Below are 44,650 nucleotides of genomic sequence, written 5' to 3'. Positions count from 1 at the left end.
ACAAGGACGAAGAAGCGCCGATCTTCCAGGTGGCCGATTACGGTCTGGTGGCGGACTTGTTTGAAGCGATTCCTGAACTGGCCGCCCTGGCCTGATCACCGACCAAACTGGAGAAACCAATATGAGCAATTCCGATTTTTCTTCGTGGGTCGGTCGACGTCAGGAAAGCCAGGATCGGATCAGTTACACCCTGGTCAAACGCATAGCCGCCACATTGGGCGAGTCGGCGCCACAACCAGGTGAACCGCTGCCGCCTCTCTGGCACTGGGCATTTTTTCAGGAGCCGGTCGGCGCCAGTGAACTAGGACCGGATGGCCATCCAGCGCTTGGCGGCTTTTTGCCGCCTGCCCATAACCGCAATCGCATGTGGGCTGGTAGCAGAATCGAGTTTTACCAGCCGTTGACGGTGGAAGCTGAAGTGACCTGTGTGTCGACCATCCTCAACGTCGAGGAGAAGCACGGTCGCACGGGTTCCTTATTGTTCGTCACAGTACGCCATGAGTTTTTCCAGGACGGCAAACGCGCCCTGCAAGATGATCAGGACATTGTTTACCGAGAACCTGTTCCACCCAAACTGGGCGGCACCGAACCGTTACCGGAAGGCCAATGGCAGGAATCGATCGAGCCCACCCCGACACTGCTGTTCCGCTATTCCGCAGTCACTTTCAATGGTCATCGGATTCACTATGACTGGCCCTATGTGACGGAGACCGAAGGTTATCCAGGCCTGGTAGTACATGGCCCGTTGATTGCCACGTTGAACCTGCGAGCCTTTACCAAAGCGCATCCAACTGCACGCCTGGAGCGTTTCGTCTTCCGCGGAGTGAGGCCGCTGATTTCACCACACCCCTTCGAAGTGGGCGGACGTTTGATCGAAGAAGGCAAAGCGCAAGTATGGGCTGGCAATCAGGACGGCACGGCACAGATCGGAGAAATCGAGTTCAGCAATGGAGCAAAGCCATGAGCACATCAATTATTCGATCCGCCCTGTTTGTGCCGGCCACTCGACCCGAGCGTATCGCCAAAGCTCTCGCCACCGGCGCCGACCGGGTCATCGTAGACCTGGAAGACGCGGTACAGGAAAACCTGAAGGAGCAGGCAAGAAACAATCTGGAATCTTTCCTCAGCGAAAACCCGGAGGCGCGGATTCTGGTGCGGGTGAATGCCCCGGATCACTGGGCGCATGGCGCAGATCTGGATCTTTTCCAGCACCACGCGGGAGTGATCGGCATCCTGCTGCCCAAAGCAGAAAGCGCGGCTCAAGTAACGACTGCGGCAGGTTGCAAAAAACCGATCTGGCCGATCATAGAAAGTGCCAAGGGCTTGTCGGCACTCTCCGAGATTGCCGGCACTGTGGGAGTCGAGCGTTTGTCGTTCGGGAGTCTGGACCTGGGTCTGGACATGAACCTGACGGTTGGCAGCCCTGCCGCTGAAGCAATCCTCAGCCACGCCCGTTACGCGGTTTTGCTCGCCACGCGAGTTGCCGGGCTCGCTCCAGCGCTGGACGGCGTGTTTCCTTCGATCCAGGACACCACCGGGCTACTGGGCGCTGTGCAATTTGCCCGGGACATGGGTTTTGGTGGCGCGCTGTGTATCCACCCAAGCCAGGTCGCGATCATTCATCAGGCGCTCAAACCCAGCCTGGAAGAGTTGAATTGGGCGCAACGCATTATCCAGGCCGCCCGCTCGGGTGAGGGCGTTTTCGTGCTGGATGGGCAGATGGTCGATGCACCTGTCATAGGTCGTGCGCAATCGATCATGGCTCGCGCAACCTGACCCCACGCCAACGCTTTTGCTTCGATGCTGTGCATCCCTCCACTCTCTGCAGGACGGTGTCATGACCCACGTTTCCAGCCACACCCATGCCATATCGATCAACCCCACCAACGGTGAGCAGATAGGCCACTACCCCTTCGAGTCTGCAGCAGAACTGGAAGCCTCACTGTCCCGCGCGATCAAGGGGTTTTACCTCTGGCGCAGCCAGTCTGTCGAAATGCGTTCCCGCGCCCTGATCGCTCTGGCAAGGGCATTACGCGACAACGCAGATTCAATGGCGAAAATGATCACTCAAGAGATGGGCAAACCCACTACTCAGGCGCGCGCTGAAATTGAAAAGTGTGCGCAGCTATGCGAGTGGTACGCCGAACACGGTCCTGCCATGCTGACCGCCGAACCTACTCAGGTTGAGGGAGGGAAAGCACGCATAGAGTATCGTCCCCTGGGTCCTATTCTCGCCGTGATGCCGTGGAACTTTCCCATCTGGCAAGTATTGCGCGGCGCCGTTCCTGCATTGATTGCCGGCAACACCTACGTACTCAAACATGCGCCGAACGTGATGGGATGCGCGTACTTGCTGCAAGATGCGTTCAAGCGCGCCGGCTTCGCCGAGGGTGTGTTTGAAATCATCAATGTCACGCCCGAAGTTGTTTCCATGGCAATCCAAGACCCTCGCATTGCCGCGGTAACGCTTACAGGCAGCGTCCGTGCGGGCATGGCCATCGGTGCGCAGGCGGGTGCAGCCTTGAAGAAGTGCGTGTTGGAACTGGGTGGCTCGGATCCCTTTATCGTGCTTGACGACGCCGATCTGGACGAAGCCGTCAAAGCTGCTGTGATTGGCCGTTATCAAAACACCGGACAAGTCTGCGCGGCTGCCAAGCGCTTGATTGTCGAGCAAGGCGTTGTCGAGGAATTTACCCGCAAATTTGTGGAGGCCGCTTCGAGGTTGGTTATTGGCGATCCACTGGCCGAAGACACTTACATAGGACCCATGGCCCGCTTTGATTTGCGCGATGAACTGGATCGTCAGGTCCGAGACACCCTGGAAGAAGGTGCGACCTTGTTGTTGGGAGGCAGAAAGGCCGAAGGCCCTGGCAACTACTACGAGCCTACGGTATTTGGTGATGTCACCGACCAGATGACCTCATTCAAACAGGAATTGTTTGGGCCCGTGGCATCAATCATCACCGCGCGGGACGCAGCACACGCACTGGAACTGGCCAACGACAGTGAATTCGGGCTTGCCTCGACCATCTACACACGCAACGTCGAACTGGCCCAGAAGCTGGCCGGCGAACTGGAAACCGGAGGCGTATTCATCAATGGATATTGCGCAACCGACCCACGCGTCACTTTCGGGGGTGTAAAGAAAAGCGGTTTTGGCCGTGAACTGTCGCATTTCGGTGTGCGCGAGTTCTGCAATGCACAGACTGTCTGGCTGGACCGTCACTAATAATAAGCAAGACGCCAAGCCCAGCAAGAACGTCCGCTGAGCCAAAGATGGGCGAGTCAGAAAAAGACTCGCCTCACACTTATGAGGAGCTTTTGATGCGAGTCTTCCCTGCAATCCTGGGCGTTACCCTGACTGCGGCCTTAAGTAGTACTGCCCTCATGGCTGCCGAACCCACCGGCACGCTTAAGAAAATCAAGACCTCGGGGACCATCACCCTGGGTCACCGAGACTCGTCCATTCCCTTCTCTTATATTGCCGACGGATCCGGTCAGCCGGTGGGCTACTCCCATGACATTCAATTAAAGATTGTCGAGGCTATCAAGCAAGAACTCGGTATGCCCAAGCTGAACGTACAATATAACCTGGTGACATCACAGACGCGTATCCCGCTGGTGCAAAACGGCACTGTGGACCTGGAGTGCGGCTCAACAACCAATACCGCCGAGAGAGCTCGGCAGGTCGACTTCTCGGTCGGCATTTTTGAAGCCAGCACCCGCCTGTTGGTCAGGAAGGATTCGGATTACAAGGACTTTCAAGATCTCAACGGCAAGAACGTAGTGACTACTGCTGGCAGCACCGCCGAGCGGATGCTCAAGGTCATGAATGCCGAGAAAAAGATGAATATGAACGTAATCTCTGCCAAAGACATTGGCGAGTCTTACCAAATGCTCGAGTCCGGCCGCGCCATTGCGTTTATGCAGGACGACGCATTGCTAGCGGGCGAGATGGCCAAGGCAAAGAAACCGGAAGATTGGGTCGTGACCGGCACCCCGCAATCCAACGAAATCTATGGTTGCACAATGCGTCGGGGTGATCCGGATCTCAAAAAAGTCGTGGATGACTCGATCAAGTCACTTTTCGTCTCGGGCGAAATCAACGCCATCTACGATAAATGGTTTACTCAGCCCATCCCTCCCAAAGGCTTGAATCTCAAATTCCCCATGAGCGCAGAGCTCAAAACAATCATCGCCCAACCCAACGACCAACCGGCGCCGGAAAAGGCTCTTTAACGGTCGTCCCTTTCTGCTCGAGTGACCAGGACACAGCGAGACAATCTTATCGCGCCATTACCTTTGCATCAGCTGAAGACTCCACCAAGAGCCAGAGTTTTTGTAGGGGCATTAACGCCTAAAAATAAAAAAGGGTCGCGAGATAAAATCTCGCAACCCTTTGAATTATATGGTCGGGACGGAGTGATTCGAACACTCGACCCCTAGCACCCCATGCTAGTGCGCTACCGGACTGCGCTACGCCCCGACTAGGCGTGAAACTTGTTCCTCTTCTCGAGGAACGCTCAAGAATATATCGCAAGCTTTTGAAAACTGGAAGTATTTAAAAGCAGGAATTTATTTCTTGAGGACTACCAGGACATCTTCCAGCTCAGCGATCATCTGGCGAATCATTTGCTTGTATTGGGTGGTGTCGTCTTTGGCTTCATCGCCGGACAAGCGCAAGCGTGCGCCGCCGATGGTGAACCCCTGATCGTAAAGAAGCGCGCGGATCTGCCGGATCATCAGCACGTCCTGGCGCTGATAATACCGGCGGTTTCCGCGGCGTTTGACGGGGTTGAGTTGAGGAAACTCCTGCTCCCAATAGCGCAGTACGTGCGGTTTTACCGCACACAGCTCGCTAACTTCACCAATGGTGAAGTAGCGTTTGCCTGGGATGACGGGTAGCTCGTCGTTATGACTTGGTTCCAGCATAAGCCTCAACTCGGGCCTTCAACTTCTGCCCTGGACGAAAGGTGACCACACGGCGAGCCGTGATAGGGATTTCTTCTCCCGTTTTCGGATTGCGGCCAGGCCGCTGGCGTTTGTCCCGAAGGTCGAAATTGCCGAAACCGGACAATTTGACTTGTTCGTTGTCTTCAAGAGCGTGCCTGATTTCCTCGAAAAACAGTTCAACCAATTCCTTGGCTTCCCGCTTGTTCAGGCCCAGCTCTTCATACAGACGTTCCGCCATCTCAGCTTTCGTCAAAGCCCCCATACGTCACTTCCTTAACGTGGCGTCCAACCTTTGTTCGAGCGAGGTGAGGATGTTTTGCGTCGTGGTATTCACCTCATCGTCATTAAGAGTGCGCGATGGATGCTGCCAGGTCAAGCCAACTGCAAGGCTTTTTCTATGCGGATCAATACCTTTACCCTGATACACGTCAAATAGCCTGAGGTCTGTCAGCCATTCGCCTGCATTTTCACGGATTACGTCCAATACAGCCGAGGCTGCAACGTCTTTGTGCGCAATCAGTGCAAGGTCACGACGCACTTCAGGAAAGCGCGACAACTCGTGGAATTTAGGCATTTTGCCCGACGCCACTTCAGCCAGAACCATCTCGAAAACAAATACCGGACGATCGAGACCCAGGGTTTTCGACAACTCAGGGTGGATGGCGCCAATGAAGCCCACCAGACGACCTTCGCGTTCGATGCGCGCGGTTTGACCCGGGTGCAATGCCGGGTGCTTGCCAGGCACGAACGTGAATGCATCCAGAGCACCGGCGAAGCCCAGCACAGCCTCTACGTCAGCCTTGACGTCGAAGAAGTCTACAGTGTCGCGACCTTGCGCCCAGCCTTCCGGCAGGCGGCTACCGCAAACCACACCGGCCAGCATCGGCTCTTGTTTCAAACCTTCGAGCTGGCCGATGAAACGCAGACCACTCTCGAACAGGCGCACCCGATCCTGTTGGCGGTTCAGGTTGTGCTGAAGCGCCTTGACCAGGCCTGGCCACAGCGACGAACGCATGGCAGCCATGTCATTGGAAATCGGGTTGGCGAGCAGCAACGGCTCTACACCCGGATTAAACAGCTCGAATTGTTTCGGATCGATGAAGCTGTAGGTGATCGCTTCCTGATAACCACGGGCAACCAGCAGACGACGCAGTTCCGGCAAATCGCTACGTGCTTCTGCCTTGGCTTGCGGCGCAAGACGCGCTTGCGGGTAACGGACCGGCAGGCGGTTGTAGCCGTACAGACGCGCCAGCTCTTCGATCAGGTCGACTTCCAGGCTGATATCGAAGCGGTGGCTTGGCACTTCCACGCGCCACTGCCCTGCCCCGTCTGCGGTAATGGTCAGGCCCAAGGCGCTGAGCAGACGCTCAACTTCAGTCGGGTCCATTTCCATGCCCAGCATTTGGGTGATGCGCTGAGCGCGCAGGGTCACCGGTGCGATCGACGGCAGGTGCTGCTCACTCACGGTTTCGATGACCGGGCCGGCTTCGCCACCAGTGATTTCCAGCAGCAGGCCAGTGGCGCGCTCCATGGCTTCACGGGCGAGCTGCCAGTCCACGCCACGCTCGTAGCGGTGCGATGCATCGGTGTGCAGGCCATAGGAACGAGCCTTGCCAGCAACCGCGATTTGATCGAAGAACGCACTTTCCAGGAAGATATCGCGAGTGGTCGCGGTATTGACGCCGCTGTGCTCGCCCCCCATGACGCCGGCAATTGCCAGTGCGCGGGTGTGGTCGGCGATCACCAACGTATCGCTACGCAGGCTGACTTCCTGACCGTCGAGCAGTACCAGCTTCTCGCCTTCTTCGGCCATGCGCACGCGGATGCCGCCATTGATTTCGGCAAGATCGAAAGCGTGCAGCGGCTGACCCAACTCAAGCATCACGTAGTTGGTAATGTCGACCGCGGCATCGACGCTGCGCACATCAGCACGACGCAGGCGCTCTACCATCCACAGCGGCGTAGGCCTGGACAGGTCGACGTTACGGATCACACGCCCCAGGTAGCGCGGGCAAGCAGCCGGTGCCAGGACTTCAACCGAACGCACTTCATCGTGGACAGCTGGAACGCTGGCCACCACCGGACGCGTGACCGGGGTGGCATACAGCGCGCCGACTTCACGGGCCAGACCGGCCAGGGACAGGCAATCACCACGGTTCGGGGTCAGATCGACCTCGATGCTGGCGTCTTCCAGGTTCAGGTATTCACGAATGTCCTGCCCCACTGGCGCATCGGCCGGCAATTCCATCAGGCCATCGTTGCCCTCGCCCACTTGCAATTCGGCTTGCGAGCACAGCATGCCGTTGGACTCAACGCCACGCAGCTTGGCTTTCTTGATTTTGAAGTCGCCCGGCAGTTCGGCGCCGATGGTGGCGAATGGAATCTTCAGGCCAGGGCGCACATTTGGCGCACCGCATACGACCTGAAAGGTTTCCGAACCGTTGCTGACCTGGCAAACACGCAGCTTGTCGGCATCCGGGTGCTGTTCGGTGCTGAGCACCTCGCCCACGATTACACCACTGAATACGCCGGCGGCCGGGGTAACGCTATCGACCTCAAGACCGGCCATCGACAGACGAGCAACCAGCTCATCGCGACTTACCTGCGGGCTAACCCAGCCACGCAGCCATTGTTCACTGAATTTCATCCTGCTCTCCTAAGAATTCGTTACGACTAGCGAAATTGCGCGAGGAACCGCAAGTCGTTGTCGAAGAACAGACGCAAGTCGTTCACGCCGTAACGCAGCATGGCCAGACGCTCAACGCCCATGCCGAAGGCAAAGCCCGAAAACTCTTCCGGGTCGATCCCGGACATGCGCAGCACGTTCGGGTGGACCATGCCGCAGCCCATGACTTCCAGCCAGCCAGTCTGCTTGCAGACACGGCAGCCTTTGCCGCTGCACATCACGCATTCCATGTCGACTTCGGCGGATGGCTCGGTGAACGGGAAGTACGAAGGACGGAAACGCACGGCCAGTTCTTTCTCGAAGAACACCCGCAGGAATTCTTCGATGGTGCCTTTGAGATCGGCAAAATTGATATCGCGATCGACCAGCAGGCCTTCGACCTGGTGGAACATCGGCGAATGGGTGATATCGGAGTCGCTGCGATAGACGCGGCCCGGGCAGACGATGCGGATCGGCGGCTGCTTGGATTCCATGGTGCGGACCTGTACCGGCGAGGTATGGGTGCGCAGCAACATGTTGGCATTGAAATAGAAGGTGTCATGCATCGACCGGGCCGGGTGATGGCCTGGGATGTTGAGCGCTTCGAAGTTGTGATAATCGTCTTCGACCTCAGGGCCTTCGGCGATGCCGTAGCCGATGTGGGTGAAGAATTGTTCGATGCGTTCCAGAGTGCGGGTAACCGGATGCAGACCACCGGAGGTCTGACCGCGGCCCGGCAGGGTCACGTCAATGGACTCGGCGGACAGTTTGGCAGCCAGGTCGGCCTCTTCAAACAACGCCTTGCGCGCATTGAGAACGTCTGTGACACGCTCCTTGGCAACGTTGATCAGCGCACCGACTTGCGGCCGCTCTTCTGCCGGCAAATTCCCCAGGGTCTTCATCACCTGAGTCAATTCACCCTTTTTGCCAAGGTAGTGAACCCGGATTTGCTCCAGGGCATTGATATCTTCAGCGCTTTGCACAGCCTCTAGTGCTTGAGAGACGAGCGCATCCAGGTTTTCCATGTACAGACTCCAGATACAAAATAGGGGAAGAGCTTGAAGGCTCTTCCCCTATTTATGACGTTTAACACCTGGCCCCACAGAGGTGAGGCCGGGTGACTGTCGGGGGTACTTAAGCCAAGGTGGCTTTAGCTTTCTCGACAATCGCAGCAAACGCCGCTTTTTCGTTCACTGCCAGATCAGCCAGAACCTTACGGTCGATCTCGATGGACGCTTTTTTCAGGCCGGCGATGAAACGGCTGTAGGACAGACCGTTGATACGAGCACCAGCGTTGATACGAGCGATCCACAGAGCGCGGAACTGACGTTTTTTCTGACGACGGTCACGGTAGGCGTATTGGCCTGCCTTGATTACCGCTTGCTTGGCAACACGGAATACGCGGGAGCGTGCGCCGTAGTAGCCTTTAGCAAGTTTCAGAATTTTTTTGTGACGCTTACGGGCAATGACGCCACGCTTTACACGAGCCATGAGTTACTTCCTCTATTCTTGACTAAAATTAACGAAGGCGCAGCATGCGCTCGACTTTTGCCACGTCAGACGGATGCAGCAAGCTGCTACCGCGCAGTTGACGCTTACGCTTGGTCGACATTTTGGTCAGGATGTGGCTCTTGAAAGCGTGCTTGTGCTTGATACCGTTAGCAGTTTTCAGAAACCGCTTAGCAGCACCACTTTTGGTCTTCATTTTTGGCATGTTCGGATACTCCGCATTCAGTTGATAAACATAATCAGAAGGCCTGCCGTGCCCTGTTGATTACTTCTTCTTTTTCGGGGCGATGACCATGATCAGCTGGCGTCCTTCCATCTTAGGATGCTGTTCGACCGAACCGTACTCGAGCAAGTCACCTTCAACTCGCTTGAGGAGTTCCATCCCCAGCTCCTGGTGGGCCATCTCACGGCCGCGGAATCGCAAGGATACCTTGGCCCTGTCCCCGTCACTCAGGAAACGTACCAGGTTGCGCAGTTTTACCTGGTAATCCCCTTCCTCCGTCCCTGGACGAAACTTGATTTCTTTAACCTGAATCTGCTTCTGGTTTTTCTTTGCCGCGGCAATCTGCTTCTTCTTCTCGAAGATCGACTTGCCGTAGTCCATCACCCGGCAAACGGGCGGGACTGCGTCCGCGGAGATTTCCACCAGATCAAGCTTGGCTTCTTCAGCAATACGAAGCGCTTCATCAATCGAGACGATGCCAATCTGCTCGCCGTCAGCGCCAATTAACCGAACCTCGCGTGCCGAGATATTCTCGTTGATCGGGGCTTTCGGTGCAGCTCGTTTATCTTGTCTCATTTCACGCTTAATAATAATTACTCCGAATCTTGGCGACCACGCCGGGAAACCGCTTGCGCGAGGAACTCGGCGAACTGGGCGACGGGCATCGAGCCCAGGTCAGCACCTTCACGAGTACGCACAGCGACAGTCTGCATCTCGACTTCCTTATCTCCAATAACCAAGAGATAGGGAACCTTGAGCAAAGTATGCTCGCGGATTTTAAAGCCGATCTTTTCATTTCTCAAGTCAGACTTGGCACGAAACCCGCTTTCGTTGAGAGTTTTTTCTACTTCGGCAACAAAATCTGCCTGTTTATCAGTGATATTCATGATCACTGCCTGGGTCGGAGCCAGCCACGCAGGGAATGCACCCTCGTAGTGCTCGATCAGGATTCCGACGAATCGTTCGAAGGAGCCCAGGATCGCCCGATGCAACATCACCGGATGCTTGCGGCTGTTGTCTTCGGAGACGAATTCGGCGCCCAGACGGACAGGCAGGTTAAAATCGAGCTGCAGGGTACCACACTGCCAGACGCGACCGAGGCAATCTTTCAGCGAGAACTCAATCTTCGGACCGTAGAACGCACCCTCGCCCGGCTGCAGGTCGTACGGCAGGCCAGCGCTATCAAGGGCTGCAGCCAATGCCGCTTCGGCGCGATCCCAAAGCTCGTCGGAGCCAACGCGTTTTTCCGGACGAGTGGACAGCTTCATTTCGACGTCTTTGAAGCCGAAATCGGCGTAGACATCCATGGTCAGCTTGATGAATGCCGCGGATTCGGCCTGCATCTGCTCTTCGGTGCAGAAGATGTGGGCGTCATCCTGAGTGAATGCGCGCACACGCATGATGCCGTGCAATGCACCCGATGGCTCGTTACGGTGGCAGGCACCGAATTCGGCCAGACGCATCGGCAACTCGCGGTAGCTCTTCAGGCCCTGATTGAACACTTGCACGTGGCAAGGGCAGTTCATTGGCTTGATCGCGTAATCGCGGTTTTCCGACTGAGTGGTGAACATGTTGTCGGCGTAGTTGGCCCAGTGCCCGGATTTTTCCCACAGGCTGCGGTCGACAACCTGAGGCGTTTTGATCTCCAGGTAACCGTTGTCGCGTTGAACCTTGCGCATGTACTGCTCAAGCACTTGGTACAGGGTCCAGCCATTGGGGTGCCAGAACACCATGCCCGGCGACTCTTCCTGGGTGTGGAACAGGCCCAGGCGCTTGCCGATCTTGCGGTGATCGCGCTTCTCAGCCTCTTCAATGCGCTGAATGTAAGCGGCCAGCTGCTTCTTGTCCGCCCAGGCTGTGCCATAAACGCGCTGCAATTGCTCGTTCTTGGCGTCACCGCGCCAGTAGGCGCCAGACAGCTTGGTCAGCTTGAAGGATTTCAGGAAACGGGTGTTCGGCACGTGCGGACCACGGCACATGTCGACATATTCTTCGTGATAGTACAGGCCCATGGCCTGCTCGTTCGGCATGTCCTCGACCAGGCGCAACTTGTAGTCTTCGCCACGGGCCTTGAATACTTCGATCACTTCGGCGCGCGGAGTGACTTTCTTGATCACGTCGTAATCTTTCTCGATCAGCTGCTGCATGCGCTGTTCGATCGCGGCCAGATCGTCCGGAGTAAAAGGACGCTCGAAGGCGATATCGTAATAGAAGCCTTCATCGATGACCGGACCGATGACCATTTTGGCCGTCGGGTACAACTGCTTGACCGCATGCCCCACCAGGTGAGCGCAAGAGTGGCGAATGATCTCCAGCCCCTCTTCATCCTTTGGCGTGATGATTTGCAGCGTAGCGTCGCTGTCGATGATGTCACTGGCATCGGCCAATTTGCCATTGACCTTGCCGGCCACGGTGGCCTTGGCCAGACCGGCACCGATGGATGCGGCGACCTCGGCGATGGAGACCGGGTGATCGAATGAACGTTGACTGCCGTCGGGAAGAGTAATAGTTGGCATGGCGCCTCCTCTCCTAGTGGTGACCCCTACCAAAGGTCACGTGGGTTGGGATGAGCCAGTACAAGATCCGGTCCAGGCCATTCAATGACGAACGCCTGCCTTACAGCGGCAGGAGCCTTGCGGCCAACCGGAAAACCGAACCAGAGTGACTGGGATTCAAATCAGGGTTATTCAGGCAGTTGCCGCGTCCGGGACTGAAGGTCGACCGGAGCCAGCAACGAAAAACCTGAGCGGGGCATGCTAGCACAGATGAACGGTCGTGGCTGTGGGTGGTTTTCAGCCAAGGCAAATATGGCGTTTTTGTGCCAGAGTGCTGAACTTGATTCGCGCTTTACCCCTCAGATAAAAGACATTGACCCCACAAGGAGCATCCCGGCATGCGTCTGAATCGTTTGTTCGCTGTAGTCGCACCTATCGTTCTGCTGTTGCCTCTGGCTGCGCACGCCGATTGGCCCAAGGGCGAGCGCGAAAAATACATGGCCCAGTGCACTGAAGCGGCGACGCCGCAGATCGGCGCTGCGGCGGCCAAGTCTCACTGCGCCTGTGGTGCCGATGCAATCAAATCGTACCCGGCCAAGGACCTTCAGTCCTTGATGGACAACACTGCCAGCGACTCGCTGAAACAGCAGGCCCTGACTCAGATTTCCAAGTGCAAGGCCAACGCTCCGGCGAAAAAGTGAGCCTTGAAACGGGCTTGAATTGCGATTTGAGCCGGTAAAAAGCCTCTGAAAATCGCGTTTTCCTACAATTTATGCAGGTTTTGCAGCTTTTTTTATCGTCTTTACTTTCGGCTGAAAGCCTTTTAAATCGGGGCTTTCAGCCATATCAGGCAACAAAGAAAGCGTGACTGTAGGGCAAACAGCACCTGCGGGGGGGTGCCAAAGCGCACATTTCGACTATGATACCCCGGTGTGCCCAGTTGGCCTGAGCAGCACAGTACTACTGAAAATATATGTTTCTTGGAGATACACCATGTCTAATCGCCAAACCGGCACCGTTAAATGGTTCAACGATGAAAAAGGCTTCGGCTTCATCACTCCTCAAGGTGGCGGTGACGACCTGTTCGTACACTTCAAAGCTATCGAAAGCGACGGTTTCAAAAGCCTGAAAGAAGGCCAAACCGTTTCCTTCGTGGCTGAGAAAGGCCAAAAGGGTATGCAAGCTGCTCAAGTTCGCCCAGAGTAATTTCCAGGCGCACTAAAAAAACCCCGTCCATGTGACGGGGTTTTTTGTGGTCAATGCAAAAGCCTGGGGGTGATCAGCCGCAGTTGACGCGGGTGACGACCCGATTGGCGTCAGTGTTGAGATTCAAGCGATCAGAGCGGTACTCCAGCGTCACCATATCGGTCGGCAGAAGGAACCGCGCATTCTGCGCGCCGGCACGCGTACGCGCCTGCTCCAGCAACTCGGGCGAAGCTTGTTTGCCGATGGTGAACTCGGCCGCTTTGGCCTCGCAACGGCTGTGACCTGTGTCAGTCGTCGTGACAGGGTCTGTTGCCGACTCGGTGGTGCCGGTGCTGCAACCGGCCAACGTGGCAGCGGCCAACAAAGTACCCAATGACGCGAGCTTCCAAGGCATGAAGCCTCCTTTTTTCATTAGTTAAGCTGAGATCGTGCGACCGCCAATCCGGCGTTTGGTTTCACAGGGAGGCCAGGTACCCTGCCCTTCGCCGCGGACAAACGGCAAGTTTGCCTGAGCATTGCCACACCCTTCACCCTGCAATCGTGACTGAATATTTACAAGGCTCAATACACGTCGATGTAATCGAATGCCGGTCGTGGCCAGTTCTCTTTCAATGCATTGAAAATCTGCATGACCCAGACTTCGTCGCTGGCCGCAACCAGGCCGACGTATCCCGACCCTTTAGCCCACGTTTCCAGGCGAAACAGAAGGCCGTCGATGTCGCTACCACCCACAACACCCGATGAAATATAGGCGATGCCGCCCTTGGTCACGCGCAGCTGCGTATGCTCATCATCACTGGCCGACGCCAACAGCTGGCGAACGGCTTCAAGGGTCAAGCCGTCAGGAGTGTTCAAATCGATCTGCACAGCGCAGTCCTTGAATGGTGATCAAAGACCAAGTGTCGCATAGCCCTGCGCTCATGCCTAAGTCGGAGTGCCAAAAGCGCCACGAAATGGTTAACTCGAGGCTCAGACTCTTCCGACCGTACGAGCGCCATCATGACCACTGTAAGTATCGACGCCGACATCAAAGCAAAGTGGCAGGACGGCCATAGCTCTTACAGCCCAGGCTCTACGGAGGAACTTGTCATCATCGGCATCGACCTGCTGGTCAGAGACCTGGGGACCGAGGCTGCGCAATCCTTCATAGAACAGGTTTTCGAGAAGCACCTGGCAGACCAAAAGGGCGCGACAAAATCAGCGCAGGAATAAGCTGCACCGGCATGCATCTGCAGCAATGAACATTACTTCAGACGACCCAGGCGCTCAGTCAGCAGATTGAAGAATCCCTGGGCGTCGCCGCTATCAACCCAGAAAGCATTCTTTGGTGCTTTGAGGCGGTCGTGCCAGTCGACAATGGTCTGCCCGAAAGTCGGCCCCTCGCGACTGTCGATCACCACATTGACCGCGCGACCGCTAAACAACTGCGGCTTGAGCAGCCAGGCGATGACCGCGGCGTCGTGCACCGGACCGCCCGGAATATCGTAGTGCTCCATGTCGGCCTTGATGTAATCATTCAGGATATCGCCTACCAATTGGCCGGCTTGGTTGTTCAATGCGGCAATCTGCTTCAGGCGCTCGTCACTGGTGAGGATCTTGTGAGTTGCATCCAGAGACAGATACGTCAGTTTCATACCGCTGTTGAGTACCACTTCGGCCGCATGCGGGTCAGCGAACAGGTTGAATTCGGCTACCGGTGTAATGTTGCCGCCATTGAAGTGCGCACCACCCATGATGACTACTTCCTTGATGCCCTGAATGATTGCCGGCTGCTGCATGAGCGCCAAGGCCAGATTGGTCTGCGGTCCAAGCATCGCAATAGTGATGCTGTGGGGGCTGGCCGACATCAACGTATCGATCAGGTAGGCGACCGCATTGCCCTGGGCCAGGGCGGCTTTCGGTTCGTATACAGAAACACCTGACAGGCCTTCCTTGCCGTGGATGTCCTCGGCATAGATAGGCGTGCGCATCAGCGGCCGAGACGCGCCGGCATAGACCGGCACGTCCTCGCGCCCTGCCCACTCGCGCGCCAGCCGCGCGTTTCGTGATGTCTTGTCCAGGCGCACGTTGCCGGCGACCGTGGTCAAAGCAAGGATATTCAACTCCTGAGGCGACGCCAGCGCCAACAACAAGGCCACCACATCGTCGGCACCAGGGTCGGTGTCGATGATCAGGTCGACCCTTTCCATGCGAATCAAAACGTGACCCCGGCAATCAGCACAACATTGCAGTACGGCTGGCATTCGCCGGTACGAACGACTGCCCGTGCCTGCCGGGTGAGGACTTTGAATTGCTCATGACTGAGCAACTCGCGCCGCCCCAGCGCCCCTTCCGCATTGAGGGCATCCAGGGTTGTCAGTGCCGCTGGCCTCTTCTCGAGGATTTCCTGCGCCAGCACATGACTTTCAACCTGCATTTCGCTGAGCACAACCTTCAGAGTACTGACGAAATCCGGGATGCCATGGGTCAGTGCCAGGTCGATCAGCTCGATGCCTGGCGGCACCGGCAGACCGGCGTCGCCGATGACCACGATGTCGCCATGGCCCAGCGATGCGATCAGGCGCGACAGTGCGACATTGAGCAACGGTGTTTTTTTCATGATGTCTTGAATGCCTGAACGTCGGACAAGGTAGGAATCGAGGGTTGCGCGCCGGCACGGGTTACCGACAACGCCGCGGCAATCTGACCGAAGCGAATCGCTTCAGCTTCGCTTTGGCCGCCGGCCAGTGCAGCGGCAAAACCACCCACGAACGTATCGCCGGCCGCCGTGGTATCAATCGCTTTCACCGCAGGCGCCGGGAAATGCGCACAGTTTTTTCCATCGGCAAACAGCGAGCCCTCGGCGCCGAGGGTGATGATCACCTTGCCGGCCCCCATTTCGATCAATCGCGTCGCGGCAGCTTCTGCACTTTGCCGAGACTCCACCGCCAAGCCACTCAAGGCCGACGCCTCGCTTTCGTTGGGTATCAGGTAATCGATGTTCGCATACCAATCCGCCGGCAATGGCTGACTGGCGGGTGCCGGATTGAGAATCACCACTTTGCCCAACTCTCGAGCGCGCTTGAGCGCGTGGCCCACCGTGACATCCGGCACTTCAAGCTGACAGATGATGACATCGGCAGCTTGCAGCACCGCATCGAAACAACCGATCAGCGCAGGTGTCAGAGCACCGTTGGCGCCTGCGACGATCACGATTGTGTTCTGGCTGTTGTCATCGACCACAATCAGCGCCACGCCACTGGAGCCTTCGACGGTGCTGACGGCCTGACAATCGATCTGCTCGGCCAAAAGAGCCTCGCGCAGTTCTTTGCCATAGGCATCGCTGCCGACGCAGCCGACCATTGACACCTGTGCGCCCAGTCGCGCAGCGGCCACAGCCTGATTGGCGCCCTTGCCACCGGAAACCGTGGCAAACGACTCACCGATCAGCGTTTCTCCGCCGCGCGGCAATCGCGGCGCCCGCGTCACCAGGTCCATGTTCAAGCTGCCTATCACCACTACTTTTGCTGGCATACATCAATACTCACTCATTCGATTTCAGCGGCACGCCGGGTTAGCGGAACTGCGCAAACAGGCCGGTCAGGGGCGCGGTCGATTCGCGCATGACAATGCTCGGCGTGACGATCCGCTGGCTGGTGGCCAGATCCGGCGTTGCGATTCGCCGTAGCAGCACTTCGGCCGCCATCTCGCCAAGTTGCAGGATTGACTGCCCGACCGTGGTCAACGCCGGATAGACATAGCGGCTCATCTGGATATCGTCGAAGCCAATGACCGACAACTGCGTCGGCACACGAATATTGCGCTCGGCCGCTGCGCGCAGCACGCCGATACCAATCATGTCGTTGGCTGCGAAAATGGCGCTGGGCGGATTGCGCTCCAGCAAGATCGCGGCTGCGTTGTAACCGCCGGTGCTGGTGAAATCGCTTTCCAGCATTCGGTCACCCGGCACCGCGAGGCCCGCATCGCTGAAGGCACGACAAAAACCGGCCAAACGCATTTGCGCCACGCTGGTGGTTGCCGGACCGCTGATGGTGGCGATATCCCGATGCCCCAACTCCAGCAGATGTCGGGTCGCCAGATAAGCGCCGTACTCGTGGTCGATACGGACCAGGTCCGCATCGACGCCCTCCAGACCACGGTCGACGATCACCATGGGTGTACGCACGCCAGCCAAACCTTGCGCCAGGCCGCTGTCGCCACCGGCCGAGGCGACGATCAGTCCGTCGACACGTTTTTCCAACAGAACGCGCAGGTAGCTGCGTTGCTTGTCGGGGTTGTCGTCGGAGTTGCAGAGGATTACGCAGTAGCCGTTACGCTCGCAATAGTCCTCAATACCCCGGGCCAGCTCGGCGAAGTACGGGTTGAGGCTGTTGGGCACCAGCAAACCGATGGTGGCCGTTGTTTTGGCCTTCAGGGAACGCGCCACGGCACTGGGGACGTAGTCGAGGGTTTTGATCGCCTCCTCCACCTTGAGCCGCACTTCTTTGCTGACTGGCCGAGTCTTGTTCACCACGTGGGAAACCGTGGTGTAGGAAATACCCGCGAGCGCTGCCACATCTTTGATCGTTGCCATGACTCAGGTCCGCCGACTTGCGCGCTGGCTGCGGTAGGTATCGAGCACCACCGCAACCACGATGACCGCACCGGTGATGATGCGCTTGGTCGGTTCGGTGGCACCGATCTGGGCCAGGCCGGCCGCCAGCACGGAAATGATCAACACGCCAAAAAAAGTACTGATGACCGAACCGCGTCCACCCATCAGGCTGGTACCGCCGATGACGACGGCGGCGATCACCTGCAACTCCAGGCCGGAGCCGGCGTTCGGGTCCGCCGCTTCCAGTCGCGAAATCTGGAACAGCGCGGCGATACCGGCCAGCAAGCCCATCAGGCTGAACACCAGAATCTTGTAGGGCTTTGGATTGATACCGGCCAGCCGCACCGCCTCTTCGTTGGTACCGATGCCAATCAGGTAGCGACCGAACACGGTCCGGGTCAACACGGCCTGGGCGATGAAAATGATCAGCAAGGCGATGATAAACGATGGCGAAATCCCGAAAGCGATCGGGTTGGACAACCAGGCAAACGCATCGCCGATGTACGCCGTGCGCGATCCGGTCATCTGATAGGCAACCCCGCGTGCCATTTCCAGCACGCCGAGGGAAACGATAAACGATGGAATGCGCCAGGCCACGGTAATCGAGCCGGTGATGGTGCCCGCGAGGGCTGCGGCCGCCATGCCGAGCAACGCTGCCGGCAGCACACTCCAACCCCAACCGAGAATCGCCACACTGACCGTCGAGGCCGCCAGCGCCAACACTGAACCCACCGACAGGTCGATGCCGCCGATGATCAGCACGAAGGTCATGCCGACCGCCAGGACCATCAGGTCCGGAATCTGGTTAGCCAAGGTGCTGAAGGTGTCGTAGGACAGGAAATGGCTGCTCAGGAGCGAGAACAGCACGACCATCGCCAGCAAGGCACCGGCCAGCCCCAGATAAGTGCCCAAGCCGTAAAAATTGCCACTGCGTGGACCGACGCCAGATACGGTTTTCATGAAAAATCCCTAGGCGCGGCTTCGTTGAGCAGCGCATCACGTTTTTGGTAGCCGGCAAAAGCGGCGGCAAGCAAATCATCCTGAGTCCAGCTGTCGCGCTCGAACGTATCGATCAGACGCCCCGCCGAGAGCACGCCGATCCGGTCGCAGATCAACATCAATTCGCGCAGGTCACTGGACACCACAACCAGCGCTTTGCCCTGGCGTGTCAACTCGCCGAGCAGGGCATAAATGTCGAATTTGGCGCCGACGTCGATACCACGGGTGGGTTCGTCAAACAGCAGGACCGAGCAATCACGCTCCAGCCAACGGCCGATCACGACTTTCTGCTGATTGCCACCGGACAGCTCGGACACCACTTGCGCCGGGCCGGAGCTGCGAATGCGCATGGCGTCGATCTGACGCTGGGCCAGTGCAGTTTCGTCATCTTTGTTGACGAACCCGCCACTGGAGATGCCCGGCATGTTGCCCAGGGCAATGTTGGCGCCGATCGACTGAGTCAGCAGCAAGCCTTCGCCCTTGCGGTCTTCAGTGATCAGGGCGATGCCGTGGGCAACCGCATCCACCGGCGAGCGAATGCTGACGACTTGCGCGGGAGAGCCTAGCGCTACGGTGCCGCTGTCTGCGGCGTCGGCACCGAAGATCAGCCGCAACAACTCGGTGCGCCCTGCCCCGATCAATCCGGAAATACCAAAGATTTCTCCGGCACGCACCTCAAAGGACACATCCCGAACTTTGTCGGCGCGAGACAAGCCCTTGACCGTCAATGCCGGAGCACCGATGTTGCGCACGCCCATGTCGATGTGTTCGCCCAGCTCCCGCCCCACCATCAAGGTGACCAGTTGTTCACTGTTGTAACTGGCCATCGGCTCGACGCACACCAGGTTGCCGTCGCGCAGCACTGCAATGCGCTGGGCGACTTGGGCCAGCTCTTCCAGACGATGGGAAATGTAGATGATCGACACGCCACGCGCTTGCAGACGGGTGATCTGCTCGAACAGCATCTCGACTTCACGGGCCGTCAGCATCGCGGTCGGCTCGTCGAGGATCAGAACATGACAGTCGCCGATCAGGTTGCGGGCAATCTCGACCATTTGCTGATGACCGATGCCCAGTTCGCCAACCAGCGTGTCCGGATCGATTGCATCGAGCCCGACTTGTGCCATGGCTTCGATCGCCGCCTTGCGCAGTTGCTTGCGGCTGATCCAGCCGCCGTTGTTCGGCAGGTTATCGAGAAACAGGTTTTCCGCCACCGACAAGGTCGGCAACAGATTGAGCTCCTGCATGACCATGCGAATGCCCAGATTCTCAGCCTGGGTGCGGCTGCCCGGGCGATAGTCCTGCCCCTGAAATTGCATCTGGCCGGTGGTCGGCGTGACCAACCCGCCGATGATCTTCGACAGCGTACTTTTGCCAGCGCCATTTTCACCGGTCAGCGCCAGCACTTCCCCGCGCATCAGCGTCAGGTCGATGCCGGTCAGGACCGGTTGCGCATAGGTTTTGCCGATGCCGCTGACCGAAAGGACAGCGTTCGGGTCGCGAACGGACATAAAAACTCTCCATGTGCTCGCCCGGACGGGCGAGCACCGTTGTGTCGCCAGAGGACTACTTTTTAGTGACCAGCTCTACCGGCGTCTCGATCACGCCACTGGCGCTGCTGTCGACTTTCTCGCCCTTGATGATTTTCAGCGCGGTCTCGATGCCGAACACCGCTTGCTTGGCGGCAAACTGATCCGCCGTGGCCAGCACGCGCCCGTCAGCGAGCATCGGCTTGATGGCGTTGATATTGTCATAGCCGACCACTTCAACCTTGCCGGCCTTGCCCGCGGCGCGTACCGCCGACACGACACCGAGCGCCATGCTGTCGTTACCGGCCAGCAGGGCTTTGGTTTGCGGGTATTCGCTGAGGATCGACGCGGCGACTTTGTTGCCCTTGTCGATCTCCCAGTCACCGGACTGAACCGAGACGACCTTGATCTGCGCCGCTTCCATCGCATCCTTGAAGCCGGCAGTGCGGGCCTGAGCGTTGGTGGTGGTGGACACGCCTTCGATGATGCCGACTTCGTCGCCCGCCTTGAGCTGCTTGGCCAGGTACTCACCCACCAGCCGCGCGCCTTTGCGGTTGTCCGGGCCTACGAATGGAACATTGAGGTTCTTGCTTTTGACCACGGCCGGATCAAGCTGATTGTCGATGTTGATCACGGTGATACCGGCATCGATGGCTTTCTTGATCACAGGAACCATGGCCTTGGAGTCTGCGGGAGCGATCACCAGCGCATTGACCTTGGCCAGAATCATTTGCTCGACAATGCGCGTCTGGCCAGCGGTATCAGTCTCGTCCTTGATCCCGTTGGAAATCAGATCGAATTCACTGGAGTGTTCTTTCTGGTAGGCCTTGGCGCCATCTTCCATGGTCAGGAAGAATTCGTTGGCCAGGGATTTCATGACCAGGGCGACTTTAGGTTTTTCAGGCATTTCGGCGAAAGCCGAAGAGACAGGCAACGCGGCGGATGCAGCAGCCAGCATTGCGACAGCGAGAAGACGTCCAGCGAATGGCAGCTTCATGGGTTCACTCCGATCTTATGATTATTGTGAGCAACGCTTGCGCTGACGTAAGGTGCGAGGCCTTCGCCGATGGTTTTAACCCATCAGTAAAGGCGCGCAAACGTTTGCGTAGACCGGACTATGCGAATCTTGTCGAGATTTGTCAATGCTGTGAAACGTTGTCAGGTAGCCGCTCACGCCGTAGTGCTGATCACGTTTCCAGAGCTTGTCAGCTCTTTCGCCAGCGCGGCCGCCACTTGCATCAATGCCGCAGACGTATCGGCAATCTGTGCCTGAATCGACATGACGGCAGTGGCCTTGGCTTCTGCCGACTGGAACGACGCGGCTTGGGTTGCTGCCAATTGCTGTTGTTGCTCGCGCAGTTGTTGCTGCAACTCCTGCATGCGTTTGAGCAACATCTGCACCGCAATGCTTTGCTGGCTGTCGGTGCTTTGCGCTTTCTCGCTGCCCTGAGCGCCGCCGCCTAGACTTACCGACTTTTTATCGCCCCCTTCCAGCCCCAGGCGCTGCGTCGAAGATTCGGATGTCTCGTCAGTCAATGTCGCGACCGTCGACGGCGCTTTACCACCGATGTTTATCACGGACGCATTTGGAAAACCGACGGTCAACGACATGTGAACTCCCTGAAAAAATGATTCCTCAAGGACAGATCGGCGTGCGCAGCGATTTCTTTAACGCTCTTCGACAACCCACGCTTAAACAAACTTTCGGAGAGCCGAACGACAAACTCAAAATCAGTCGGAAACCCGGACGACAGCGCGGTGAACCGCGTTGAAAATTTGTTTGAATCTTTAAACAAATCAGTTAGTTGAACGGCTTTCTCAATACGAAGTGTAATTGGTACGGATTCTGCTCTTCTCAAGCACCCCTGGCGTTCAGATCCGCCGGGGGCGCATCTAGATGAACCTGCATCAGCACCGTCACTACTAGAGAGAAAAATAATGACATCTGCTTTCAAGACCTTTGTTCCGGGCGCATTGGCCCTCCTGCTGCTTCTACCGACTGCCGTTCAGGCAAAAGAAGTCGAAACCCAACAGAAACTGGCAAACGTGGTGATCCTGGCCACCGGCGGCACCATTGCCGGCGCGGGTGCGAGCGCTGCCAACAGCGCCACTTATCAAGCCGCGAAAGTCGGCGTCGACAAACTGATCGCCGGCGTTCCGGAGCTCAGCCAGGTGGCCAACGTTCGCGGCGAGCAAGTGATGCAGATCGCGTCAGAGAGCATCACCAACGAAAACCTGCTGCAACTGGGTCGCCGCGTCGCCGAACTGGCCGACAGCGAAGACGTCGATGGCATCGTGATCACCCATGGCACTGACACCCTGGAAGAAACTGCCTATTTCCTGAATCTGGTGGAAAAGACCGAGAAGCCGATCGTTGTCGTCGGCTCCATGCGCCCGGGCACCGCAATGTCGGCTGACGGCATGCTGAACCTGTACAACGCGGTGGCGGTGGCCAGCAGCAAAGAAGCGCGGGGCAAAGGCGTACTGGTGACCATGAACGATGAAATCCAGTCGGGTCGCGATGTCAGCAAGATGATCAACATCAAGACCGAGGCGTTTAAAAGTGCCTGGGGGCCGCTGGGAATGGTGGTCGAGGGCAAATCCTACTGGTTCCGCCTGCCGGCCAAGCGCCACACCATGGATTCGGAATTCGACATCAAAACCATCAAGAGCCTGCCTGACGTCGAAATTGCCTATTCCTATGGCAACGTCAGCGATACCGCCTACAAGGCACTGGCTCAGTCTGGTGCCAAAGCGATCATTCACGCCGGCACCGGCAATGGCTCTGTCTCTTCGCGAGTTGTTCCAAGCCTGCAAGCCTTGCGCAAGGATGGCGTGCAAATCATCCGTTCTTCCCACGTCAACGCTGGCGGTTTCGTTCTGCGCAACGCTGAACAGCCTGACGACAAGTACGACTGGGTCGTGGCGCACGACCTGAATCCGCAGAAGGCCCGCATCCTGGCCATGGTCGCACTGACCAAGACCAACGACAGCAAAGAGCTGCAACGGATGTTCTGGGAATACTGATTCGCCCTCGCCCGCCCGACTCCGGTCGGGCACCGCTCAAGCCACTCGCCTGCGTCGGCGAGTGGCTCGCATCTAACGACTGACAAAAAAATCCCTTCTTCCTACACCAAATGGAACAAATCGCTGTCAGAGGATTTTCTTGAATTTTAAGCAGTTGCGAAAATGCCTACAGTTAAATACTGTATGCACGTACAGCTTAATAAGGATAATTCCGTGGACACCACTTCTGCCTCACCTGACTCCTATGTACGCATGGGCACGCGCGTTCAGAAAATCATCAACTCCCCCACCGCTCAAAAAGCCAAGGCTGCGCTGATTTTCCGTCTCCCGGACGAACCGGTGGATGAGTGGGAACGTTTGCTCGAAGAAATCGATGAAAACGACAACGTCACCCTCGCCTATCGCGATGACGGCGGTGTGCAGATTTTCTGGGTTGTGCCGAAGGAAGACTGAGTCAATGAGTGTCCGTTGTTTCGCTTTGCTGTTTCTGCTGTTCACCATGGGCGCCCATGCCGATGCTCCACGCACTTTCAGCGAGGCCAAGAAAGTCGCCTGGAAGTTGTATGCGCCGCAATCCACCGAGTTTTATTGCGGCTGCAAATACACAGGTAACCGGGTGAACCTTGCCGCCTGCGGCTATGTACCGCGCAAAAACGCCAAACGTGCTTCGCGTATCGAGTGGGAGCATATTGTTCCAGCCTGGCAAATTGGACATCAGCGCCAGTGCTGGCAGGAAGGCGGTCGCAAGAATTGCACACGGTATGACCCCGTTTATCAGAAAGCCGAGGCAGACTTGCATAACCTGGTGCCGAGCATCGGCGAGGTCAATGGCGATCGCAGCAACTTCAGTTTCGGTTGGCTGCCGGAGCAATCAGGCCAATACGGTTCATGCCTGACTCAAGTTGACTTCAAGGCGAAAAAGGTCATGCCGCGCCCATCCATTCGCGGGATGATCGCCCGGACTTACTTCTACATGAGCAAACAGTACGGCTTGCGCTTGTCGAAACAGGACCGGCAACTGTATGAAGCCTGGGATAAAACCTATCCGGTCCAGGCTTGGGAACGTCAGCGAAATCAAAGCGTGGCGTGCGTCATGGGGCGCGGCAATGAATTTGTCGGCTCAGTCGATATGAAAGCCTGCGGTTAAATGCTTTCTGAATGACAAAAGGCCTCGGATCCGCCATCCGAGGCCTTTTTTGTTTTCTAGCGCAGGCTTTGTTGCAGCGCCAAACGGTATTACTGAACTGCCGGGCGCTCAAGCACCAACACTTCAATGTTCTGCTTCTTCGCCTTGACCAGCGCTGCGTTCACCTGCGCTTGCTTGGCGTCGGCTTCGGCCTTTGAGTTGTATGGCCCCATCAGAATCCGGGTCTTGCCGTTTTCGCGAATCACGTTGGACATGAAACTATGCTCGATCAGCCAGCCGCTGAGATCGCTGACCGCCTGCGGCGTTTCACCTCGCACTTCCAGATCCCATTGTGGACCCGAGACCTGCGCCGGGGCACCCGCCGCTGTAGCCTGCGGCTTTGGCGCATCCACTCGCTTGCCCTCACCGCATCCCGCCAGCGCCAATACTGCAATCACCAAGACCATTTTGCGCACTGCGTTTCCCTCTGAATGCTTAAAGCGCGGATTTTAGCACCCATGAATACTTCTCGAGTGCCGCAAAATGGGCTCAAAACAACGAGAATGATGGTTACGGCCTCTGTATAGTTACACCTTGGGAATTAATGCTGCATCTGCGCGTCAGAAAGAGGCACCCAAATTGTGAGACTTCGCACTAATCTATACATACCACCGACCTCTGCACTGTCCGAATCAGGTGCCCCAGAAAGCAATCAAGGAGAAGACCATGCTGATACTCACCCGCAAAGTCGGTGAAAGCATAAACATTGGTGATGACATAACGATCACCATCCTCGGCGTAAGCGGCCAGCAAGTCAGGATTGGCATCAACGCCCCGAAAGACGTTGCGGTGCATCGCGAAGAGATCTATCAGCGCATTCAGGCTGGCCTGACTGCTCCGGACAAGCCGCAAACTCCCTGAATCCTGATGCAGTCAGTAGCCAGCCCGTTCACCCCCGGAACGACGGCTGGCTAAAGATTCTCGAAATGCAGCGCCGTTCCCCCCACACTCGTTACCCAAACGTCACGCCACGCGCCATACCAGTGGCTGCCATGACCATCAGCAGCATCAACATCCCTTCAACGTGACTGATGCGCGCAAACAGCTTCGCCCGCCCAGCCTCGATCGCCGTACCGCGCGCCAGCGCTACTCGCCATTTGATCAACGTGATCATGGGCGCTACTTCCAGCAGCAGAATCAGTACGAACAGGGTCATCTTCAGATGAAACAACGGCTGTTGCAGGTAATAGTCCGTGCCCTTTTCAAATCCGCCAAACGCTCGAATCCCACCGGTTACCAACAGAATGAGCGCGGAAATTCCCCAAAGGTTGTCTGCGATCAGCACACTGCGAACTTCCCCCGTGCCAGCCGCCAAACGTCGAAAATTCGTACCGCGCACAAGAACCGCCCAGAATCCCAGCACAACCGCTAAAAGATGCACGGCCGCAAGAAGCCAGTGAGTCAGCATCGAGACACTCCTTTCAGGATGAGTTGAATCAGCCTGTCAGTAGTAGCCCATCAATCAAAGGATTGCACTGGCGAGAAACTGCCGGGTTTGCCATAGCGGTCCATACGCCAGATACGAAGAGCCCAGCGCAATGGCTGGGCTCTGGTTATTTTCTGTTTTCCATCATTTTATCGGCGAGGGCCTTGGCCCTTTCGATCAATAGATTCTGCCTGTCTTCGTGAGTGGCACCGCCGACGACAGGTGCCGTCAGATTACTTTCGGCAATCAACGCAGCGCAAAAATATTGATCCCAAACAGTCCTGTTTTCGGACGACTGCTGGTTCGTTTGATCGGAGATCATTGGTGACTCCTTTGGATCAGATCACGCCCGAGTCACAGCGTTACAGGATCCATCTTAGAAGTACATGAGTGGCGATCCACGGTGATGCTTGAACTACAGCCCATTGAAGCAGAAGGCAAATGAACAGGTAAGCCGCAAAGAATTGCATCATCGCACGCTTCCCCATCAACACCTCTCCTGCCTCATGAACCAAGTCATGCGCCTGGCCGCCCGTTCTGATTGGATGAAGTTTGATGGTCGCAGTTCAATATCGAGCTGAAATGATTGTCATTTGGACTGCATCGAAGGTGCAGAAGCCTTCTTCTCCTCCAGGCTGGCATTCTTGCCTTCGGCTCGGCAGCGCCTGCAAGTGGTGGGTACGGGAGCCCAGCTGCAGTGATAGCGAAATTGCTCGCCGCATACAGAACAAATTGTCTCCGGCCACTCCCTGTTTCTACGTTCGCTCGTCAACGTTGCTTTCAGCTTTCGCATCGACTCGAGATTCTTCGCGCCCATGAAAACTCTCCGGTTTTTTTGTTCACGGCCAAACGTTTTTTTCTTTAATCACCGACTGGCGCACTGCCGACGAGTTCAATGCAGTAGCTTGAGCGGTATGATGTTTTAGAGGGACGCGCTGAACTGGCGTTCTGAGATGGGTGTTTTGCAAATCGCAAAAAGCAAAAAGGGGTTACCGTTTCCGGTAACCCCTCTAGACCGCCCAGCAGAGCGGATTTTGTTTGGTAGGCGCGATTGGACTCGAACCAACGACCCCCACCATGTCAAGGTGGTGCTCTAACCAACTGAGCTACGTGCCTGCTGTGAGGCGGCATTCTACGGAATTCCGGAGGGGTGTCAACACCTTTTTTCGAGCTAACCCTATGAATATGCAAAATATTTAATTTTGCCGCTGCAAAGAAGATTTTCCGGTGGCTGGCGGTGGATTTTTAACTCGGGTAGGATCGACGCACTCGTAAAATATATTAAACAGAGGCTGCAGGATGGCGCACACCCCCTACCCAGAGTCCTACTACGCTGCGTCGGCCAATGCGGTTCCGCCTCGCCCGGTGCTGCAGGACGACGTTGAGACTGATGTCTGTGTAATCGGTGCCGGTTATACCGGTCTGTCCTCTGCCCTGTTCTTGCTGGAGAACGGTTTCAAGGTCACGGTACTGGAAGCCGCCAAAGTCGGTTTTGGTGCGTCCGGGCGAAACGGTGGCCAGATCGTTAACAGCTACAGCCGCGATATTGATGTGATCGAGCGCAGTGTCGGCCCCAAGCAGGCTCAGTTGCTGGGGCAAATGGCGTTTGAGGGCGGGCGGATCATTCGCGAGCGCGTGGCCAAATACAATATCCAGTGCGACTTGAAGGACGGCGGCGTGTTTGCCGCCATCACCCCCAAGCAAATGGGTCATCTCGAATCCCAGAAGCGTCTGTGGGAACGTTTCGGTCACACGCAGCTGGAGTTGATGGATAAAAGCCGTATCCGTGAGGTGGTGGCCTGTGATCAATATGTCGGCGGTATGCTCGACATGAGCGGCGGACATATTCACCCGCTTAACCTGGCGCTGGGCGAAGCGGCGGCTGTAGAGTCGCTGGGTGGCGTCATTTATGAGCAATCGCCGGCGATACGCATCGAGCGCGGCGCCAATCCGGTAGTGCACACGCCGCAAGGCAAAGTCCGGGCAAAATTCATCATCGTGGCGGGCAACGCTTATCTGGGCAATCTGGTGCCGGAGCTGGCGGCCAAGTCGATGCCTTGCGGCACCCAGGTCATCACCACAGAGCCCTTGGGCGACGCGTTGGCGAAAAGCCTGTTGCCGCAGGATTATTGCGTCGAGGACTGCAATTACCTGCTCGATTACTACCGACTGAGCGGCGACAAGCGCCTGATATTCGGTGGTGGCGTGGTGTACGGCGCGCGTGACCCTGCCAACATCGAAGCGATCATTCGACCGAAAATGCTCAAGGCTTTCCCGCAGCTCAAGGATGTAAAGATCGATTACGCCTGGACCGGTAATTTCCTGCTGACGTTGTCGCGTCTGCCGCAAGTGGGGCGGCTGGGTGACAACATCTATTACTCCCAGGGTTGCAGCGGCCATGGCGTGACGTACACACATCTGGCGGGCAAGGTCCTGGCCGAAGCGTTGCGTGGCCAGGCCGAGCGTTTCGACGCGTTCGCCGACCTGCCCCACTACCCGTTCCCCGGTGGGCAATTGCTGCGCACACCGTTTGCGGCGTTGGGCGCCTGGTATTACGGGCTGCGGGATAAGTTCGGATACTAATGCAAAAAAAGGGTCGCTGAATGCGGCCCCTTTTTTGTAGGAGTGAGCCTGCTCGCGATAGCGGTGTGTCAGCCATAAATCTCTGACAGGAAAACCGCTATCGCGAGCAGGCTCGCTCCTACAAGGGATCAGTGATTACAGCTTGTCCCGTGCGATACCACTGCGGATTCGCAGGATGTCGGCCAGTACCGCAAGAGCAATTTCCGCTGGCGTCTTGCTGCCCAGGTTCAAGCCGATTGGCGCATGAATCCGCGCCAGTTCGGCATCGCCCAAGCCACCAATGCGCCGCAAGCGCTCGAAGCGCTTGTGCGAAGTCTGCAGCGAGCCCATCACGCCGATGTAGAACGCCTCGGTGCGTACCGCTTCCATCATGGCCAAATCGTCGATACGCGGATCGTGGGTCAGCGCCACCACGGCCGTGTCGCTGTGGCAGCCGCCGTCGGCGATGAATACGGATGGCAATTGGCGACGAATCTCTACGTTTTCCAGGACCACGCCTTCCAGCACTTCATCCCGCGGATCGCACAGAATCACTTCGAAGCCCAGGCCCACGGCAAACTCCGCACAGGCCTGGGCCACGCTGGAGTAGCCGGCGAGCAACAAGCGCTGAGCGGCACCGATGCGCAGCCGCACACGGTCGACCTCACGCTCGACGCGAACACCCTGCTCGCGATCATCGAGCAGACTGCGCACCCCACTGGCCAGATCGACTTCACGGATCAAGCGGCGTCGGCCCAATAGCGCCGACTCCAGCTCCCGCAAATGCGCCTGAACATCGCAATCAGATTCAAGCGTCTCTACCAGCACGTCGAGCACGCCACCACAGGGCAAGCTGACCCGCGAGCGCGGATCGTCACCTTCGCCGTAACGCACGACGCCGACGGCGTCGTCAAACGCGCCTTCGGCGACGCGCTCAAGAAAGTCTTCCTCGACACAGCCGCCAGACAGCGAACCGATCCACTGGCCGTCGGTATTGACTGCCAACAGCGAACCCGGCGCACGGGGCGCCGAGCCGTAAGTGGCGAGCACCGTGCACAGCCAGACGCGTTGCCCGGCCAACGACCACTCCAGCGCCCGCCGCACCACTTGCAGATCGAGATGCTGCATGTCAGTGCGCCTTGTGCTCGAGCGGCGCATCGGCCCGCAGCTTCTGCACGTCGTTTACCGCCAGGTCGCCCGGTAGACCACCCCAACCCTGACGCAGGTAGTTCAGCAAGTCGGTGAGTTGTGCATCGCTGAGTTTTTCGATGAAACCGGGCATCGGTTGCATGTGCTCGAACCCGGAGAATTTCTGTTCACCGATACCGTCGTCGATTACCCGCACCAGATTGCGCGGATCTTCCAGACGCAGCGTGGTATTGCCGCGCATGGCCACGGCGATGTGTGGCTTGCCTTCGCCATCGACCGCGTGGCAACCGGCACAGACGTTCAAGTAGTCCTGACGCCCGCGCTGGGCGCTGGCGCTGAGTTTTTCCAGTGGCACGTCGGTCAGCACTTTTGCCGCTGGCGGCTGATCGCCGAGCAGGAAGGTGGCCATGGCGGCCAGATCCGGGTCAGTGAGGCCCTGAGTGCTGTTGTGGAACACCGGGAACATCTCGTTGAACATCGTGCCCTGGGCGCTCATGCCGTGCTTGAGGAACGAGCTCAGGTCCTGATGATTCCAGCCACGCGCGGCCAGGTCAGTGGCCAACAGGCTCGGCGCGAGATAGCCATTGAGAACGCCACCGGTCATGCGCTTGTCCATCTGCATCGCACCAGGCAAACCGCGTGGCGTGTGGCACTCGCCACAGTGACCGAGCACGTCGACCATGTACTGGCCGCGCTTCCAGGCTTCGCTCTTGCCTTCGGCGGATTCCAGCTTCACGTCCTTGCCGTACATCATGTTCCAGCCCATGAGGCCAGGACGCACATTGAACGGAAAGCTCAGGCTGGTGACCGGAGCGGCGCGCTCGATCGGCGCGATGGTTTTCAAGTAGGCATGAATCGCGTCGGAGTCTGCACGCGGGATCAAATGATACGAGGTGTACGGCATCGCCGGGTACAGGTTCGCCCCATCGCGGCGCTTGCCTTCGGTCAACGCAGCGAAGAATTCGTCATCGTTGTACAAACCGATGCCGTGCTCTTTGCTCGGCGTGATGTTGGTGCCGTAGATCGTGCCGAACGGCGAGACGATCGGCAGGCCGCCCGCATACGGCGCGCCACCCGGCGCGGTATGGCACGCCATGCAGTCGGCGGCACGGGCCAGGTATTCGCCCTGCTTGACCTGCGCATCGTCAGCGTGAGCCAGCAACACAGGCGCTGCCAGGCCGACCGTCAACGCGAGACGGCTAAGTAGTTGTTTCATGCTTAACCCTCCTTGACCAGGCCGAGATCAGTCAGCACGTTGCGCGTGGCGCTGTAGTAGCGCACGTAGCCGGTGCAACGGCAGATGTGATGACCGAGGCTGTCCTCGATGACTTTTTCCAGTTGGCTTTTGACGATGGGCTGTCGCTGCAGCTTCTCTACCAGCACCGTCGCGGCATTGACGAAGCCAGGCGCGCAGTAACTGCACTGGAAGGCGAATTCGTCGACGAAGCGCTGCTGGATCGGGTTCAGTTCAGTGACCTTGCCCTGCTCGTCGCGGGTCGCGTGGCCTTCGATGGTGCGCACCTTCTTGCCTTCGAAATAGTGCGCGCCAGTAATGCAGGTGCGCACTTCTTCGCTGGTGCCGTCCGGGTTATCAACGATCACCACGCAGGCGTGGCAAATGCCCTGGCCGCAGCCCAGGCGCGAACCGGTGAGGTTCTTGTACTCGTGCAGGTAATCGATCATCGGCAGGTCATCAGGGATGTCCACCGGGCCGACGGATTGACCGTTGAGGGTCAGTTGAAGCGGACGGTTAGCCATTGAGGGCCTCCTTGATGCGTGCAGAAGTGATAGGCAAGTCGCGGACACGTTTGCCGATGGCATGGGCCACAGCGTTTCCGATGGCACCGACCACCGGGATCATCACCACTTCGGCGATGCCTTTGGACGGGTCGCTCGGCGACAATGGCGGCAGGATTTCCGCAGTCTGTTTCCACACCGCAACGTGACGCGCCATCGGCAGGCGGTAACGGTTGAAGTTCCAGTCACCCTCCCCCGGCCCGCCTTCGTACAGCGGCATTTCTTCCATCAGCGCATGGCCGATGCCCATGGCGATGCCGCCTTCGAGCTGACCCTTGACCAGTTCCGGCACCAGTACCCGACCGCACTCGACCCACGAGTGATGGTTGAGCACCGACACTTCGTGCGAACCCTTGTTGACCTTCACTTCCACCAGCGTCGCCACCGGGCTGTAGTAAGTCACCGCCGCGTTGTTCAACTGGGTCGCCGGGTAGGCGATGTTCTGCCGGTCCAGCAGATGGAAACCAGCGCTGTTCATCTGCGCTTTCTTTGCTTTCGGCGCACCGTCGCCGTACTTCACCGCCAGGCCATCGAGCGGCAGACGCTCGCGCACGCCATCGATGCTGAACTCGGCCTCGGCCCAGCTCCAGCGGTTGAAACCATGGACCGTCGCGCCAGTGACCAGACCGCGCTCGTGAGCACGTTTGGCCAGCACTGCAAAAGGCAAAGGTTCCATGCCGTTGGCGGTGAGCTTGCCGTCAACCCAATGGGCGTCTTCACGGCGTACCACATAAGGGTTGGCCTGGCCGCCGTAAGGGCCTTGGCGCCAGATCTCCAGCGCCGCTGGCCACAAGCCGTGGTTGAACAGCACACGCGCCGCTTCACGGGTGGCGTGGCTGAAGTAGTACGCCGAGTTGGTGGCCGACGACGCCGAAGCGACCTTTCCGACCCAGCGCGGGTTGCGCAGGAAGTTGTCCTGCTCGGCCTGGCTCATGATGTAGGGGTTGCCGCCGCTGATCAGCTGCAACTCTTTCCATTCGGTTTCGCCAGTCTTCACTTCGTGTGCCGGGTTGCCGAGGAAATCGGCCACCACCATCGCCTGTGAAGTGGACATGCCGGTGCCGATTTCGATACCGATGTGGCGCAGGGTGATACGACCGTCAACGGTGTATTCGATGCTGGCCATCGGCGCTTCCGAACCGGTGCCGAAGTCTTTCTGGCAGATGGCGAAACCGACGCCGTACCAGTTGTCCGGGTCGGCTGATTCGCGTTGTTGCTTGATTGCGTCGCGGTTTTTCCAGGTGTCGTGAACGGCAGCCTTGTCGAGAATTTCATGCAGGCGCAAGGCACCGGCCGGGATCGCGCCCTGGGTGTTTTTCATGCCCGAACGCAGCGCATTCTTGCGCCGCAACTCAATGGCATCGACACCGAGGCGATCGGCGATTTCGTCGACCATCATCTCGGTGGACGCCATGCTTTGCAGGGTGCCGTAGCCACGCATCGAACCGGCTTCCACCGCGCGCGAATGATAGGCCGTGACCTGCAAATCGTTCTGCGGCATGTAGTAGATCGACTGCGCCGCCGTAGCGCCAACCGCTGCCACGGATGGGCTGTAGTTGACGCGTCCACCGCCGTCGACGCTCATCTCGGCGCGGAAAATCCTGAAGCTGTGATCGGTCTTGTCCACGGCCAGTTGATAGCGGATATCGAATGGATGGCGCTTGATGCCGCTCTGGAATTGCTCGTAGCGGTCGTTGGCCAAACGCACCGGTACACCGGCGCCGTACAACGCTGCGAGGGCGGCGTAGTAGACGAAAATGTTGTGGTCTTTGGAGCCGTAACCAACGGTGTAGCCCGGGTGCATGTTGAGGTTGGCCAGGCCGAAGCGCGACGGTGCGATCATCTTCGCGGTCTCGGTCGCGGTTTCCAGCGGACATTGGGTAGCGACGACAAAGTGCAGGGTCTTGGTCGCCGGGTCGTACCAGCCGTTGCCGTTGTCCGGTTCCATCGCGGCCGGTTCGATCGACGGCGTCTTGTAGCGCTCGTCGAACACCAGCCAGTTGTCCGGCGGGGTGTCGATCTGCTGCTTCATGCGTTCGGCGTAGAACAAGCCGCGCTCGGTCAGGTTGCCGTGCAGGTTCGGCTGGGAATTCCACACCGGGCGACGGTTTTTCAGCATCGGAAACAGGATCGAGTCCTTGAGGCTGGCGAATTCGTCTTCGTCCGCCGAGGTCGGCCCGCCCACGCGCACATAGCGGAAGCTGCCGTAGGGATCGCCTTCGTAATACGGCACCTTGGCACCGTAACGAATCGCTTTGTCATTGAATTTGAGTTGAGCCTTGGCCTTGCGGAACCGCTCGAAATCGTTCCAGATCAGGATCGCCACCGGGTGACCGATGAACATCGGCACCTTGCCTGCCGGCAGCAGCGGATCCGGCGCGTGTTCTTCAGGGAACACGATGCCGTCCTTGACCAGGTCATCGGCGGTGACGATGCGATCCGGTTGCAGATCGGCGCCTAGCCACGCCAGGTCGATGCCGGCAAAGATGTGGTCGGCCTTGATGGTTTTCAGCAGCATGGCGTGGCCTTGCTGCTGCGGCCAGCCCGGCATGTCCTTGGCGCGGATGTCGCGGGCAAAAACCTTGCTGCCGCAAACCTTGGACAAGGCATCGTTACGGGCGCGCGCCTGGCCATTGTTGCCGAGCCACTGCTCGGACGGCACGGTCACGCTGTTTTCCATCAAGGCGGCCAGCGCCTGGCTGCTCAATGGCGTGAGCGTCACGCTCACACCCGCTACCAGCCCGCCCTGAAGGAACGAGCGCCGGGATATATCACGGTTGGACATGGATCATCCTCTGGGCGGTTATGGGGTCCGCCCTTCTGGTTATGTACTGGGAATCTCGAGTCTTGCAGAAGCCCTTCTTGACGATGCAAAGGGCTGTGTCGACAGTGCAAAGCTGACCGAAAGGTTAACTTTAAAGGTTTATGCGCGTGCGGAAAACAAAAAACTGACCATGAGATCAAAAAACCGCGGCTTTTCGCCGCAGCAGGTCAATGAACAAACCCAACTCCCGACTGATGTGCTCCCCCTTGCGCAACAACAGTCCGAATGGCGCCAATTGCACATCCAGCTCCACCGGCAGCGCCACCACCAGGCCCATTTTCAGGTAGTCGCGCAGTGCGGTTTCCGACAGCACCATGATCGCGTCGGTCAGTTGAATCAGTTGCTGCATCGAGTACACCGAGCTGCATTCAATAATGTCTGCCGGCAGCGGCAGCGCCAGGCGCTGCAAGGCTTGATCCAGGCCGATGCGCGCCGGACTGGTTTCAGGTTGCAGAATCCAGGGCCAGCCGTTGACCAGTTCCGCCATTTCCAGCTTCTTGCGTCGGGCCAGCGGATGGCCAGCATGCACCACCACCAGCAAACGTTCATTGCCCAGTTGTTCGAAGACGTAGTGCTCACTGTCGGTGGCGGCGTTGCGCCGGGCGATGGCGAGGTCGATACGGCCCTGTTCCAGCAACTGGATCACCTGGTCACTGGTGTCACCCATGATGCGAATCCGCAATTGCGGATTGAGCGACTTGATCTCGGCAATCGAATCCATGACCAGATCCGGCGCTGCGCCCATGATGGTGCCGATCGACAAGTAGCCGTAACCGCCCTGCTGCCGCGCCATCAGGTCCTCGGCGCAACGGTCGAGACCGCTGAGGGCCGATTCGGCAAAACGCACCAGTTCCTGGCCCAGCGCCGTCGGTCGCATGCCCCGGGGCAAGCGTTCGAACAGGTCGCAACCGAACATGTCTTCAATTTCATGGAGCATGCGCGTGGCCGCCGGTTGCGACATGTTCAGGCTTTGCGAAGCGCGGTGCAGGTTCTGGCTGGTGCTGAGCGTCACCAGCATGTGCAAATGCTTGTAGCGCAGGCGATTGAGCAGGCTGCGGGAGATGATCGGCGTGGTCATGGCAAACCTTTTTATCGATACCCTCAAGGTATCAGTTGTGAGCTAGATTCGATTTGTAACGCATCGATCAGCGGCCGTACAGTCTTCCCCATAAGAACAAATGCCCTACCAAAGGAAAACTGCGATGAAGACTCTACCTGCGCCTCTGCTCGCCAAAATTTCCTGGCGGCTGCTGCCGTTTCTCTTGTTGATGTACATCATGGCCTTCCTCGACCGCGCCAACGTCGGGTTCGCCAAGCAAGCCTTCCAAGCCGATACCAACATCAGTGATGCCGCGTTCGCCTTTGGCGCCGGGGTGTTCTTTGTCGGTTATGCGCTGCTCGAAGTACCGAGCAACCTGATCCTGCACCGCGTCGGCGCCCGTTTGTGGATGTGCCGGATCATGGTCACCTGGGGCCTGGTTTCTGCAGCCATGGTCTTTGCCCACAACGAAACCACCTTCTACGTCCTGCGCTTTTTGCTGGGCGTGGCCGAAGCCGGGTTCTTCCCCGGGGTGATCCTTTACCTCACCTACTGGTTCCCCAGCGCTGTGCGCGGCAAGGCCATGGGTTTCTTTTACTTCGGTGCGCCGCTGGCGTTCATCTTCGGTAGCCCGTTGTCCGGTCTGCTGCTGGAACTGGACGGCTTTGCCGGGTTCCACGGCTGGCAATGGCTGTTCGCCGTTGAAGGCTTGATGGCCTCGGCAGTGGGCGTCTGGGCCTACTGGTATCTGGACAATCGCCCGGCCGATGCCAAGTGGCTGACCGTCGAAGAGCGCCAACAAGTGCAGAGCCTGCTCGATCAGGAAGACAGCCATAAACAGAACCACGGCCGCAGCCTGCTCAACGTGATTTGCCAGCCGTCGATACTTTACCTGTGCCTGATCTACCTGCTGATCCAGGCCAGCGTCTACGGCGTGGTGTTTTACCTGCCGACCCAGGTCGGTGGACTGCTCGGCACCAAGGTCGGGCTGATGGTTGGACTGGTCACCGCGATCCCATGGATCTGCGCTCTGATCGCCGCCTACCTGATTCCCGGCTACAGCGACCGTACCGGCGAACGTCGCCGCACCGCATGCCTGACTTTGCTCATGGCCGCCGCCGGGATCGCCTGCTCGGTAACCTTCAGCAACCCGCTGCTGGGCATCATCGCCCTGTGCTTCGCCGCTTCCGGTTTCATCGCCGTGCAACCGGTGTTCTGGACCTTCCCTTCCAGCTACCTCGCCGGCAGCGCCGCCGCAGCCGGGATCGCCCTGATCAACTCGTTCGGCGCCCTCGGCGGCTTCATCGCCCCGGTGCTGAAGAACTGGGCCGAAGGCGCTTTCCATTCACCGGCAGCCGGCTTGTACGTGCTGTCCGCTACCACTGTCATCGCCGCGTTGCTGGTGCTGGGCGTACGTGCGCCCGGGCATAAAGCCTCGAACAAACCGGCCACCATCTAACCTGACCGCCGTTTAAAAAAAGGAATCACACCATGGGCATTCCAACCATCAAGCACGTCCGAGCTTTCACCCTGCGCGGCGGTGGCGCGGATTATCACGATCAAGCGGACGGCCACTGGATCGACGATCACATTGCCACGCCAATGAGCAAATACCCCGAGTACCGCCAGAGCCGCCGCACCTTCGGCATCAACGTGCTTGGCACCTTGGTGGTCGAGATTGAAGCCAGCGACGGCACTGTCGGTTTCGCCGTGACCACGGGTGGTGAGCCTGCCGCTTACATCGTCGAGAAACACCTGGCGCGCTTCCTCGAAGGGGCTCGCGTCACCGACATCGAAAAAATCTGGGACCAGATGTACCAGTCGACCCTGTATTACGGGCGCAAAGGCATCGTGATCAACACGATCTCCGGCGTCGACCTGGCGCTGTGGGATTTGCTCGGCAAGATCCGCCAGGAGCCGGTGCATCAGTTGCTCGGTGGCGCGGTGCGCGACGAATTGCAGTTCTATGCCACCGGCGCCCGCCCGGACCTGGCGCAGAAAATGGGCTTCATCGGCGGCAAGATGCCGCTGCACCACGGCCCCGCCGAAGGCGAGGAAGGCTTGCGCAAGAACCTCGAAGAACTGGCGACCATGCGTGAACGCGTTGGCCCGGACTTCTGGCTGATGCTCGATTGCTGGATGAGCCTGGACCTCAACTACGCCACCAAACTGGCGGTCGGCGCCCACGAACATGGGTTGAAGTGGATCGAGGAAGCCCTGCCGCCGGACGATTACTGGGGCTACGCCGCCCTGCGCAACAACGTGCCCAAGGGCATGCTGGTGACCACCGGCGAACATGAAGCCACGCGCTGGGGCTTCCGCATGCTGCTGGAGATGGGCTGCTGCGACATCATTCAGCCGGATGTCGGCTGGTGCGGAGGCCTCACTGAACTGGTGAAAATCTCGGCCCTCGCCGACGCGCACAATGCGTTGGTCATTCCGCACGGTTCCTCGGTGTACAGCTATCACTTCGTCGCCACTCGCCATAACAGCCCGTTCGCCGAGTTCCTGATGATGGCGCCCAAGGCAGACGAAGTGGTGCCGATGTTCCATCCGCAATTGCTCGGCGAACCGGTGCCGGTCAATGGCCGCATGCGTCTGTCGGAACTTGATCAGCCCGGTTTCGGCGTGACACTCAACCCCGAATGCCAACTGCATCGGCCCTACAGCCGCTGAGAAAGGAGCTCGACATGAACATGCCGCACAACGCTTTCAAGGCTGCGCTGAACAAACCCGCGACCCAATACGGCATTTGGGCCGGGTTCGCCACCGGCTACGCCGCCGAGATCGTCGCCACCACCGGTTACGACTGGATGCTGATCGACGGCGAGCACGCGCCGAACACCGTGCCCGGCGTACTGACGCAATTGCAGGCAGTCGCCCCCTACTCCACCGCGCCAGTCGTGCGCGCGGTGAATGGCGATGCCAACCTGATCAAGCAACTGCTGGATATCGGCGCGCAGACACTGATGATCCCGATGGTTGAAACCGCCGAACAAGCCCAGGCACTGGTGCGCGCCATGCGTTACCCGCCCCACGGCATTCGCGGTGTCGGCGGCGGCCTGACCCGCGCCACACGCTGGGATGGCGTACCCGACTATCTCAATACCGCCCACGAACAACTGTGCCTGATCGTGCAGGTGGAATCGCGGATCGGCGTGGAAAACGTCGAAGCGATTGCTGCCGTCGAAGGCGTGGATGCGGTGTTTATCGGTCCGGCAGATCTGTCGATTGGTCTTGGTCATGCCGGCAATCCTGGCCATCCGGACGTTCAGCAACGTATCCGCCACGCGGTGGACGCCACGCTCGCGGCGGGCAAGGCCTGCGGCATCCTCGCCCCCAACGAAGAAGACGCCCGTCGCTACCAAAGCTGGGGCTGCCAGTTCATCGCGGTAGCCATCGACATCAGCTTGCTGCGTCAGAGCGCCATGGCCACCCTCGCCCGTTACCGCGAACCCGCCAGCACTCAAGCGCCTTCACGCACTTACTGATCTGCCAAGGAGTCGTCCCCATGTCGTCCGTGCCTGTTTACGAAAACTTCATCAACGGCCAGTTCGTGGCCAGCGCTGCCCACATCGATGTGATCAACCCGGCTACCGGCGCCGTGTTGTCGAAAGTCCCCGCCTCAACCGCCGAAGACGTCGAACGCGCCCTCGCCGCGGCCCGTGCGGCGCAAAAGGACTGGGCGCGCAAACCGGCCAATGATCGCGCCGGCTACCTGCGCCGCATCGCCACCAAGCTACGGGAAAACGTGCCGCACCTGGCACGCACGATCACCTTGGAACAAGGCAAGATCAGCAGCCTGGCCGAGGTCGAAGTCAACTTCACCGCTGACTACCTCGACTACATGGCCGAATGGGCGCGGCGTATCGAAGGCGAAATCATCACCAGTGACCGCCAGAACGAAAACATCTTCCTGTTCCGCAAACCGCTGGGCGTGGTGGCCGGGATTCTGCCGTGGAATTTCCCGTTCTTTCTGATCGCCCGCAAAATGGCCCCGGCGCTGTTGACCGGCAACACCATCGTCATCAAACCCAGCGAAGAAACCCCGAACAATTGCTTCGAATTCGCCCGCCTCGTGGCCGAAACCGACCTGCCGCCCGGCGTGTTCAACGTAGTCTGCGGTGACGGCCAGGTTGGCGCGGCGCTCAGTGGGCACAAAGGCGTGGACATGATCAGCTTCACCGGCAGCGTCGCCACCGGATCGCGCATCATGGCCGCCGCCGCGCCGAACATCACCAAGCTCAACCTGGAACTGGGCGGCAAAGCCCCGGCGATTGTACTGGCTGACGCTGACCTCGATCTGGCGGTCAAAGCCATCCGCGACTCACGCATCATCAACAGCGGCCAGGTGTGCAACTGCGCCGAGCGGGTGTATGTAGAGCGCAAGGTTGCGGATCAATTCATCGAACGCATCGCTGCGGCGATGAGCGCGACTCGCTATGGCGACCCAATCGCACAGCCCGACGTCGAGATGGGACCGCTGATCAATCGCCAAGGCCTGGATAGCGTCAACCGCAAAGTCCGTACTGCGTTGAGCCAGGGTGCAAACTTGATCAGTGGCGGACAGATGGCCGATCTGCCCAATGGCTTCCACTTCCAGCCCACTGTTTTAGCCGGTTGCCGCGCCGACATGGAAATCATGCGCGAAGAGATTTTCGGTCCGGTGCTGCCGATCCAGATCATCGATGACCTGGACGAAGCCATCGCCTTGGCCAACGACTGCGACTATGGCCTGACCTCGTCGATCTACACCCGTGACCTTGGCAAAACCCTGCATGCCATGCGCGAGCTGGATTTTGGCGAAACTTACGTCAACCGCGAGAACTTCGAAGCGATGCAAGGCTTCCATGCCGGTGTGCGTAAATCCGGGATTGGCGGAGCGGATGGCAAGCATGGGCTGTATGAGTACACCCATACCCATGCGGTTTATTTGCAGGGCTGAACGTTGCTTTGAACCTGTGGCGAGGGAGCTTGCTCCCGTCGGGGTGCGAAACGCCCCATGCGGGGACTGCTGCGCAGTCCAGCGCGAGCAAGCTCCCTCGCCACACTTGCTCAATGCTCAAAAATCCACAGTCGCCGACAGCAAATAGGTCCGCGGCGTCGACAGCGTCAAACCCGGCTCGCTGTCATCCGAAGCCCCGGCCGAACTCCAGTAACGCTTGTCGGCCACGTTCTCGACATTGGCCCGCACGGTAATGGTCTTTTCGTCGACCCTGAACGCATAGCGTGCGCCGACGTCGAATCGCTCCCAAGAGTCGATTTCTTTGTTGTTGGACTGATCCAGATACTGCGAACTGGAATAGATCCCGCGACTGGTCAAAGTCAGGCCCTGCACGTTCGGCACGTCCCACTCGGCACCGAGGTTGACGTTGTATTTCGGCGTCGCGGGCGCCCGGTTGCCGTCAAATGTGCCATTGGTGGTATCGGTCAACTCGCTGTCGATGTACATCACACCGCCGAGCAACCGAAACCCTTTGAGCGGTTCGCCAAAGACGCTCAACTCGACACCCTCGTTATTGCGTTTGCCATTGGGGCCGAAGACTCGCGTCGTGGCGTTGGTCTCGTAGGCCGGCTGCTTGATGCGAAACACCGCAGCGGTGACGGCGAATGCTCCGGCGTCGTACTTGGCACCGACTTCGACCTGGCGACTGATGAACGGCGGGAAAATCTCGTCCTCGTTCACCGAGGTCGACGGCGCGATCTTGCCCTGGCTCAAGCCTTCCATGTAGTTGGCGTACAGCGACAGCTTGTCGGTCGCCTTGAACAGAACGCCGCCCGATGGCGAGAACTTTTCTTCGTCGTAGGCGGTATCGCCTTTGACGTCATCCGACCAGTCGTCCACCTTCACTCGTTGCCAACGTCCACCGAGGGTCAGCAACACTCGGTCATCGAAAAAGCCCAGGGTGTCGGACAACGCTACGCTGCTGAAGCGGTTTTCGGTGTAGACCTCTGGATCCTGACGCGTCGGGCGCACTGGCGTTGGCGTTTCCACAGGGTTGTAGAGGTTGCTCGAGGCAGCGGCATAACGGGCGCCGCCGTTTTCGAAGTCCATGTAGAAATAGCTGGCCGCCAGGTTGACCTGATGGCTCACCGGCCCGGTATGGAACCAGTTGCGCACGCCCGCCGTGGCCGTGCGGACATTTTCGTCGCGGGTAAAGTCACGCGGCTGAACACTGAAATCGCCAGCGTCATTGGTGACCGCAACGGCATGCCGGAGGAAGTCATGGTTGCTTTTGCGCGCCCCCACGCCGCCGTACAGCATGACTGAATCGCTGACATCGAACTCGCCGTTCAGCGTGCCGAAGGTGTCCGTGGTTCGCGCCTGACTCCAGGGCTGCGCATAGTTGTCGCGGACATCGTTGGCATTCGGCACCTTTGCATTGGGGCCGATTTGCACGCGCTCTTGCGGGGCATCGGTATCGCGCTCAGTGTGGCCGATGTCAGTCGAAAGCCGCAGGCGCTCACCGCGAAAATCCAGACCCAGCACGGCCATCTCGCGGTCAACACTCTGGTGATCCCAGTCGGTGTCGCCGGACTGTTTCACGCCGTTGAAGCGAATGCCGAACATGTCACCTTCACCGAAACGCCGCCCGACATCCACGGCACCGCCGAGTTGGTTATCGGATGCATAGCTGCCGGTAAACGATGTGATCGGCTGGTCAGTGGCGCGCTTGGGCACCACGTTGATCCCGCCGCCCACGCTGCCTCGCGGCGAGATGCCATTGATCAGTTGGCTCGGGCCTTTGAGAATGTCGACGCGGTCGGCCATTTCCATATCGATCGTATAGGTTGGCAAGACGCCGTAGAGACCGTTATAGGAAACGTCGCTGTTGAACAGGCTGAGCCCGCGAATGGTGAATTGCTCGTAACGCCCGCCAGCCGGGTTGGTGGTGCGCACTGATGCATCGCTGGCGACCAGGTCGCCCAAGGTCCGTGCCTGTTGGTTTTTCACCGTTTCACTGGTGTAGGTGGTCATGCTGAACGGTGTTTCCATGAAATCCTGCGAGCCCAGCAACCCTTGCGACCCTCGGCGCGCGACCTGGCCGCCGACATACGGATCACCATGCTCGGAATCTTCTGCTGCCACGATAGAGGTCGCGCCCAATTGCAGGCTGGCGCCTGTAGGGGCCGGAATCAGAATGTAGGCGCGTTCGCCCACTGGCTGCAGTTGCAAGCCCGAGTTCTGCAACAAGCGGGCAAAGCCCTCTTCCACTCCGAACTCACCGGACAAGCCGGCGCTGCTGCGACCGCTGACCAGCGCCGGATCGACCGACAGATTGACCCCCGCCAAACCGGCGAACCGTGTCAACGCATCGCCAAGGCCTCCGGCGGGCACCTGGTAACTGCGACGGGCGGCGTCATCGGCCCAACTGCTGTTCATCAAAAGCGGGCTGGCACTGAGGCTCAACATCAGGCTCAGGCGCAACAACGGACGCAGACCGGACGACACCGGGCGCGGACAGCAGGACTTTACTGCGGGCATTTGAAGAAGCTCTCTTGTTCGTTCAGTTGCCTTGAATGACAAGCGAGTCGAGAAAAGGGGACAGACCTCACACAACTTTTTTGCGTGGCAGCAACGTCACCCAATAGCGGGTCCGCATTTGCACTTCCAGCGGCAGACTCGCAGAGAGCAGCGCGAGAATGCGATCGGTATCGTCCAGCCGAAAACTGCCGGTCACACGCAGCGTTTCGAGTTCCGGCTCCCAGCGCAAGACACCTGGCCGATAGGTGTCGAGTTCACGCAGGAAATCCCCCAACGGCTGATTGTTGGCCATCAGTACGCCTTCACGCCAACCGGGTTGGAGCACGTCAAAGGCTTGCACCGCTCCGGCACCTGACGCTCGCAAATTGGTTTGCTGACCGGCCCCAAGCGTGAGCAAGGCGCCCTGCAAAGGTCGCAACTGCACTGCACCGCTAAACACCGACACCCGGCAGCCCAGGGCATCCTGACGAACACAGACTTCGCTTTGATCAACGAGCACCTGACCGAACCGGGTCTGGATCGTCAGCGGTGAGACACCCGACACCTTCAACGACATTTCGCCCTCCACCAATTTCACATGGCGATTCGGCATGTCCACATCGACGGCGCTGGCGGTATTGAGTTGCAATTTGCTGCCATCGGCCAATTGCACCTGTTTGCGCTCGCCTGTGGCGGTGTGCAAATCGGCACGCCAGATTTCCAGCGGCAACTGCCGACTGATCAGCCAGGCCGCTGGCACCAAAGCCACCGCGCCCAAGGCACGCTTGAGCACCACGCGCCGTCCGGGATCAGGGCGGTCGAGCGTGCTCAGGGCCAATGCCGAGGGCAGGTCGGTAAAGCGTTGACGCAAGGCCTGTGCCTTCTGCCACGCGTGCTCGTGACTGGCCGAGGTTTCGCGCCACCGCTGCAGATTCGCGCGATCCTGCTCGGTGGCTGCGCCGGACTCCAGCAACGCCAGCCATTGCGCAGCGGCACGGACCACTTGGCGGGCGTCGGGCGCGGCACTGTTCACAGTTCCACCAACAGGCAGTGCTCGTAGGCCTGTGCCATGTAGCGCTTGATCGTGCGCTGCGACACTTTCAGGCGCTCGGCAATGTGCTGATAGCTCAAACCTTCAAGTTGACTCCAGAGGAACGCCCTGCGTACTGGGTGCGGCAATCCGTCGAGCAACTCGTCCAGCGCTTGCAGGGTTTCCAGCAACAGCCAGCGCTGCTCAGGGGACGGCACGCAGTCTTCAGGCAGCAATGCCAGCGCGTTCAGGTACGCCTGCTCCAGGCTACGTCGCTTGTAGAAGTTGCTCAGCAGGCGCTTGCCCACCGTCAGCAAATAGGCACGGGGTTCGTGTAGATCGGCAATCCGCTGAGAACTGGCGAGCAAACGCAAAAACGTATCCTGGCTGAGATCCGCCGCATCGCAGGCATTGCCCATGCGCCGCCTCAACCAGCCTTCAAGCCAGCCACGGTGATCGCGGTACAGGTCGTGAAGGGTTTGCTCCTTCGGCATCGCTGCATCACTCATCTCAAGAAGCCCTGTGCCAGGAGTCGTAAATGAGAGTGATTCTAATTAATGTTGCAGCGACGAACCAAGTGCTTTATGCAGCAAGTGCGCAGAAAGATCAGCAGCCAGGAGAAAAAGACAGTAAAAGCCAAATTTCAGACACAAAAAACCCCGGTCTTTCGACCAGGGTTTTTGCTATCGACTCGAAGCAACCAGTGGTTTCTTCGTAGCGCCAAGGCGTTCAGTGGGCCTTGGTGCGGATATGGCGCAGCGGACGGGACTCGAACCCGCGACCCCCGGCGTGACAGGCCGGTATTCTAACCGACTGAACTACCGCTGCGTATCGCTTTGGACTTTCGCCCAAGTAACTCGTCTGACTGGAAAGCTTCGAGGCTTTTCAATCTCGAGACAGGTAAACCTGACTCGGAAAATATGGCGCAGCGGACGGGACTCGAACCCGCGACCCCCGGCGTGACAGGCCGGT

46 protein-coding genes, 3 tRNA genes and 1 pseudogene are annotated in these 44,650 nt (G+C 58.5%); 18 read left to right on the top strand and 32 right to left on the bottom strand.

The genetic code is table 11. The features are described 5' to 3' along the window. From D8U18_RS29175 to D8U18_RS28410, 5 genes are all read left to right on the top strand, one after another. Positions 1-95: hypothetical protein (locus D8U18_RS29175; RefSeq protein WP_241664364.1), on the top strand; the 95-nt coding region annotated here is incomplete at its 5' end. 26 nt (positions 96-121) lie between these two features. Next, positions 122-964 (top strand): MaoC family dehydratase N-terminal domain-containing protein, encoded by an 843-nt coding sequence (locus D8U18_RS28425; protein WP_056853662.1) that lies wholly within the window; start codon positions 122-124, stop codon positions 962-964. Continuing rightward, on the top strand, positions 961-1,776 hold the full coding sequence (locus D8U18_RS28420) for a CoA ester lyase (protein ID WP_131109258.1): 816 nt from the start codon (positions 961-963) through the stop codon (positions 1,774-1,776). Before D8U18_RS28425 ends, D8U18_RS28420 begins: the two co-directional genes overlap by 4 nt. Positions 1,777-1,837: 61 nt before the next feature. After that, complete coding sequence (locus tag D8U18_RS28415) at positions 1,838-3,229, top strand: aldehyde dehydrogenase family protein (RefSeq protein WP_131109256.1); 1,392 nt, start codon at positions 1,838-1,840, stop codon at positions 3,227-3,229. Positions 3,230-3,324: 95 nt separating this feature from the next. Further along, a complete protein-coding gene (locus tag D8U18_RS28410; protein ID WP_131109260.1) occupies positions 3,325-4,239 on the top strand; it encodes a transporter substrate-binding domain-containing protein in 915 nt (304 codons plus the stop codon). Positions 4,240-4,409: 170 nt separating this feature from the next. Here the strand turns inward: D8U18_RS28410 and D8U18_RS28405 are convergent. The 9 genes from D8U18_RS28405 to thrS form a co-directional block, all read right to left on the bottom strand. After that, positions 4,410-4,486: transfer RNA gene (locus tag D8U18_RS28405), tRNA-Pro, on the bottom strand. Between the two features lie 89 nt (positions 4,487-4,575). Then, entirely contained in the window at positions 4,576-4,932 is a 357-nt protein-coding gene (locus D8U18_RS28400) for a MerR family transcriptional regulator (protein ID WP_003179985.1), read from the bottom strand. Then, positions 4,913-5,215 carry an integration host factor subunit alpha gene (gene ihfA, locus D8U18_RS28395; protein WP_002553164.1) on the bottom strand — a complete coding sequence of 101 codons (303 nt, stop codon included), beginning with the start codon at positions 5,213-5,215 and terminating at the stop codon, positions 4,913-4,915. Before ihfA ends, D8U18_RS28400 begins: the two co-directional genes overlap by 20 nt. Before the next feature lie 3 nt (positions 5,216-5,218). Beyond that, positions 5,219-7,600, bottom strand: a complete 2,382-nt coding sequence (gene pheT / locus D8U18_RS28390) for a phenylalanine--tRNA ligase subunit beta (protein ID WP_131109254.1) — start codon at positions 7,598-7,600, stop codon at positions 5,219-5,221. 26 nt (positions 7,601-7,626) lie between these two features. Continuing rightward, a complete protein-coding gene (pheS, locus tag D8U18_RS28385; RefSeq protein ID WP_056853666.1) occupies positions 7,627-8,643 on the bottom strand; it encodes a phenylalanine--tRNA ligase subunit alpha in 1,017 nt (338 codons plus the stop codon). Positions 8,644-8,752: 109 nt separating this feature from the next. After that, positions 8,753-9,109: a 50S ribosomal protein L20 gene (rplT, locus tag D8U18_RS28380; RefSeq protein ID WP_007905879.1), complete on the bottom strand. Its 357-nt coding sequence runs from the start codon at positions 9,107-9,109 to the stop codon at positions 8,753-8,755. A 28-nt stretch (positions 9,110-9,137) separates the two neighbouring features. Continuing rightward, on the bottom strand, positions 9,138-9,332 hold the full coding sequence (rpmI, locus tag D8U18_RS28375; RefSeq protein WP_002553160.1) for a 50S ribosomal protein L35: 195 nt from the start codon (positions 9,330-9,332) through the stop codon (positions 9,138-9,140). A gap of 60 nt (positions 9,333-9,392) precedes the next feature. Beyond that, positions 9,393-9,944 carry a translation initiation factor IF-3 gene (infC, locus tag D8U18_RS28370; protein WP_169843736.1) on the bottom strand — a complete coding sequence of 184 codons (552 nt, stop codon included), beginning with the start codon at positions 9,942-9,944 and terminating at the stop codon, positions 9,393-9,395. Beyond that, positions 9,944-11,866: a threonine--tRNA ligase gene (gene thrS, locus D8U18_RS28365; protein ID WP_056853667.1), complete on the bottom strand. Its 1,923-nt coding sequence runs from the start codon at positions 11,864-11,866 to the stop codon at positions 9,944-9,946. Before thrS ends, infC begins: the two co-directional genes overlap by 1 nt. Positions 11,867-12,243: 377 nt before the next feature. Here thrS and D8U18_RS28360 point away from each other — a divergent pair, with 377 nt between their 5' ends. Together D8U18_RS28360 and D8U18_RS28355 are read left to right on the top strand one after the other, a co-directional pair. Continuing rightward, positions 12,244-12,546, top strand: coding sequence for a hypothetical protein (locus D8U18_RS28360; protein ID WP_056853668.1), 303 nt, complete (start codon positions 12,244-12,246; stop codon positions 12,544-12,546). A 292-nt stretch (positions 12,547-12,838) separates the two neighbouring features. Beyond that, the gene (locus D8U18_RS28355; protein WP_003179963.1) at positions 12,839-13,051 is read left to right on the top strand and encodes a cold-shock protein; all 213 of its coding nucleotides are present in this window, start codon (positions 12,839-12,841) and stop codon (positions 13,049-13,051) included. A 73-nt stretch (positions 13,052-13,124) separates the two neighbouring features. Here D8U18_RS28355 and D8U18_RS28350 read toward each other — a convergent pair whose 3' ends face one another. Then, entirely contained in the window at positions 13,125-13,445 is a 321-nt protein-coding gene (locus tag D8U18_RS28350; protein WP_056853669.1) for an I78 family peptidase inhibitor, read from the bottom strand. A gap of 167 nt (positions 13,446-13,612) precedes the next feature. Further along, positions 13,613-13,918 (bottom strand): hypothetical protein, encoded by a 306-nt coding sequence (locus D8U18_RS28345; protein ID WP_130904948.1) that lies wholly within the window; start codon positions 13,916-13,918, stop codon positions 13,613-13,615. A 132-nt stretch (positions 13,919-14,050) separates the two neighbouring features. Here D8U18_RS28345 and D8U18_RS28340 point away from each other — a divergent pair, with 132 nt between their 5' ends. Beyond that, the gene (locus D8U18_RS28340; protein WP_056853671.1) at positions 14,051-14,263 is read left to right on the top strand and encodes a hypothetical protein; all 213 of its coding nucleotides are present in this window, start codon (positions 14,051-14,053) and stop codon (positions 14,261-14,263) included. A 32-nt stretch (positions 14,264-14,295) separates the two neighbouring features. On the opposite strand, the pseudogene D8U18_RS28335 reads toward D8U18_RS28340, so the two are convergent. From D8U18_RS28335 to D8U18_RS28300, 8 genes and pseudogenes are all read right to left on the bottom strand, one after another. Next, positions 14,296-15,237 (bottom strand): annotated as a pseudogene (locus D8U18_RS28335) (nucleoside hydrolase); the annotation flags it as partial. Between the two features lie 8 nt (positions 15,238-15,245). Continuing rightward, positions 15,246-15,650 (bottom strand): D-ribose pyranase, encoded by a 405-nt coding sequence (gene rbsD, locus D8U18_RS28330; RefSeq protein WP_130904950.1) that lies wholly within the window; start codon positions 15,648-15,650, stop codon positions 15,246-15,248. Then, positions 15,647-16,564, bottom strand: coding sequence for a ribokinase (gene rbsK / locus D8U18_RS28325; RefSeq protein ID WP_131109250.1), 918 nt, complete (start codon positions 16,562-16,564; stop codon positions 15,647-15,649). Before rbsK ends, rbsD begins: the two co-directional genes overlap by 4 nt. Before the next feature lie 40 nt (positions 16,565-16,604). After that, entirely contained in the window at positions 16,605-17,624 is a 1,020-nt protein-coding gene (locus D8U18_RS28320; RefSeq protein ID WP_130907824.1) for a LacI family DNA-binding transcriptional regulator, read from the bottom strand. A gap of 3 nt (positions 17,625-17,627) precedes the next feature. Then, a complete protein-coding gene (locus tag D8U18_RS28315) occupies positions 17,628-18,605 on the bottom strand; it encodes an ABC transporter permease (protein WP_056853676.1) in 978 nt (325 codons plus the stop codon). Then, complete coding sequence (locus tag D8U18_RS28310) at positions 18,602-20,155, bottom strand: sugar ABC transporter ATP-binding protein (protein ID WP_131109248.1); 1,554 nt, start codon at positions 20,153-20,155, stop codon at positions 18,602-18,604. Before D8U18_RS28310 ends, D8U18_RS28315 begins: the two co-directional genes overlap by 4 nt. 55 nt (positions 20,156-20,210) lie before the next feature. After that, positions 20,211-21,170 (bottom strand): sugar ABC transporter substrate-binding protein, encoded by a 960-nt coding sequence (locus D8U18_RS28305; protein ID WP_131109247.1) that lies wholly within the window; start codon positions 21,168-21,170, stop codon positions 20,211-20,213. Between the two features lie 173 nt (positions 21,171-21,343). Next, a complete protein-coding gene (locus D8U18_RS28300; RefSeq protein WP_056853679.1) occupies positions 21,344-21,784 on the bottom strand; it encodes a hypothetical protein in 441 nt (146 codons plus the stop codon). A 327-nt stretch (positions 21,785-22,111) separates the two neighbouring features. Between D8U18_RS28300 and D8U18_RS28295 the strand changes: the two genes are divergently transcribed. The 3 genes from D8U18_RS28295 (at position 22,112) to D8U18_RS28285 (ending at position 24,347) form a co-directional block, all read left to right on the top strand. Then, positions 22,112-23,200 (top strand): asparaginase, encoded by a 1,089-nt coding sequence (locus D8U18_RS28295; protein ID WP_130904956.1) that lies wholly within the window; start codon positions 22,112-22,114, stop codon positions 23,198-23,200. 162 nt (positions 23,201-23,362) lie between these two features. Beyond that, entirely contained in the window at positions 23,363-23,653 is a 291-nt protein-coding gene (locus D8U18_RS28290; protein ID WP_056853681.1) for a DUF1654 domain-containing protein, read from the top strand. Positions 23,654-23,657: 4 nt separating this feature from the next. Continuing rightward, positions 23,658-24,347 carry an endonuclease I family protein gene (locus D8U18_RS28285; RefSeq protein WP_056853682.1) on the top strand — a complete coding sequence of 230 codons (690 nt, stop codon included), beginning with the start codon at positions 23,658-23,660 and terminating at the stop codon, positions 24,345-24,347. 89 nt (positions 24,348-24,436) lie between these two features. Here the strand turns inward: D8U18_RS28285 and D8U18_RS28280 are convergent, their stop codons facing one another. Continuing rightward, entirely contained in the window at positions 24,437-24,802 is a 366-nt protein-coding gene (locus tag D8U18_RS28280) for an SPOR domain-containing protein (protein ID WP_130907827.1), read from the bottom strand. 250 nt (positions 24,803-25,052) lie between these two features. Between D8U18_RS28280 and csrA the strand changes: the two genes are divergently transcribed. After that, positions 25,053-25,247, top strand: a complete 195-nt coding sequence (csrA, locus tag D8U18_RS28275; protein ID WP_007938114.1) for a carbon storage regulator CsrA — start codon at positions 25,053-25,055, stop codon at positions 25,245-25,247. 91 nt (positions 25,248-25,338) lie between these two features. Here csrA and D8U18_RS28270 read toward each other — a convergent pair whose 3' ends face one another. The 3 genes from D8U18_RS28270 to D8U18_RS28260 all read right to left on the bottom strand — a co-directional run bounded on the left by D8U18_RS28270 (position 25,339) and on the right by D8U18_RS28260 (position 26,928). Beyond that, positions 25,339-25,794 carry a DUF2214 family protein gene (locus D8U18_RS28270; RefSeq protein ID WP_131109245.1) on the bottom strand — a complete coding sequence of 152 codons (456 nt, stop codon included), beginning with the start codon at positions 25,792-25,794 and terminating at the stop codon, positions 25,339-25,341. Between the two features lie 145 nt (positions 25,795-25,939). Continuing rightward, complete coding sequence (locus D8U18_RS28265) at positions 25,940-26,134, bottom strand: hypothetical protein (protein WP_056853685.1); 195 nt, start codon at positions 26,132-26,134, stop codon at positions 25,940-25,942. Positions 26,135-26,851: 717 nt separating this feature from the next. Next, positions 26,852-26,928: transfer RNA gene (locus D8U18_RS28260), tRNA-Val, on the bottom strand. Positions 26,929-27,111: 183 nt separating this feature from the next. Between D8U18_RS28260 and D8U18_RS28255 the strand changes: the two genes are divergently transcribed. Further along, on the top strand, positions 27,112-28,395 hold the full coding sequence (locus tag D8U18_RS28255; protein ID WP_130905359.1) for an FAD-binding oxidoreductase: 1,284 nt from the start codon (positions 27,112-27,114) through the stop codon (positions 28,393-28,395). Positions 28,396-28,530: 135 nt separating this feature from the next. Here D8U18_RS28255 and D8U18_RS28250 read toward each other — a convergent pair whose 3' ends face one another. The 5 genes from D8U18_RS28250 to D8U18_RS28230 all read right to left on the bottom strand — a co-directional run bounded on the left by D8U18_RS28250 (position 28,531) and on the right by D8U18_RS28230 (position 35,222). After that, complete coding sequence (locus D8U18_RS28250) at positions 28,531-29,502, bottom strand: XdhC family protein (RefSeq protein ID WP_131109243.1); 972 nt, start codon at positions 29,500-29,502, stop codon at positions 28,531-28,533. 1 nt (position 29,503) lies between these two features. Continuing rightward, positions 29,504-30,739 carry a cytochrome c gene (locus tag D8U18_RS28245; RefSeq protein ID WP_130905361.1) on the bottom strand — a complete coding sequence of 412 codons (1,236 nt, stop codon included), beginning with the start codon at positions 30,737-30,739 and terminating at the stop codon, positions 29,504-29,506. A gap of 2 nt (positions 30,740-30,741) precedes the next feature. Beyond that, entirely contained in the window at positions 30,742-31,281 is a 540-nt protein-coding gene (locus D8U18_RS28240; protein WP_007982256.1) for a (2Fe-2S)-binding protein, read from the bottom strand. Further along, the gene (locus tag D8U18_RS28235; protein ID WP_131109240.1) at positions 31,274-34,105 is read right to left on the bottom strand and encodes a xanthine dehydrogenase family protein molybdopterin-binding subunit; all 2,832 of its coding nucleotides are present in this window, start codon (positions 34,103-34,105) and stop codon (positions 31,274-31,276) included. The genes D8U18_RS28240 and D8U18_RS28235 overlap by 8 nt, the downstream gene beginning before the upstream one ends. A 175-nt stretch (positions 34,106-34,280) precedes the next feature. Further along, positions 34,281-35,222 (bottom strand): LysR family transcriptional regulator, encoded by a 942-nt coding sequence (locus D8U18_RS28230; protein WP_056853690.1) that lies wholly within the window; start codon positions 35,220-35,222, stop codon positions 34,281-34,283. A gap of 124 nt (positions 35,223-35,346) precedes the next feature. Between D8U18_RS28230 and D8U18_RS28225 the strand changes: the two genes are divergently transcribed. The 4 genes from D8U18_RS28225 to aldA are packed head-to-tail and all read left to right on the top strand — an operon-like array spanning position 35,347 to position 40,128. Then, on the top strand, positions 35,347-36,642 hold the full coding sequence (locus D8U18_RS28225) for an MFS transporter (protein WP_056853691.1): 1,296 nt from the start codon (positions 35,347-35,349) through the stop codon (positions 36,640-36,642). Between the two features lie 32 nt (positions 36,643-36,674). After that, positions 36,675-37,859 carry an L-rhamnonate dehydratase gene (gene rhmD / locus D8U18_RS28220; RefSeq protein ID WP_056853692.1) on the top strand — a complete coding sequence of 395 codons (1,185 nt, stop codon included), beginning with the start codon at positions 36,675-36,677 and terminating at the stop codon, positions 37,857-37,859. A 14-nt stretch (positions 37,860-37,873) separates the two neighbouring features. Further along, entirely contained in the window at positions 37,874-38,674 is an 801-nt protein-coding gene (locus D8U18_RS28215) for an HpcH/HpaI aldolase/citrate lyase family protein (protein ID WP_130905364.1), read from the top strand. 20 nt (positions 38,675-38,694) lie between these two features. Next, positions 38,695-40,128, top strand: a complete 1,434-nt coding sequence (aldA, locus tag D8U18_RS28210; RefSeq protein WP_056853694.1) for an aldehyde dehydrogenase — start codon at positions 38,695-38,697, stop codon at positions 40,126-40,128. A 117-nt stretch (positions 40,129-40,245) separates the two neighbouring features. On the opposite strand, the gene D8U18_RS28205 is transcribed toward aldA, so the two are convergent. The 3 genes from D8U18_RS28205 to D8U18_RS28195 all read right to left on the bottom strand — a co-directional run bounded on the left by D8U18_RS28205 (position 40,246) and on the right by D8U18_RS28195 (position 44,187). Next, a complete protein-coding gene (locus D8U18_RS28205) occupies positions 40,246-42,669 on the bottom strand; it encodes a TonB-dependent receptor (RefSeq protein ID WP_131109238.1) in 2,424 nt (807 codons plus the stop codon). 67 nt (positions 42,670-42,736) lie between these two features. After that, entirely contained in the window at positions 42,737-43,681 is a 945-nt protein-coding gene (locus D8U18_RS28200) for a FecR domain-containing protein (RefSeq protein ID WP_131109236.1), read from the bottom strand. Continuing rightward, on the bottom strand, positions 43,678-44,187 hold the full coding sequence (locus D8U18_RS28195) for a sigma-70 family RNA polymerase sigma factor (RefSeq protein WP_131109235.1): 510 nt from the start codon (positions 44,185-44,187) through the stop codon (positions 43,678-43,680). The genes D8U18_RS28200 and D8U18_RS28195 overlap by 4 nt, the downstream gene beginning before the upstream one ends. Positions 44,188-44,216: 29 nt before the next feature. Here D8U18_RS28195 and D8U18_RS28190 point away from each other — a divergent pair, with 29 nt between their 5' ends. After that, positions 44,217-44,396 carry a hypothetical protein gene (locus D8U18_RS28190; protein WP_130932128.1) on the top strand — a complete coding sequence of 60 codons (180 nt, stop codon included), beginning with the start codon at positions 44,217-44,219 and terminating at the stop codon, positions 44,394-44,396. A 33-nt stretch (positions 44,397-44,429) separates the two neighbouring features. Here the strand turns inward: D8U18_RS28190 and D8U18_RS28185 are convergent. Continuing rightward, positions 44,430-44,506 (bottom strand) — tRNA-Asp (locus D8U18_RS28185). Between the last annotated feature and the right edge of the window lie 144 nt (positions 44,507-44,650).

The sequence above is a fragment of the Pseudomonas sp. Sample_10 genome (genome assembly GCF_004321495.1).
Lineage (GTDB): Bacteria > Pseudomonadota > Gammaproteobacteria > Pseudomonadales > Pseudomonadaceae > Aquipseudomonas.
This window is presented reverse-complemented; position numbering and strand designations above follow the sequence as displayed.

Bases quoted from the DNA above. Each gene is read 5' to 3' on its own strand.
- D8U18_RS28425 (WP_056853662.1), top strand. From the start codon at position 122: ATGAGCAATTCCGATTTTTCTTCGTGGGTCGGTCGACGTCAGGAAAGC.
- D8U18_RS28420 (WP_131109258.1), top strand. From the start codon at position 961: ATGAGCACATCAATTATTCGATCCGCCCTGTTTGTGCCGGCCACTCGA.
- D8U18_RS28415 (WP_131109256.1), top strand. From the start codon at position 1,838: ATGACCCACGTTTCCAGCCACACCCATGCCATATCGATCAACCCCACC.
- D8U18_RS28410 (WP_131109260.1), top strand. From the start codon at position 3,325: ATGCGAGTCTTCCCTGCAATCCTGGGCGTTACCCTGACTGCGGCCTTA.
- D8U18_RS28400 (WP_003179985.1), bottom strand. From the start codon at position 4,932: ATGCTGGAACCAAGTCATAACGACGAGCTACCCGTCATCCCAGGCAAA.
- ihfA (WP_002553164.1), bottom strand. From the start codon at position 5,215: ATGGGGGCTTTGACGAAAGCTGAGATGGCGGAACGTCTGTATGAAGAG.
- pheT (WP_131109254.1), bottom strand. From the start codon at position 7,600: ATGAAATTCAGTGAACAATGGCTGCGTGGCTGGGTTAGCCCGCAGGTA.
- pheS (WP_056853666.1), bottom strand. From the start codon at position 8,643: ATGGAAAACCTGGATGCGCTCGTCTCTCAAGCACTAGAGGCTGTGCAA.
- rplT (WP_007905879.1), bottom strand. From the start codon at position 9,109: ATGGCTCGTGTAAAGCGTGGCGTCATTGCCCGTAAGCGTCACAAAAAA.
- rpmI (WP_002553160.1), bottom strand. From the start codon at position 9,332: ATGCCAAAAATGAAGACCAAAAGTGGTGCTGCTAAGCGGTTTCTGAAA.
- thrS (WP_056853667.1), bottom strand. From the start codon at position 11,866: ATGCCAACTATTACTCTTCCCGACGGCAGTCAACGTTCATTCGATCAC.
- D8U18_RS28360 (WP_056853668.1), top strand. From the start codon at position 12,244: ATGCGTCTGAATCGTTTGTTCGCTGTAGTCGCACCTATCGTTCTGCTG.
- D8U18_RS28355 (WP_003179963.1), top strand. From the start codon at position 12,839: ATGTCTAATCGCCAAACCGGCACCGTTAAATGGTTCAACGATGAAAAA.
- D8U18_RS28350 (WP_056853669.1), bottom strand. From the start codon at position 13,445: ATGCCTTGGAAGCTCGCGTCATTGGGTACTTTGTTGGCCGCTGCCACG.
- D8U18_RS28340 (WP_056853671.1), top strand. From the start codon at position 14,051: ATGACCACTGTAAGTATCGACGCCGACATCAAAGCAAAGTGGCAGGAC.
- rbsD (WP_130904950.1), bottom strand. From the start codon at position 15,650: ATGAAAAAAACACCGTTGCTCAATGTCGCACTGTCGCGCCTGATCGCA.
- rbsK (WP_131109250.1), bottom strand. From the start codon at position 16,564: ATGCCAGCAAAAGTAGTGGTGATAGGCAGCTTGAACATGGACCTGGTG.
- D8U18_RS28320 (WP_130907824.1), bottom strand. From the start codon at position 17,624: ATGGCAACGATCAAAGATGTGGCAGCGCTCGCGGGTATTTCCTACACC.
- D8U18_RS28315 (WP_056853676.1), bottom strand. From the start codon at position 18,605: ATGAAAACCGTATCTGGCGTCGGTCCACGCAGTGGCAATTTTTACGGC.
- D8U18_RS28310 (WP_131109248.1), bottom strand. From the start codon at position 20,155: ATGTCCGTTCGCGACCCGAACGCTGTCCTTTCGGTCAGCGGCATCGGC.
- D8U18_RS28305 (WP_131109247.1), bottom strand. From the start codon at position 21,170: ATGAAGCTGCCATTCGCTGGACGTCTTCTCGCTGTCGCAATGCTGGCT.
- D8U18_RS28300 (WP_056853679.1), bottom strand. From the start codon at position 21,784: ATGTCGTTGACCGTCGGTTTTCCAAATGCGTCCGTGATAAACATCGGT.
- D8U18_RS28295 (WP_130904956.1), top strand. From the start codon at position 22,112: ATGACATCTGCTTTCAAGACCTTTGTTCCGGGCGCATTGGCCCTCCTG.
- D8U18_RS28290 (WP_056853681.1), top strand. From the start codon at position 23,363: ATGCCTACAGTTAAATACTGTATGCACGTACAGCTTAATAAGGATAAT.
- D8U18_RS28285 (WP_056853682.1), top strand. From the start codon at position 23,658: ATGAGTGTCCGTTGTTTCGCTTTGCTGTTTCTGCTGTTCACCATGGGC.
- csrA (WP_007938114.1), top strand. From the start codon at position 25,053: ATGCTGATACTCACCCGCAAAGTCGGTGAAAGCATAAACATTGGTGAT.
- D8U18_RS28270 (WP_131109245.1), bottom strand. From the start codon at position 25,794: ATGCTGACTCACTGGCTTCTTGCGGCCGTGCATCTTTTAGCGGTTGTG.
- D8U18_RS28265 (WP_056853685.1), bottom strand. From the start codon at position 26,134: ATGATCTCCGATCAAACGAACCAGCAGTCGTCCGAAAACAGGACTGTT.
- D8U18_RS28255 (WP_130905359.1), top strand. From the start codon at position 27,112: ATGGCGCACACCCCCTACCCAGAGTCCTACTACGCTGCGTCGGCCAAT.
- D8U18_RS28250 (WP_131109243.1), bottom strand. From the start codon at position 29,502: ATGCAGCATCTCGATCTGCAAGTGGTGCGGCGGGCGCTGGAGTGGTCG.
- D8U18_RS28245 (WP_130905361.1), bottom strand. From the start codon at position 30,739: ATGAAACAACTACTTAGCCGTCTCGCGTTGACGGTCGGCCTGGCAGCG.
- D8U18_RS28240 (WP_007982256.1), bottom strand. From the start codon at position 31,281: ATGGCTAACCGTCCGCTTCAACTGACCCTCAACGGTCAATCCGTCGGC.
- D8U18_RS28235 (WP_131109240.1), bottom strand. From the start codon at position 34,105: ATGTCCAACCGTGATATATCCCGGCGCTCGTTCCTTCAGGGCGGGCTG.
- D8U18_RS28230 (WP_056853690.1), bottom strand. From the start codon at position 35,222: ATGACCACGCCGATCATCTCCCGCAGCCTGCTCAATCGCCTGCGCTAC.
- D8U18_RS28225 (WP_056853691.1), top strand. From the start codon at position 35,347: ATGAAGACTCTACCTGCGCCTCTGCTCGCCAAAATTTCCTGGCGGCTG.
- rhmD (WP_056853692.1), top strand. From the start codon at position 36,675: ATGGGCATTCCAACCATCAAGCACGTCCGAGCTTTCACCCTGCGCGGC.
- D8U18_RS28215 (WP_130905364.1), top strand. From the start codon at position 37,874: ATGAACATGCCGCACAACGCTTTCAAGGCTGCGCTGAACAAACCCGCG.
- aldA (WP_056853694.1), top strand. From the start codon at position 38,695: ATGTCGTCCGTGCCTGTTTACGAAAACTTCATCAACGGCCAGTTCGTG.
- D8U18_RS28205 (WP_131109238.1), bottom strand. From the start codon at position 42,669: ATGCCCGCAGTAAAGTCCTGCTGTCCGCGCCCGGTGTCGTCCGGTCTG.
- D8U18_RS28195 (WP_131109235.1), bottom strand. From the start codon at position 44,187: ATGAGTGATGCAGCGATGCCGAAGGAGCAAACCCTTCACGACCTGTAC.
- D8U18_RS28190 (WP_130932128.1), top strand. From the start codon at position 44,217: ATGAGAGTGATTCTAATTAATGTTGCAGCGACGAACCAAGTGCTTTAT.